We start from the raw sequence: 49,841 nt of genomic DNA, 5'->3' as shown, positions 1-49,841 counted from the left end.
GCCTTGATCCGCTCGCGCTCGGTCGGCGTACGCCCCGTCGTGGGATCCGGCGTGACGTCGCCGACCGTGAAGATCCCGAACTGCATGGTCGCTCACCCTCCAGGTGGTTGATATGTCAACCGCAGCGGGTCAACGGATCACGGAGCGCTTCTATTCCGGCACTCCGGCCCGAAGAAGGAGGCTCAGCGCCGCGGCGGATTCCTGCGCGGCGTGAGGACGGCGTTCGGCAGGGCGGGAGCGGGCAGGCGACCCCCGGGGTACCCGTCGACGGCACCGAACCGGTCGGACTCGCTCTCCCAGTCCTCGCGGGCCCGGACGATGTCCTCATGGCTGCGCCCGACGAAGTTCCACCACATGACGATCTCCTCCCCGAACGGCGGGCCGCCGAGCAGAATCGCCCGCGCCGGGCCGTGCGACTCGTTCGTCAGCGTCAGGGTGTCGAGACCGGTGGGCGCGTAGCCGAGTTCGGCAGGGCGCAGCAGGGTGTCGACCAGGCGGACGTCCCCACTGTCCACGAGAACGCCGTGCTCGAAGTCGGTGCCCACGGCGAGCGAGATCGTCGCACCCGGTTCGATCAGGATCTCGGCGCCGAGCAGCGGGGTGAAGGTCCGCACCGGCGAGGTGCTTCCGGCGACGGAGCCCAGGAAGACCCTGATCTCCGCCCCGTCGACGCGCACGGGTTCGGGCACGTGATGCTGGAAGTCGCGTGCGGCGTCCCGGTGCCGATCGGGCAGCGCCACCCACAGCTGGACCCCGTGCAGAATCCGGGTGCGCGGCGTGGAGACCTCCGAGTGGCTGATGCCGTACCCGCCTGTCATGAGGTTCATCTCGCCGGGCCGGATGAGAGCGTGCGTGCCGAGGCTGTCGCGATGCTCCACTTCTCCGCTGAACAACCAGCTCACGGTCTGCAGGCCGGTGTGCGGATGGGGAGCCACGTCCATGCCGCGGGTCGCGGCCACGTCGACAGGGCCGTAGTGGTCGGCGAAGCACCAGGCTCCGATCAGCGTCCGTGCCCGCTGCGGCAGCGTCCGCCGTACGAGCATCGCGCGCGGGCCGCCCAGGGGCACGTCCCGCGCGGAGAGCACCTCGACGCGGGGCGCCTCGACCGGCTGCCGACCGTCCGCCCGCACTCCACACTCCGGTGCCGCGGGTTCGACTTCCAGGTTGCTCACCGGAACCATCTCCCAGAAGGTGTGGTTGTTACATCAACCATGATGACAGAGATTAGGTTGAAGAATCAACCATCACTGGTGGCGCCCGGGACCCGTCTCCCCCAGCTCAGGACGGGTCACGGTTCCTCGTCCAGCTTCTCCACCACACGCTCGGAGATCCGGGCCAGGGTCCGCAGTTCCGCGGGCGTGACATGGTCGAGGAACAGGGCGCGTACGGCCTCGACGTGCCGCGGGGCGGCGGCCTCGATCGCCGCGCGCCCGGCCTCGGTGATCACCACGAACGCGCCGCGTCCGTCATCGGGACACTCTTCCCGAGCCACCAGCCCGCGCTTCTCCATGCGACCGATGTGATGGGACATCCGGCTCTTCTCCCACTCCACCGCGCGGGCCAGATCCAGGAACCGCTGCCGCCCTTCCGGTACGTCCGTCAGATTGACCAGGACCGCGAAGTCCGCGGCCGACAGGTTCGACTCCGCCTGCAACAGACGCGCGAGCCGGCCCACGAGCCGCTCATGCAAGCGGACGAAGCCCCGCCAGGCCCGCTGCTCTTCCGGTGTCAGCCACTGCACCGTCTCGTCCATGAGCGCAGTGTAGACATGGTTGACATTTCATCGAACTGATCCCCTACCCCGTCCGACTCGGTCGACGGATCGAACTGGCGGGAGATCCTCGTCGCACAGGGCAACCACACCGGCATCGCCCGCGCTGTTCTGCCGGCCTGAACGAGGCGTCTCCCCATCCCGCCCCTCCTCGGCGCCGCGGCACGGAGTCTCCCTCCGTCCCGCGGGCGGACTGACGCTACCCCGTCGACGTCTTCGCACCCCGGACCAAACAGGTGATCTTGGAGCACGGTGACGCATACCGAATGCTTCCGAACCCCGCCCGTGCATGCGCGCCAAGCCGGTCACCGCGGGGGAAGGATCGCGGTTGGGGATCTTGGTGCACCCCGTTCACCTGCAGACCCGCCTGCCCCACAGCCATGTCGCGGGGCGGCACCGGGTGTGCCTCCCCGCCCTCCCATCCTCGAAGAACGGAGACACACTCATGGCGATGACGGTCGAAAGCGTCGAAGCCGAGATGGAGGCCGCGAACCAGGCCGGCGATCCGCCCGCCGACACGCTGGTGTCCGATCTGATCGACAAAAAGGAGGTCGACGGGGTCAACGGCCTGTTCCGCACGATCGGAACCCTGAAACCGGGTCAGGACCTGTCGGGCCTGCCCCCGAAGTTGGCGGAGTTCCTCAAGGAGGCGACCGCCGAGCCGCCCGGCTGGAGCGAGGCGGACGTCAAGGCCGCGGAGGGCTTCTTCGACCACCATCACGGGGACGCGTCCATGCTGCAGGGCACGGTCGGCCTGATCGGTACGTATCTGTCCCCCACCGGCGCCTTCACCCTGCGCTCCACCGGGCGTCTGGGCGGGGTGGACGGTCCGGGACGGCGCCTGGCGCAGTCCTCTCGCCTGTTCATCGGCATGGGCGACAGGGGCGCCCTGCGCAACGGCACCCTTGCGGCGACCGTGACCAAGGTGCGCCTGGTTCACGCCTCGGTCCGGCAGCTGCACAAGAAGAGCGGCGAGTGGGACTACGCCAAGTGGGGCGAGCCGGTCTCGCAGAAGTACACCGCCGGCGCCATCTGTGTCTTCAGCGTCCAGATCCTCGAGGCGCTGAGAAACCTCGGTGTGCACGTCTCCGACGAGGACCGCAAGGGCTTCATGTGCGCCTGGCACTACGTCAACCACTACCTCGGCACACCGGAGAAGTGGCTGATGCCCAAGGACGTCGACCTGGTCGACCGGATGTGGAGGATCGAGCGGGAGAAGGAGTGGAAGGAGAGCGACGACGGCAAGTTCATGACCGAGCAGGCCCTGAAGTTCTACAAGCGGGAGATGGTGCCCCCGCCGGCCTACGATCCGTTCGTCGCGATGGTCCGCAAGGCCTTCGGGGACAAGTACGCCGACATGGCCGGCATCCCGCGCAACGCCGCCCTCGACACGGGCGCCAAGATCGCGTCGGCCGGCCACAGCCTCGTCAGCAACACCTTCGGCGGCACCCTCGGCGGCACCGCCCAGAAGGCCGTCGGGACCAATCCCTACGATGCGATCCTGGGCCAGGCGTCGAAGGCGTTCAACAAGGTCGAGGAGTACGCCCTCAAGCACGACCAGGACGACCAGCCTCAGATGCACCAGGAACTCCACGACAACCGCTGACCCCCGGCGGGCGGCCGGCACCGTGCCCCCTGCGCCGCGGGGATGGGGGGCACGGCACGGGTAGCTCTCGGCATGCAGAAGTCCGCGGAATGCGGCTGCCGTTGACGGATCTGACCGGTGAGACGGCGGGCCTGCGGGTCCGCGCACCTCTACCCCTGAGCCAGGACCCGGGAGCCTTGTCCGCCCGTCGTTCGCCGCAGCCGACATACCCGTCGCCGCCTTGCTGCGGGAGACGTATACGGCAGTAAACGAAGGGGAGTTCTTGCCGCACTGCAAGTCGCCGTCCTCGACGGGCATCTCACCTCACACACGACCCTGTGCTGCGCGGGCTGTCCACACCATCCCCCTGACGGCTTCGACAACCCTGCATGAATGGGCGGAATCTCCGCCGGGCTTCGCTAGGGTCGTTGCACCGGCCACCGTCTTGTCATCCCCATAACGGGAACGGCTGGCCTCAGCCTTGAGGAGCTCGTATGCCCTACTACGACCTCGGCAGCCACGGCCGGCGCGTGACGACGTCGTCCTCCGAGGCGCAGACGTGGTTCGACCGCGGGCTGAACTGGACGTACGCCTTCAACCACGAGGAGGCCGTCCGCTGTTTCGAGGCCGCCGCAGCGGCGGATCCCCACTGTGCCATGGCCGACTGGGGCCTGGCCTACGCGCTCGGCCCCAACTACAACAAGCCCTGGGAGTCCTTCGACGAGCAGGACCTGGGGCGGACGGTGGAGCGTGCGCATGCCGCCGTGCAGCGCGCACACGCGAAGGCTGCCGGCGCCGCCCCGGTCGAACAGGCCCTCATCGGTGCCTTGCACGCCCGCTATCCGCGGGTCCAGGCCCCGGCCGCCGAGGACTGTTCCGTGTGGAACGTCGCCTACGCCGACAGCATGCGGGACGTCCACCGACTGGCGGCCGACGACCTCGACGTGGCCACCCTGTACGCCGACGCCCTGATGAATCTCACGCCCTGGAAGCTCTGGGACATCCGCACGGGCAGGCCGGCCCCGGGTTCGCGCACCACCGAGGCCAAGGCGGTGCTCGAACGGGCGATGGCCACGGAGGCGGGCGCGCGCCACCCGGGCCTGCTCCACCTGTACATCCACCTGATGGAGATGTCCCCGACGCCCGAGGTCGCCCTGCCGGTGGGTGACCGGCTGCGCGGTCTGGTGCCGGACGCGGGCCACCTCCAGCACATGCCGTCGCACCTGGAAGTGCTCTGCGGTGACTACCGCCGGGTGATCTCCGACAACGCCGAGGCGATCGCGGCCGACGAGAAGTTCCACGCCAGGGCCGGGGCGATGAACTTCTACACCCTGTACCGGTGTCACAACTACCACTTCAAGATCTACGGCGCGATGTTCCTCGGACGCTTCCAGGACGCGATCGAAACGGCGGACCGGCTCGAAGCGGCCGTGCCCGAGGAACTGTTGCGCATGGACAGCCCGCCCATGGCCGACTGGCTCGAGGGCTTCCTGGCGATGCGGGTGCACGTGCTCATCCGCTTCGGCCGCTGGGACGACATCCTCATCCTTCCGACACCTGCCGACGCGCAGCTGTACTGCGTGACCACGGCAATGCTGCGGTACGCGCGCGGGGTCGCTCTCTCGGCCACGGGCCGGATCGACGAGGCCGAGGCGGAACGTGAGCTCTTCCGCAACGCGGTCGCCCGGGTCCCGGAGACACGGATGCTGTTCAACAACACCTGCTCGGACATCCTGGCGATCGCCGCGCACATGCTGGACGGAGAGCTGGACTACCGCAAGGGGAAGTACGAATCGGCGTTCGCGGCACTGCGTCGGTCGATCGAGCTGGACGACGGCCTTCCCTACGACGAGCCGTGGGGGTGGATGCAGCCCACCCGGCACGCATACGGCGCGTTGCTCCTCGAACAGGGCCTGGTCGCGGAGGCCGAAGCCGTCTATCGCGCCGACCTCGGACTCGACGACACGCTGCCGCGCGCATTGCAGCACCCGGGCAACGTCTGGGCCCTGCACGGCCTCCACGAGTGCCTCGTGCGGCTCGGCAAGGAGGGAGAGGCACAGATCGTGGCCCAGCAGCTGAAGATCGCCGCAGCGATGGCGGACGTACCGATCGAGGCGTCCTGCTTCTGCCGCCTGGACGCGGTCACGGGCTCTGCGCCTGGGCGCGGCTGCTGTACCGGGGAGCAGTGACTATCACAGAGCGGAGCCCTGGCGAAGGCTTCGTGGACATCGGCTGCTCGCCAGGCCGTCGTGCCCGAGCCGGACGAGCCGTACGGCGAAGAGGGCAGCCGCCCGCTGGTCCTGGCCGTGCAGGGTGAAGGCCTCGGTGTCCGGGCGCCCGGAGGCTCAGGTCCTTGCGGAAGATCGGGTGGGCCGGCGGGCGCGCCGGGCGCCGGTGGGGACGCGACGGATCGTCACCACAACGGCGACGCACTGCCCGCCCGTGCGGGGGCTCCGCGAAAACAGCTCTGCCCCGGCTCCTGCCGCTAGAACCACCATGACTGCCGAGGCGGGTGCAGCGCGCGGCTGTGCGTCGTGCGACGTGCTTCATGCACTGCCGCCTTCGTCGGCGCGCCCCCAACCCGGGGACGGCGGCTGCGGCCAGGCCGGCAAACGCGGCAGAACTGTCGGCGGATGGTCGGATACGAGCCCGGCGGCGGAAGTCCGGCCGCTGAGCCAGCCGAGCAGTGCGTGTCCGGGGCCGGCGATCGCGGGGCCATCCGTGCAGAGCTCCCAGGACCGGCCGAGATCGACCGCTTCGACCGAGGAAACGGCGAAGCCTTGAGCCTTGAGTGCGGCGAGCGTGTCATCGAGTGCCCAGGAGACGTACGCGTCCGGCCAGTCCGTCGTGCGGTAGCCGAAGTCCAGGTCCAGGTGGTGGGTTTCAAGTTCCCGCCGACACCGCTGGAGGGTGTACCGGGCCGGGTGCCGCCAGCCTGCCAGGGCCGTGACCATGCTGTCCCACGCCGCCGCAGGCATGTCCTTCGACTCCGCCACGAGCTGCGCCAGGCGGTCATGTACCTCGGCGACGAGTTCGGCGGCGGGCAGCGCGGCGGTCTCCTCCATCGCCTGCACCAGGGCGGCCACACCCCTGCGCGGCCCCGGTTCGGCGCCCGTACGGGCCAGGCGCAGCAGCCACACGTAAGCGTCGGCGGAGTGGGCCACATGGGCGAGCACATGGCCACGCGTCCGGCCCTCGAGCCGCGAGGGGGCTCGCAGTTCAGCATCGGTCCGGCCGACGACGGCCCTGGTAATCCGGCCACTGGACCGGACGACGTCATCGATCAGGCCATCGATGTCGGCCGTACTCATCGCAACGGGACCGGCCACGCGCACTCCTGAGCGTCACAGTGAATCGCCCAGACGCGCGGCACAGACCATGACGGCCGAGCCGCTCCCCGGTGGTACTCCACCCTCAGCGCCAGTCACGGCCCTCAGCCACCCTAAAGGGTGACGACTCCCGAGGACAGGCCACAAACGCCTGCACGTCCCTGGGCGCAACTACGAGTACGGCATGGCCTCGCTATACGCGGACATGGGCGGACGCGACTGCGGAGTTCGGTGCTCCTTCTGTGCTCTTCGGAGGAAGCAACCCTCTGTCCGGAAAGACTCTCGGCTACCTCAGCGAAGATCTGAAGCAGCCGATGGTCGTCTTCCACCTTTGGAACGGCGGCGCGCCCGGGCCGAACCTACAGCAGGCCCACTGCAGGGACGGCGACGTTGAGCGGCCCCAAGCTGATGGGATCCGCAGGGTTGTACAGGACTCCACCGGTGAGCGACTCATCAGGGTTGTCACCCGTGGGCGGCGGCAGGAACTGCGTAGGGCCAGGAACCAGGCCACCCACCGGAAGAGCGTCGAAGCGAGGGGCGGCTGCCGAAACGTTGGACGCGGATAGGCCGAGGCCGCCAACAGCGAGAAGCGTGATGGCCGCAATCCGGGAAGACTTGATCATATAGATCCTTCGAAGCGCTTTTACCATGGCACGACGCGTCTCGACCCAACAGACGGGCATTGCGCGCCCGCCATGTCAACGCGCCGGTCGTCCCCTGGTGACGCCTCGCACGTCTGCTCCCCCCAAAGCCCGTCATCCGACCGGTACATCTGCGCCCCACTCACCCCGTCGTTGACGCGCTCCTGACAACGCACTGATTCCATGGCACTCTGCCCCACGCACGTCTATCCGCACCGCTCTTCGTTCCCCCACCCTGCCCGGACCCGATCAGTCCGGGCACGGCAGAAGGAGACATGCGTGAGACGCCATCGCACAACAACGGGAATTCTGCTGGCCGTTGGTGCCCTGTTCACAGGCGGCCTCGTCGACGCCGGTGCCGCCAACGCGGCCACCCCTGAAGCCACTTCTGGGCACTCGGTGGCAGCCCGTACCGCCTCTGCAGCCGAACAGCACAAGTCCCGCACCTTCTGGACGCCCGAGCGGATGCGCAGCGCCACCCCGCTCGATCTGCTGCTGACCTCCAAGGCCGCCAGGAGCCTGAAGGCTTCCCGGACCGAGAGGCAGGCGACGACGGTCGAACCCACCGCCGCCCCGGCCTCCTTCCCGCAGGCAGGTGGCCCGTGGACCGGCGGCGGGGCCGTCATCACGACGTCGGGCCGGGTGTTCTTCACGTTCCAGGGGCGTACCGCGTCCTGCACCGGCGACGCCGTGACGAGCCAGAACGCCAGCACCGTCATCACGGCCGGACACTGCGTGAAGTATCAGGGCAGCTGGCACACCAACTGGGTCTTCGTGCCCGCGTACAACAACGGCAACGCGCCGTACGGCCAGTGGACCGCGGCCAAGACGCTCACCACCCCGCAGTGGGAGGCGAGTGAGGACATCAACTACGACGTCGGCGCGGCGGTGGTCGCCCCGCTCAACGGCAAGAAGCTCACCTCGGTCGTCGGTGCGCAGGGCATCCAGTTCAACGGCGGCTACAACAAGCAGATGTACTCCTTCGGCTTCCCGGCCGCCTCGCCGTACGACGGTACGAAGCTCATCTACTGCAGCGGCAACAGCTCGAAGGACTTCCTCTTCTCGCAGGACCACAGCCTCGGCTGCAACATGACGGGCGGCTCCAGCGGCGGCCCCTGGTTCACCGGCTTCAGCGAGGCGACCGGCACCGGTCTGCAGGTCTCCGTGAACAGCTTCGGTTACACGTTCCTGCCGAACCGGATGTTCGGCCCGTACTTCGGCAACGACGTCAAGGCCCTGTACGACAAGGCCCAGACCTCCTAGCAGCAGCCGACCAGGACCACCATGCGGGTGGGCGGGGTCGGCTGGCCCTGCCCACTCGACTGCGGCTGTCCAGCCTGCGGGCAGCAGGCGCGCCCGGCGTGAGAGAGCGCACAGGGCGAATGGTGTTCTGCCCCCATACCTCCATGGCCCTCACCCGAACGGCGGAGTCACCAAGAGTGACGGCGATCTAACCTCCAGTGACCGATCGTTGGTGCCTGCCGTGGAGGTATTGCCATGCCCGCCGAGACCCTTCGCCCCCGGCCCGCCGGCCCGACCGAGGTCGGACCGGGCGACCCGCGCTACGAGGCGCTCCGCCGGGGATTCAACCAGCGGTGGGTCGCCAGCCCCGACTACGTGGTGGTGGCCGCCGGCACCGCCGACGTGGTCGCCGCTCTCAACACCTACCTCGCCGGCACGGCGGTCCTCGCCTCGCCGCCAGGCCGGATCACGGTCCGTTCCGGCGGGCACTGCTACGAGAATTTCGTCTGCGGCGACGACGTCGCCGTCATCATCGACGTCAGCACCATGGACGGTGTCTACTACGACCCCGAGATGGAGGCGTACTGCGTCGAGGCGGGCGCGACCAACTGGCACACCGTCACCCAGCTGTACCGCCGCTACGGTCTCACCGTGCCCGGCGGCTCGTGCTACTCCGTCGGAGCGGGCGGCCATATTTCGGGAGGCGGCTTCGGTCTGCTCTCCCGGTGGCACGGCCTCACGGTCGACTACCTGTACGCCGTGGAGGTGGTCACGGTACGCGACCGGACGCACGCCGAGGTCACCGTGGCGCGGAAGGATTCCCCGGAACGCGCACTCCAGGACCTGTGGTGGGCACACACCGGCGGCGGAGGCGGCAACTTCGGCGTGGTCACCCGCTACTGGTTCCGTGGCCTGCCCGAGCCGCCGGCCCAGGTGCTGACCAGGGCGATCGCCTGGGACTGGGACCTCTTCACGGAGGACCCCGACAAGTTCAAGTCCCTGGTGCGCCGTTACGGCGAGTTCTTCCTGGCCGAGCACACGGGCGAGGGCGGCCCGGACTTCCTTCGCGACCTCGACTACCGCGATCTCTTCACGCTGCTCAAGCTCAACAACCTCGCGAAGGGCAAGATCGGCCTGATCATCCAGCTCGACGGCACCCGCGACGACTCGATCGAGCGGCTCAACCGCTTCCTGAACTGGATCGCACCCGAGGATGTCTACCCGCAGACCCTCTTCGACCTGCAGATGGGCGAACACCCGCCGCTCAACGACCAGTACATCCCCACCCGGCTGCCGTGGCTCACGGCGACCCAGAACTTCAACGACTCCGGCCCGAGCCGGTGCGGGAAGTACAAGTCCGCCTACCACACGGGAAATTTCACCGAGCGCCAGCTCGACGTGCTCTTCGACCACCTCACCACGCCGTACGACAACGAGGACGCCTTGCTCCAGGTGGACTCCTACGGCGGGCGGATCAACGACGTCGACCCGTTCGCCACCGCCGTGCCCCAGCGCTCGTCCGTGCTGAAGCTCCAGTACCAGACCTACTGGACCTGGGGAAAGGACGCCAACAGCGACGGGGTCTTCGACTACCAGGACGCTCTGGCCGACCCCGCCATCGCCGCACCGCACCTGAAGTGGATCCGCGACTTCTACCAGGAGATGTACGCGGAGACCGGTGGCGTGCCCGAGATCCCCAACACCGACGGCTGCTACGTCAACTATCCCGACGTCGACCTCAACGACCCGGAATTCAATGACCCGGCCGAAGGCCAGCCCTGGTACCTCCTGTACTACGGGGCCAACTACGAGCGGCTCCAGCGGGCCAAGGCGTACTGGGACCCGCGGAACGTCTTCCGGCACGAGCAGTCGGTCCGCCTGCCGGACATGGCGGCCCGGCCGGTTCACGGTCGGTCCTCCACGTCGTAGATCACCGGCTGCGTGATCAGGTCCAGGCACTCGGTGGGCAGCCTACGGGGGCGTCGGACGGAGGCGCGGCGTCGGGCGCGGTGAACGCCGTGGTCAGGTAGCGCGCGCGGTCCGTGAGGCTCCAAGTTCAGAGCCTCGTCCGCGCGGAGCCCGCCCGGGCGCACCGCTGCAGCGTCGGAGACGCGGGCCGAGACCTCGGCGGCGCCACGGCCTCCGCCGGCAGCCCGACCCGGCCGCGCACGACGCGCGGTTCGGAGCCGTCCGGACGGACGGCCGAGAACAGCCGGCCCTCCTGGTCGGTGCCGGGTGGCCCGGACGTCGGCGGTGGTCAGGACCGTCGTCCGGTGTCCGGTCGTGGCATCCGGTGCGGCGTGCGCGGTCCAGTGGCGGCGGTGACTACTACCGCAGCTGGTAGCGAGCAGCCGTGCGGCGGTTGAGAAGGTCTGAGGCGAGGAGCAGGCTGGATGACGACGGCCGCGTGCCTGTCGCTGCAGGCGGTCATTCGATGCGCAGGAGGTCGACGTGTCGGCTGCTTCCGACGACATACGGCCGGCCACGGGACAACCTGCGTCGGCCACGGTGGATGCCAACGGCCTCATCACCGCGTGGAGCGCCGGTGCCCGTGAGCTGCTGGGCCACGGGCGGGCCGAGGTGATCGGTCGAGAAGCCAGGATTCTCCTGGCAGAGCCCTTTCCGGAGGCTGCCCGGCGGTGCTGCGCCGAGCACAGGGGATGGAATGGACCCATCACCGTGCGTCACCGCGACGGCCGCAGCCTCCAGGTCCGGCTGCAGGCGCATCCACTGCTGGACGCAGCGGGTCAGACGCAGTGGTTCCTCACGGTGACCTCACCGCTGTCATCGCGAGCGGCGGGCGCGAGCGCAGGCAGTGAGCCGGACGCGTCGGTCATCAAGCAGTGGGCTCTGGAGCAGCTTCCCCTGACGATGGCGCTCTTCGACCGACAGGGGGTGTGCTTCGCGGTGAACGCCGCGGCGACCGTTGCCATGGGAAAGTCGCAGGAGGAGCTCCTCGGCGTGCGCATCGGCCACTCCGGTCCCGGGCAGCCGATGGCCGGGCTGGAAGGCATCGCCCAGGCCGCAGAGCGCGTGTGGCGCAGTGGGGAGGCCGTGCGGTTGGAAGCGCACCTCCGGACACCCGGTGAGTCCCGCCCCCATGCGTGGCTCCTTACGCTCTACCCGGTCAAGGACCCGGACGGGAGAGTCTGCGCCGTGTCACAGACGGCGGCCGACACCACTGAACAGTTCCGGGCCCGTCAGCGGCTGGGTGTTCTCAACGAAGCGGGGCTGCGGATCGGCACCGCGCTCGATCTCACCCGCACCGCGGATGAACTGGCGGCAGTCGCCTCGGAGCACTTCGCCGACTTCGTCGTCGTCGATCTGCTGGACAGCGTCATCGGTGGCGCAGGGCCGAGCAGCTCCGGCGACCTCCCGGTCCTTCGCCGCACCGCCCAGCGCTCCGTACTGCCGGGATGCCCGGAGGCGGTGATCCCGCTCGGCGGGACCCACACCTACCACGAGGAGTCGCCACCGGGCCGCGCGCTCGCCTGCGGTCGCGCCTCGCGGCATCCCGTCGATGAATCCACCCTCGCCTCATGGGCTGCCGGTTGCCCCGGACGGGCCGAGCGCATCCGGACACACAGGATTCACTCCCTGTTGTCGGTACCGCTGCAAGCCCGGGGCACGCGTCTCGGGATCGCCGTCTTCTGCCGTCATCGCACCCCCGATCCGTTCGACGATCAGGATCTCTGGCTGGCCGAAGACCTTGCCGCCAGGGCCGCGGTACACATCGACAACGCGCGCCGCTACACCCGTGAACGAGAGATCGCGCTCGCTCTGCAGAGCAGCCTGATGCCGGACCGCGCACTGCGCCAACCCGCCGTGGAGGTCGCCTCCCGCTACGTGCCGGCCGACCCGAGTGCGGGCATCGGCGGAGACTGGTTCGACGTCATCCCGCTGTCGGGGGCGAGAGTCGCCCTCGTGGTCGGCGACGTGGCCGGCCGGGGCATTCACGCATCCGCCACGATGGGGCGGCTGTGTACGGCGGTCCGCACCCTGGCCGACGTCGACCTGGCCCCCGACGAACTCCTGACCCAGCTCGACGACCTCGTCCTTCGCCTGGATCGCGCGGAAACGGCGGACGCCACGGTCCAGGCACTGGACTCCGGTGTGGGCGAGGTGGGAGCCACGTGCCTGTACGCCGTGTACGACCCCATCTCCCGCAGTTGCTCCGTGGCCCGCGCCGGTCATCCCCTACCGGCGATGGTCACCCCGGACGGCTCGGTGGACCTCCTGGACATACCGGCTGGACCGCCCCTGGGGCTGGGCGGGCTGCCCTTCGAGGTCGCCGAGTTCGACGTGCCGGAAGGCAGCATCCTCGCTCTCTACACAGACGGCCTCATCGAGAACGCCTACGGCGACATGGACGACGGGTACGCGGGCCTTCGTGCCGCACTGGCCGATCCGCACCGCTCCCTGGAGGAAACCTGCGACCAAGCACTCGAAACCCTGCTTCCCGGCCGCCGAAAGGACGACGCAGCCCTGCTGCTGGCGCGCACCCGCGTCCTGGGTGGCGACCAGGTCGCCACCTGGGCACTGTCCTCCGATCCTGCGGCCGTCGCCCATGCCCGCGCCTTCGCCTGTCAGACGCTCGCTGCCTGGGGCCTGGAGGACCTGGCGTTCGTCATCGAACTGATCGTCAGCGAGCTCGTCACCAACGCCATCCGCTACGCCGGACCCCCTTGGCACCTGCGGCTGATCCGTGACGCCGACAGCGTCATATGCGAGGTGAACGACGCCTCCAGTACCGCGCCTCACCTGCGCCGCGCCCGCGTCTTCGACGAAGGCGGACGCGGCCTCTTCATCGTCGCTCAGCTCGCCGGGCGCTGGGGTACCCGCCACACGGGCACGGGCAAGACGATCTGGGCGGAGGTGGCGCTGGCGGAGCACGCTCTCCGGGAATCCTGAGCGCTCATCGGGGGACGCTCCAGGCGAGGTCGGGGAGGTAGCTCGGCGCGGCCGTGAAGCCGGTCAACTTCCTTGCGTTGTAGGCGTACAGGCCGTCCATGCGCAGGACGGAGACGAACCACGCCCGGTCCACGACGAACCGCATGACGTCCTGGTAGAGCGCGGGCTGCTTGGCGGCGGGTGCCGCCGCGGCTGCGGTCAGCATGCGCGTGAGCTTGGGGTCGGAGGTGGCGAAGGGGTTGAAGGCGGTGGCATGCGGGAGCATCCAGTCGAGGGACAGGGCGTAGCTGGTCGCGCCGCCGTACCCGAAGCCGAGCGCCGGGTACTTCCTGGAGGTGGCGCCGGCCAGCCACTGACCGACACTCGTGTCGGTGGTGACGTCGGCGGTGACACCGATCTGCTTCCACTGCTGGACGACCGCCTGGGTGACCAGGTCGATACCGAAGAGGCTCTGTGTCTCCATCGTCAGCTTGAAGCCGTGGGGGTATCCCGCTGCCGCGAGGAGCTTCTTCGCCTTGCCCGGGTCGTAGGGGTAGCGGTTGTCGTAGTCGGCCGCGAAGCCGTCGAGTCCGGGGAGGGATATCTGGCTGGTCGGGTGGCCGTGGCTCTGGACGATCGCCTTGGTGATGGCGGCTCGGTCCACGGCGTAATTGAGGGCTTGGCGGACCCGGATGTCCTTGAGCGGCTTCGCGATGGTGCCCTGTCGGTCGGCGAGGTTCACGCCCATGAAGATGTTCGGGGCTCCGGTGACCTTCAGCCCGGCGGACATGGCTGTGTCGGCCTGGTTGGCGGTGATGGCCAGGGCGTCGGCCTGGCCCGTTCTCACCGCCTGGAGTGCGGAGTTGGGATTGGCGACGACCTTGATGACCACCTTCTTCCAGTGGATCTTCTTCTTGTCCCAGTAGTGGGGATTGGGAGTGTAGGTGTAGTGGTCGCCGGATGCCGTGTGCGCCGCGTCGAGGACGTACAGTCCGGCACCGAAGGAGTGAGTGCCCATGGCGGCCGGGGACGCCAGGCCCTTGGGGCTGATGACCGAGCCGATCATCAGGACCTGGGTCATCAGCTGCGGCAGATTGGGGTGCGGGCTGGAGCAGTGGATCCGTACCGTCAGCGGGCCGCCGGCCGTGACCGAGTCGATGGCGGAGGTCCAGGACACGTTGAGGCCGTTCTTGCGGACGTAGTTGAGCGAGGCTGCCACCGCTGTGGCGTCCAGCGGTGTGCCGTCGGCGAACTTCAGACCACTGCGCAGCGTGAACGTGAAGTCGGTGTTGCCCGTGCCGGCGTATCCCCACTTGGTGGCCAGACCCGGTGCGACCTTGCCGCTGCGGCCCTGCCTCAGCACGGTGTCGTAGGCCAGGTTGACGAACCAGTTGTCGGAACCGACGTTGGCCATCGCCGGGTCGAGGCTGGCGGGTGCACCGGCGGCGACGACGGTCAGGGTGTCTGTCCGGCCGCTGCTTCCGCCTGTGTCGGAGCCGCCGCAGGCGGTGGCCGCGACGGCGAGCGCCGCCAGTGTCGCGAGCCCTCTGGTCAGGGTTCTTCTGTTCATGGGCGTTCCTTACGTGTGCGCGGAGCGGAGGGAGTTGAGTTCCGTGGTGCGGTGGCACGCTGCGGCGCGGCCGTCCGGGAGCGGCAGCAGAGGAGGTCGCTCGCTGCGGCAGAGGTCGACGGCATGGGGGCAGCGGTGAGCGAAGACGCAGCCGGCGGGTGACGGCGCGGCCGCAGTCGTCGTTGCCGCGCGCTTCGCCGTGCGGGCCCGCTGGGCGTGCGGGTCGGGCTGGGGCACGGCCGCGAGCAGCGCTTGGGTGTACGGGTGGATCGGATCGGCGTACAGCGTGGCGGCGGGTCCGGTCTCCATCACCTGGCCGTGATAGAGGACCACGATGCGGTGCGAGAGGTGACGCACCACGGGCAGGTCGTGGGCGATGAAGAGAAAGCTGAGATCGAGGTCGCGCTGCAGGTCGGCCAGGAGGTTCAGCACCTGCGCCTGGATGGAGAGGTCCAGTGCGCTGACCGGCTCGTCGCAGATCACCAGGCGCGGTTCGGGCATGAGCGCGCGGGCGATGGCGATGCGCTGGCGCTGTCCGCCGGAGAACTGACCGGGGTAACGGTCCGCGGTGTCGGCGGGCATACCGACTCGCTGAAGCATCGCCTCGACGCGCTCCCCGGTCCCCCGTGCGTGGGAGTCGCCGTGGGCGAGCAGGGGTCGACGACAACAGTCGTCTGACCACCAGTCGGAAGACAGTCATGCTCACCTCGTCAGAGGTCGTGCAACTCGACGTGTATTGCGGGAAGTTAGTTACACGTGTCGATAACGATGCCAAAAGACCTCAGACATAGCTAGTTACACGTTTTACAAAACGGATCGGCCCGTTAGCTAGCCCTGGAGGCCGGTCACCGTCTGCACATGCCGCAGGCTCGGCTCGGCCAGCACGGCGTGCAGCTGCTGGAAGACCTGACGTGCCGCGACCGCGTTCCAGTCGTCGGGAAGGAGTTCCTTCGGCAGGCCCGGGTCGAGGTACGGCAGGCGTCGCCATTGCGTGAGCATGGGGACGTAGTGCCGGAACGCTTCCGTGGCATCGATGTCGGACTGCGTCGTCAGCCGTGCCGCGACAGGGCCGTAGGTCTCGGTGAACGCGGCGTACTGTGCCTGGATCGCCGGGAAGTCCCACCAGGAACTGACCGAGGTCCGCAGATCGCTGAACGCCACGTACTGCGACGCGAAGAGGTGCACGTACGCGCTGAGGCCGAGCCGGTCGAGGGTGGCGCGGGCGTCTTCGAGGAGGCGCCCGGGTGCGAGCCACACCCCGGAGGTGATGTTGCCGAAACCGAGCCAGGTCAGGCGGGTGCGGAGCTGGTAGCGATGGGCGCGTTCGGACTCGGGCACGGAGAAGACGGCCATGACCCAGCCGTCCGCCAGGTCCGCCGGCTCCAGGCTGCCGAAGATGCGACGGTCGCCCTCGTCGAAGACGGGATGGACGGCCGGGCTCAGGCGGTATCCGCTGGCGCTGCGCCGCTCGGGTTCCAGGATGCCCCGCTTCTTCAGACGGGAGATCGCCGAGCGCACCGCCGGCCCGTCCACGTCCAGTTCGGCCATCAGCACGATCAGGTCGGCGATGGAGATCCATCCCCCGAGACGGCGCAGGAAGGCCCCGTAGACCGTGTTGATCAACGAGCTGGGCCTGAGGGGACTGTCCGACATGATCGCCTTCCGTGGTGTGCGGTGGCGATCCTACCGAGCGCTCGGTGCGGCCGGGTGGGTGGACGGGGGCTGGGGTGGCCGGTCATCCGGCGGTCGCCTCCCGCTGGGGCAGCGGTGTCCCGGCGTACGCACCGGACAGGAGGTGGCCTGCTCCGGGCGCGACGGCCGGCAGGCCGAGGGTGCGCAGCATCTGGTGTGCCGTGCACACCGCGGCCGAGACCACGGGCTTGCCGAGCAGCTGCTCGGCCTCCTCGATGGCCCCGAGCGAGGGCATCTGCACGCAGGCGGAGAGGACGACAGCGTCCGCGTCGGTGTACCGGAGGGCGCGGGCGATGCCTGGCAGCTTGGCGGGGTCGTGCGCGGCGACGTCCAGGTTGTCGGGGATCTCGAGCGCTGCGTAGTCGAGGACCTCGATGCCCTCGTGGGTCAGGTATCCCACCACGGTCTGGGTCAGCGGCCGCAGGTACGGGGCGACCAGGGCGATCTTCTTGGCACCGAGGGTGTGCAGGCCGTGCACGAGGGCGCCGGCGCTGGTGACGACCGGGGCGGGGGCGCCGTTCTCGGCCGTACGAGCGTGCAGCCGGTCCTCGGACGTGCGGTGGTAGCCAAGGCCCATGCTCATGATGGCGACCAGGCATGCGTAGCCGAGGACGTCCACACGGGCGTCGGACAGCTCGACGGCGCAGCGGTCGGAGTCCGCGTCCATGGACTTCAGCTGCTCGGGCGTGACGTGGGTCATGCGCATGCGGCTGGAGTGGAAGGTGAAGCGTTCCGGCGCCACGCTCTCGCGGGCGCGCAGAATGGCGGGGATCTCGGTTTCCATCGTGACGTTGGAACTGGGCACGATCTGGCCGATGCGGTACGTGCGGTGGGCCATGGTTTCTCCGTGGTTCTGAGAGCCTGTGTCATATCTCCGGTCGGATCAGCGCGCGGCGTCTGGTGCGTGCGATCGCAAGGCGCCGGAGCGCCCTCGATGGGGGTGCCCCCGCGCGAGCGAAGCCGAGCGTGGGGGAGGAGCCACGTGGGTGGTTCGGCAATGCGGCTGGGGGTCCCCCCACGCCCTTAAGGCAGTGGGGGAGTGCGTGCCAGGCGTCGCGCGCCCGGCCGGGGATATGACACAGGCTCTGAGGCAGGGGTGACGGTCAGCGGGCGTCGACGACGGGGTTGGTGAGGGTGCCGATGTGCTCGACGGTGGCTTCCACGGTGTCGCCCGGGGCGAGGAACTCGGGGGGCACCATCCCGGCGCCCACCCCGGAGGGGGAGCCGGTGGCGATGACGTCGCCCGGTTCCAGGGTCACGCCGGAGGAGATGTCGGCGATGAGGCGCGCGATGGGGAAGAGCATGTGGCGGGTGTTCGACTTCTGCTTGGTGACGCCGTTGACGCGCAGTTCGAGGTCCAGGGCCATCGGGTCGGCGATGGCGTCGGCGGTGACGACGGCGGGGCCGAAGGGCGCGTAGGAGTCCTGGCCCTTGGAGAAGAACCACTGGCCGGAGCGGCGCTGGTCGCGGGCGCTGATGTCGTTGACGATGCTGTAGCCGAAGATGTGGTCGTAAGCGTCTTCCTCGCTGACGCGGAAGGCGGTGCGGCCGATGACGACGGCCAGTTCGCACTCCCAGTCGAGCTGTCGGGTGAGGTCGCCGTTGTGCAGGATCGGCTGTCCGGGGCCGGTGACCGCGGTGGCGGGCTTGCTGAACAGGACGGGGCGCGGGGGCAGTTCCTTGTCGGTGTCCAGGCTGCGGCTGGATTCCTCGACGTGTTCGACGTAGTTGAGGCCCACCCCGATGATCTTGCCGGGGCGCAGCGGGGCGTGGAGGACGACCTGCTCGATCCCGTGGACGGCTTCGGCCGGCCGGCCGGACGGGTCGGCGGCGAGCAGGCGGCGCGCGGTGTCGTGGACGTCGGCGCCCGCGCGGATGAACGTCAGCAGGTCCTGCGGGAGTGCGGTGTCGTGGTGGGCGGCCAGGACGGCGAGGTCGATCACACGGTCGTCGATCTGGGCACCGAGGCGGGCGGGGGCATCGCTGACCGTGTAGGTCACGAGTCGCATGACGGCTCCTTGGCGAGCGGGACAGGGAGGAAGGAAGGGACCACCGCGCCGGCTCCGGTGTCAGGGCCGGCGGTTCCGGCGCGGGCGGTTCACGCGGTGGGCTGGTGCCCGCCGTTGTCGGTGTACGCCTCTTCGCGGTGGAAGCCGAGGGAGCGCATCACGGGGAAGTCGTTGAACGAGAAGAGGCAGGCGTCCTCGCCCTGGTCGAGGTTCGCGTGTTCGTGCCAGGCCCAGGACGGGACGCAGAAGATGTCGCCCTGCTGCCAGTCGTAGCGCTGTCCGGCGATGATCGAGTAGCCCCGGCCCTTGGCCGCGGTGTAGACGACCGACCCGGTGTGACGGTGGGCTTTGGTCGCCTGGCCGGGGCGCAGGAGCTGCATGTGGGCGCCCATGGTGGGCATGACGGAGCCACCGGTGACGGGGTTGGTGTACTCGGCGATGACACCGTCGTACGGGGAGCCTTCCGTGGCCTCGGCGAGGTTGCGCAGCGACTGGTGGGTGGGCTCCCACGGGTAGGCGAGCAGCGGCGAGTAGGGGCGGGTCCACTTCTCCACGCCGTACGGCAGCAGGTTGGCGCCGTAGGTGAGGACCGAGGAGTTGATCACCTTTCCGGGCTGCTGGTACAGCTCGGGGTGGACCTCGTAGAAGCCGGCGTCCATGGCGTTGACGAGGGGGATGTCGAGGCCGTCCTGCCAGATGACGGGGCCGTCGTCGGCGTCGTTGCCGTGCTCGTGCCAGGTGCCGTTGGGGGTGATGGCGAAGTCGCGGGGACCGACCTTCAGCTTCTGGCCGTCGACGATCGTCCAGGCGCCGGTGCCCTCGTGGACGAAGCGGAGGGCGGCGGCCTGGTGGCGGTGCGCGGTCATGGACTCCCCCGGCCCCATGATCTGCAGGCCGGTGTAGAGGAGACCGACGGCGGCGCTCACGTCCTTGCGGCCGGGGTTGACGAGCATGACGACGCGGCGTCCGGCGTCGTCGGCCTTGACCAGGTCGAGCGCCTTGCGCACGAGGGGGCGCAGGGCGTCGTAGCGCCACAGGACCGGTACGGACTTCGGATGCGGGTACCAGGGCTCGATGTCGTTGGCGACCGTCCAGAGAGCGCCGGCCTCCAGTTCGGCGAGTTCGCCGTAGTAGGCGGTGAGCTCGGGGGTGTCGGACACGCGGGCCCGGCCCAGCCTGCTGTCGTCGTACTCGGCGGTCATGACTCCTCCTTCGGGGCGCCGGCGGCGGCGGTTGCGTCGGTCGAAGGCGACGCGGCGGGGTCGGTCGTGAAGGTGACCGGCGTGCGTGGGGTGTTGTCGACGTGCAGGCGGAAGACGTCGAAGCGGTTGTAGTGGCCGACGATGTCGTGCATCTGCTTGGGCTGGATGCACTTGGTCAGGTCGATCTCGCCGTAGACGATGCCCTCGTCGTCGACGAGCGGCTCGGTGACGGGGCGGCCGTCGGGCCCGAAGATCCCCGAGAGGGCGCTGCGGGGGCGGGCGAGCATGCGGCGCACGTTCTCGTCGTCGCCGGCGATGGTGTCCACGATCTCCGGCGAGATCGTGGAGCAGGAGACGACGGAGAAGACCTTGCCCTCGAAGCTGTGGGCGGCGGTGCGGACGGCGATGGCGTCGGCCATGTCGTAGTCCTCCGGCGCGACCGGCAGCGCGATGTAACCGGCCGCGTGGACCAGCTCGCCCTGGGCGAGCAGGGTGAACCGGGCCAGGGTGTTGGTGTTCTCACCGCAGGCGAGGGCGCCGAGCGGTCCGACGGGGGTCTGATGGACTCTCAGCGAGCTTCCGTCGCCGCCCGTCCAGGTCAGCTTCTCCGCCCACGTGGGCACCAACTTGCGGTGCACACCGAGGAGTTCACCGTCCGGGCCGACGATCAGGAGCGTGTTGTAAAGGATGCCGAGACTGTGGGGGCTTCGTTCGTTGACGCCGATGACCAGGACGACACCGTGCTGACGGGCTGCCGCGCGCAGCGCGTCCACGTGCGGGCCGGGGATGTCGACGGACGCCTGCCACAGGCGCTCGAACCACGGGGATCCCTGGACCGGGTTCATGGTCCAGTTCCAGTAGGGATAGCCGGGGACGAAGACCTCGGGGAAGACGACCAGTTCGGCGCCGTGCGTGGCGGCCTCCGCCAGGAGGGAGACCGCTTTGTCGACCGTGGCCGCCGGATCCAGGAAGACGGGCGAGGACTGCACGGCTGCCGCCGTGAAGCGGGGCAGTTTCTCCATGTGTTCCATCTGTTCCTCCCTGTCAGACGGCTGTCGCCGCGGGCTGGGGAAGCCACCGCTGGTGCACGGGCGCGGGAACGTCCCGGAGCAGCTGGAGGCGGGGCGGTACCCGGTCCGTACGGGCTCCCGGCGGCCTGCCGCTGCCCGCCTTCCAGGACGCGGGCCAGGGCGCGGCCGGCCCGGTGTACTCCTGAGCAGCCGCGGCATGCAGCGTCCACAGCGGGTCGTGGAGCTGGGCGCGGCCGACGGCGCACAGATCGGCCCGGCCCGCCAGGATCAGGGAGTTGACGTCGTCGTACGTGGAGATGGCACCCACCGCGATGACCGGTACGCCGACGGTGTTGCGGATCAGGTCGGCGTAGGGCGTCTGGTAGCTGCGGCCGTAGCGTGGGCGCTCGTCGGCGACGACTTCTCCGGTGGACACGTCGATGGCGTCCGCCCCGGCCTCCGCCAGAGCCCGGCAGAGGTCCACGACATCGGCTTCGCTGATGCCGCCTTCGGCCCAGTCGGTGGCCGAGATCCGGACGATCAGCGCCTTGCGACAGGGCCATACGGCGCGGACGGCGCGCAGCACTTCGCGAGGGAAGCGCATCCGGTTCGCGAGGCTCCCGCCGTAGGAGTCGGTCCGCCTGTTGGTCAGCGGTGACAGGAAGCCCGACATCAAGTGCCCGTGCCCGTACTGGAGTTCCAGCACGTCGAAGCCTGCCCGGTCGGCCCGGCGGGCCGCGGTGACGAAGTCCTCGGCGATGGTGTCCATGTCCTCGCGCGTCGCTTCGCGGGGTGTCACGCTCCCCGCATCCCACGGAAGGGCGGACGCTGCGACCAGCGGCCGGCCGTTGTCGCCGGGGGAGGCGCAGCGGCCGTCCGCCCGTGGCGTGCCGGTCGCGGCGCGTCGTCCGGCGTGGGTGAGCTGGACACCGAGGCAGGTGTCGGACTGCCGGCGGACGAAGTCGGTGATCCGACGCCAGGCCGCTTCCTGTTCGTCGGTGTACAGACCCGGGCAGCCGGGTGTGACCCGTCCGTCGGCGCTGACGGCCGTCATGCCGGCGATGACGAGTCCCGAGCCGCCCAGTGCTTGCGTGCTCAGGTGGACGAGGTCGAAGTCTCCGGGCACACCGTTCTGCCCGGAGTACAGCGCGGTCGGCGGGACGACGACTCGGTTGCGCAGGCGCAGACCGCCCAGCTGGAACGGCCGGAACATCGGAGGCGGCGAGTCGGTCTGCCTGCCGATCGCCGTACGGTCCGCGTGCCAGGTGTCCACCGCGTCGGTGAACGCCTGGTCACGCACGCGCAGATTGTCGTAGGTCACGCGCCGGCTGCGGGTGAGCAGGTTGAACGCGAACTGGAGGGGTTCCTGCCCGGTGTACCGCCCGACGTTCTCGAACCATTCGAGACTCGCCTGTGCGGCCCGCTGCGTGGACTCGACCACCGGCCTGCGTTCGGCCTCGTACGCGGTGAGGGCGCTGGGGACGTCCGGATGTTCGTGGAGACAGGCCGCCAGGGCGAGGGCGTCCTCCATGGCCAGCTTGGTGCCCGAGCCGATGGAGAAGTGCGCCGTGTGGGCGGCGTCGCCGAGCAGGACGACGTTCTCGTGGTGCCAGGTCCTGTTGCGCACGGTGGTGAAGCGGATCCACTTGGAGCCGTTGGGGATCAGCTGATGGCCGTCCAAGTGGTCGGCGAGGATTTCCTCGCACCGCCGGATGCTGTCCTCGTCGTTGGTCCCGGGCGGGAAGTCACGGGCGGCGAACGTGTCGAATCCCGCCCGCCGCCAGGAGTCCTCGTCGATCTCCACGATGAAGGTGCTGCGGGTGTCGTCGAACGGGTACGCGTGGACCTGCATGGTCCCGAAGTCCCGTTCGGCGACGATGAAGGTGAAGGCCTCGAAGACCTTGTCGGTCGCGAGCCACATGTAACGGCAGTGCCGTTCGTCCAGGTCGGGTTCGAACGTGCCGGCGTACGCGCTTCTGGTCTGGGACCGTACGCCGTCGCTCGCCACCACGAGGTCGTAGCCGTCAGCGAGTTCAGCCGCGGGCGGGGCCTGCGTGCGGTAGCGCACGTCCACCCCCAGGGCCGCGCACCGCTCCTGGAGGATCTGCAGCAGGCGCTTGCGGCCGAGGGCGGCGAATCCGTGGCCGCCCGAGGTGAGGATCTGGCCCTTGTAGCGCACGTCGATGTCGCTCCAGCGGGCGAACTCGGCCGACATGGCCTCGTGGACCACGGGGTCGGCCTGCGCGATGCCGTCGAGGGTCTCGTCGGAGAACACCACGCCGAATCCGAAGGTGTCGTCGGCCGCGTTGCGCTCCCAGACGGTGATCTCCCACTGCGGCGAGAGCTGCTTGGCCAGGGCCGCGAAGTACAGCCCACCGGGCCCTCCGCCGATGACTGCTACGCGCACGGCGTCCTCCTTGTGGTCCGAGGAACAACGTATGCCGTAATTCCTACGCTCGTCAAGAAAACTCTATACAGAGGCTTGGGGTGCATGAACTGCCCAGCTCAGCTCAGGGTTTCGGGAGCCTGCGCCCCCGCCTCGGCCAGGAGGTCGCGCACCTCGTCGGGCCAGGGCGTGGAGCCGGAGGCGTGTGCGGCGGAGTGGGCGATCGCCATCCGGCCGGTGGCCGCCTCCTCGTCGCCCTTGCCGCGCACGGTGAAGGCGTAGTGCAACGAGCTGGTTCCGACCTTGGTGACACGCAGCTCGATGCGCACGAGGTCCCCGAACCACAGCCGGGCGCGGTAGTCGGCCTCGAAGTGGACGCGCGGTGTGCTGCCGAAGAGGTGGGCCAGGCCCAGGCGGCGCAGGAGGGCGGCCTCCGCCGCCTCCACCCAGCGCACGACGGTGGAGTGGTGGTAGTGACCGGCGGCATCGGTGTCGGGCCACTCGACGCGGCGTTCGATGACGATGCTGGGCAGGTTGGCCTCGCGGGCTGCCGAGGCTCCATCGGCGCAGGCGCCGATGGGCAGGGTTGCCCGCGTGGTGCTGGGCGTTTCCATGGGGGTACCTTTCGTCAGCCGGCCGCGTTCGCGGCACGTCGGCGCAGTTCGCTGCGCTGAAGCTTTCCGTTGCTGGTGCGCGGCAGTTCGGTGACGAACTCGACGGCGCGCGGGTACTTGTAGGGCGCGATGGCCTGCTTGACGTGGTTCTGGAGTTCCTTGACGGTCACCGTGCCGGCGGCGACACCGTCGCGCAGCACCACGTACGCCTTGACGACCATGCCGCGCCGCTCGTCCGGCGCACCGACGACTCCGCAGTCCGCCACAGAGGGATGACCGAGGAGCGCCTTCTCGACCTCGGGGCCGGCGATGTTGTACCCGGAGGAGACGATCATGTCGTCGCTGCGGGCGACGTACCAGAAATAGCCGTCCGCATCGCGCAGGTAGGTGTCGCCGGTGATGTTCCAGCCGTTTCTGACGTACGTCGTCTGGCGTGGATCGTCGAGGTAGCGGCACCCCGTCGGGCCGGTGACGGCGAGCAGGCCCGGCTCCCCGTCGGGAACGGGCGCACCGCTGTCGTCGACGACCATCGCGCGGTACCCGGGAACGGGCTTGCCGGTGGCTCCTGGGCGGATGACGTCGTCCGCGGCGGAGATGAACACGTGCAGCATCTCGGTGGCGCCGATGCCGTCGATGATGCGCAGCCCGGTCGCGGCACGGAAGTCCTCCCACACCTGGGCCGGCAGCGCTTCCCCGGCGGATACGCACCTGCGCAGGCCCGCCAGGCGGTCCACGGCACCGGCGGCCATGATCGCCCGGTACGCGGTGGGGGCGGTGAACAGGACCGTGACGCCGTGCTCGGCGACGAGATCGGCCAGCTGCTCCGGCGACGCCTGCTCGATGAGCAGCGTCGCCGCCCCGACGTGGAGCGGAAAGACGACGAGGCCGCCGAGTCCGAAGGTGAAGGCCAGGGGCGGTGTGCCGGTGAAGACGTCGTCCTGACGGGGTTGGACGATGTGCCGGGAGAACGTGTCGGCATTGGCGAGCACGTCCCGGTGGAAGTGCATCGTCGCCTTCGGCCGCCCGGTGGTCCCTGAGGTGAAGGCGATGAGGGCCACGTCGTCGGCGGCGGTGGCGACGTTGGAGAACACACCGTCCTTGGTCGAGCAGCGAACGATCAGATCGTCGTCGCCCGCGCCACCGTAGGCGAGGACCGTCAGGCCCGGCGTGTCGGCGGCCTCGAGTTCATCGAGGTACCGGTGGTCGCACAGGGCGACGACGGGGCGGCCGATGTCGTGCAGTTGAGCCAGTTCCCCGGCGCGCAGCAGGGGCATCGTGGTGACCGCGACACCGCCGGCCTTGAGCACACCGAACCAGGAGGCCACGAGCCAGGGGTTGTTGGGGCCGCGCAACAGGACACGGTTGCCGGGGCGCAGCCCGAGGTCCTCGGTGAGGACCTGAGCGACCCGGTTGGCGTGGCGCAGCAGGCCGCCGTAGGTCCACCGGTCGGTCGGGGTGAGCAGACAGGGTCGGTCGGCTCCCCAGCGTTCGACGGCGTCGTCGAGCAGGCGAACGGCGCAGTTGAGTCGGTCCGGATACCGCAACTCCGGGAGGTCGAAGTGCAGTTGGGGCCAGAGCCGGAAGGGAGGGAGCCGGTCACGGCAGAACGTGTCCGCGTGGGCGGACGGGGAGAGCTCCATGGGGCGCACACCTCGGTTTCGGGGGCAGCGGAGGGAGTGCGCCAAGTATTTCGCTAAATTGACGAGCGTCAAGATTACGCTACATAGATTTTGGTGACGGCCGGTCAGACAAGAGGGATCGCTGCGGCCATTTACTCCATCCGCCTGCGTGTGTTACACGTGTAACACGCTAGGGCGAGACCTTCGCGAGCGCAAGGCATTTCGGACAGACATCCACAGAAAGGGGCGGACATGATCCCATCAGCTCCCACAGATCCGGCCGTAGAGCCGAGCGTCGGTATCGACATGCAATGGCCGCCGCCGCCCTTCGTCACCCCCGCTCCCCCGCTGGTCGGCCAGGACGGCGTGCGCCGCTTCGCCGCACTGACGTACGCGCGCACGCCGGGCTACCAGCCGCGTCTGCTCGACGCGCACGTACCGGCGTCAGAGAAGCCGGTACCGGCCGTCGTGTGGATCCACGGGGGCGGCTGGCTGGAGGGTGACCGCCGCTACCCGCCGCCGACCGTGCCCGTCGAGCTGCTGTACGGCATGATCCTGGGAGCCGGTCTCGCTGTCGTGAGCATCGACTACCGGCACAGCCTGGAGGCGCCGTTCCCGGCGCAGTTGCACGACGTGAAGGCCGCCATCCGCTACGTGCGCCGCTTCGCCGCCGACCTCGGCATCGACCGGGACAGGATCGGCGTCTGGGGGGAATCGGCGGGTGGGCACCTGGCCGCCCTCGCGGGGCTCGTCCGCGCCGACGGCACCGCTGCCGCGGCGGCGCTGGAGGGGACAGAGGGCGTCCGGGACGAGGACAGCTCCGTCCGGGCCGTCGTCGACTGGTACGGGGTGTCGGACCTGGGGGCACTGCTCTCCCACGCTCTGCCGTCCTTGCCGTCGGGCGCCGCATACCCCAACCCGTTCACCGCGCTGCTGGGGGGCACCTCCGGGCAGCTGCCGGAGCTCGCCCGCGTGGCCAGCCCGGTCACCTACGCGGGCCCGTCCGCCCCGCCTCCCTTCCTGCTGATCCACGGAACGGCCGACGGCCTCGTGCCGTACAGCCAGAGCGAAGTCCTGGCCAAGGCGCTCCAGAGCTCCGGCGGCGAGGTCACCCTGCAGCCGGTGGAGGGCGCCGACCACATCTTCCTCGGCACGCCGGACGTGACGCCGATCGTCTCGGCAAGCGTCGCATTCCTCGCCCGCCACTTGGACGCATGAGCCGGGTCTCAGACCCGTTGCCGCTGACACCCGTGCGTGGCGCCGGCCGGACGATGTCCGGCGCCACTGTCCCGATCTCGCTTGCGCTCACCGCGCCGGGCCGCCTGGGCCCATCACCGGCGAGTCCGCCCACCCTTACGTTCCCGTCGGCCGGCAACGCGCCCCGGCCGCGAGAGGTACCTCATGACCAGCACTCCGGCGGCTGAACTCCTTGCCGCGGCTCCGACCCCCACGCGGCACCGCCGCCCCTCCCCACCGCCTGCACCCTCCGGCGCGCTCCCGCTCGGGGTGTTCCTCCTGCTCGTCACGGCCGCGTTCGCCGCCGCGGTCGTCGACCGCCCGGTGCGGCCGGTCTTTCAGGGCGTGGACGATGCCTGGCTGCGCTGGATGGGCGGCCCGCACGACGGCCCGTACGCGGCTGTGGCCGCCGTGCTCAACTGGCTGGGCGGGCCGCTGGGGGTGGTGGCCCCGGTGGGGCTGTCGGTCTTCCTCGCGATACGGAGGCGCTGGCCGTCACCGCTGTTTCTCCTCACCACGTACCTGGTGGGCAACATGCTGGTCGTCCAGGCCCTCACGTTCTGGGTGGACCGACCGCGCCCGGCCCATCCCCTGGTCCGGGTGGACCACGGTTCGTTCCCCTCCGGTCACTCGGCCGGGACGGCGCTCCTTGTGGTCGTGGTGGGCGCTCTGCTCGTTCCGGCACACCGGCGGCGTCGTTGCTGGGCCGCGGGCGTGGCCCTCACGGTGGCGATGATGTGGAGCCGTACCTGGCTGCATGCGCACTGGCTCAGCGACACCCTCGCCGGCGCCACGACAGGCGCGGGAGCCGCCCTGGTGCTGTGGTGGCTCTTCACGCCCCTGCCCGCCCGGGAAGCAGACACGTCACGACGACGGGCCACCGCCGCCGGACCGACGGGTCACGAGGACTGACGGTGGACCAGGACCGGCTCCATGCCCGCAACGGCAGGCGGCACTCCCCGGTCGACCAGATCGTGCAGGGCGTCGGCGATCCGGGACGGCGTGGGCAGGTCCAGCCGGACGGTCGTCAGCGGCGGCTGCTGCAGGGCCGACAGCACCAGGTCGTCGGCTCCGACCACCGCAACCTCGTCGGGCACGGACAGACCCATGGTGCGCAGCGCGTGCAGCAGCAGGGCCGCGTACTCGTCGTTGTAGGCGAACACTCCGTCCAGGCCCAACTCACCCCAACGTTGAGCCAGTTCGGCAGCGGACTCCTGGGTGTAGGACATCTCGACCGCGGTGACGGCCGCGGTGCTGCGGGCGGCGACGCCCTGGGCTCCGGCCAGGCGTGGTCGGGCGAAGGTCGCCAGGCCGCGCTCCTGCGGCATGATCACGCCGATGTTCCGCCGCCCGCGGGAGACGAGGTGCTCGGCAGCGAGTGCGCCGACGCGCGCATGGTCGAAGTCGACGGTGTGGACGCCCTTCACCTCCTGGGAGGCGAACGCCATCACGCCACGCACTCCGGCCCTGCTCAGCACCTCGGCGGCCTGGTCGGTCAGGCTGTCGCCGTCGAGGGCCAGCACCGCCGCCGGGCGCAGTTCGGCCCAGGCCCGGGCAGCGCTCACGGCGTCGGAGAAACGCCCGGCGTGCAGCACGGTGATGTAGCCGTGCTGTTCCAGTTCGCTCTGCAGGTCGTCGATCCAGGTGCTGACCAGACGGCCGACCGCGGAGACGGACGCCGGCATGAGAACGAGGTTGCTCCGGCCCGCCCGCAGCGACCGGGCGGCAGCGTGCGGTACATAGCCGAGCTGCTGGGCTGCCGCCAGGACCCTGGCACGGGTGGTGGCGCTGACCCGGTGCGCCTGCGTGTTGTTGAGGACGAAGGACACGGTCGCCCGCGACACGCCCGCCAGGCGCGCCACATCCGCGCTGGTGACGGCCGCCGGTGCGGTCGGCTCCTTGCCCATGACGTCCTTACCCCGTCCCTCCCGGTCGGCTGACCGGCTCGCTCCAGGTTACACGCGTTACCGCGAGGCGCGGCAAGGCGCCTCCCGACCGGCAGACACCACCGAAGGAGTCCGATGGAACCAACGAGCCACGCCGGCTCCCTGCCCGCGTGCCCGTACACCGCGGGACTCACCCCGCTGCACGGCCGGGCGATGGAACAGGACCCCGACGGCGTGTACGCCTGTCTGCGCCGGCACAGGGGACCGGTCGTTGCGGTGGAGATCGCCCCGGGCGTCGCCGCCTGGATGGTGCTCAGCCACCGGGAGGTGCTGGAGGTCATCTGGAACGCGGAGCAGTACTCGAGCGACCCCGCCGGTGGAACGCCGTCACCCACGGACTGCTGCCCGAGGACACGTCCGTGCTGCCGCTCCTCGGCCCGCGCCCTGCTGTCTCCCGGCTCGACGGGGAAGACCATCTGCGGCACCGGCGTGCGATGACCGCAGCCCTCGGCCACGTCGACCTGCGGCAGCTGAGCCGCCTGGTCCGGCAACGGGCCCATGCCCTGGTGGATGCCCTCGCGGCACCGGGCACCGCCGACCTCATGACCCAGTACGCCCGGCCTCTCGTGTGGCAGGTGTTCGCCCATCTGCTGGGTGTGCCGGAAGACTCGATCCCCGCGATGGACGCACTGACCGCGACCGTCGTGAACGCGTTCCCGTCGGCCGTCCCCGCGGAGGCGGAGCTGCTGAACGCCATGCGCCGGCTGGTGGCCGAGCGGGCCGCGACACCGGGAGCCGACCTTTCGTCGTGGCTGGCCCAGGAGGCCCCGCTGACCGATGACGAGATCGCGCACAACCTGCTGGCTCTTGTCCTGATCGGTGGCGAGAGCACCATCAGCTGGATCGGCAACGCCGTGCGCCCGCTCCTGGCCCACGACGGGCCGGCCCTGGTGACGCGGGGCGGCGGCCTGGTGCCCCGCCTTGTCGAGCACGCACTGCGCACAGACGCACCGCTGCCGAACATCACCGGACGCTGGGCGACTGCGGACGTGGTCCTGGCAGGGTGCCGCATTCAGGCCGGTGACCTGGTGGTCCCCTGTCTGGCGGCCGCCAACACCGACCCGGCACTCCAGAACATGTCGGTCTCCCGTACGCGGGCGCATCTGGCCTGGGGGACCGGTTCCCACGGCTGCCCCGCCAAAGACGCGGCTCGCCTGATCACCGAAGCGGCGCTCGACGTGCTCCTGGAGCGGCTCTCCGACATGCGCCCCGTCCTTCCGGACGCCGCTCTCCGGCGGCCCTCGCTGTGGTGCGGGGCCCCGGCCGAACTGCCGGTGGTGTTCTCCGCGTCCGGCCCGGCGGACACCCCTCGCACCTCGGCAGCGCCTCCCCTGACGGTCATGGATACGCCCGCCGAGCGCCGCGACGACCCTGCGACGGGCCAGGCGGCGCCACAGCGCTGGGGCTGGTGGAACTCCTTCGGCGGCTGGTAGCCGTCCGCGCGAAGGGGGCGTTGCCCGGCACGGCTTCCTCCCGGCAACGCCCCCTCCACACGGTCGGCTCATTGCATGCGCGGCTCCACATCCAGCCCGTGGCCGTACGGGAAGAGCGGGTCACGGGAATCGTCGGGTACGTCCTCGTGTCCGGCGGCGACGGCCTCCATGGTGCGGGCGAGCTCGAAGGGAAGCCGCCCTTCGGCCTTCGTACGGCCGAAGAGGACGTCCAGCAGGGCGGTGTCCGAGGCGCCGTAGTCGGCCACCAGGGCTGCCGCCTGCTGCGCGATCTCCGGGAGGACCGCGGGTCGGTCGAGGAAGACGTCGAAGACGGTCGGCACGGCCGCGGCGGTCTCCAGCAGCGGCCGCAGTTCCTCCTCGGTGAAGTCGAGCCGGCCCGCGCGGAAGAAGCTCTCGAAGCCCTCGGTCCGCTCGTCGTACGGAGCGGCAATGCGGATCAGCGCGACATCGGCCTCTTCGGGGCCGTCCACCACGGTGGCGTACCGCCCGGCGACCTCCGGGTCGACGCCCTGGACATGGATCCGCATGCCGGCCCTCAGGGGCAGCAGCGGCTCGGTCGCCTCGCTCGGGCGGTCCTTGAGAACCGTGATCGAGCGGCTCTGGGCGGCCAGCCCCGCCGCGGTGAACTCGTGGCTGCCGCAGATGCGTTCGGCGGCGTCCGGGTCGACGTACGGGTCGTCGAAGAGACCGAGGAGGAACTTCTCGCGCAGCAGGCGGGCCACCGAGACGTCGATGCGTTCGACGTCGACTCTGCCCGTGCGGAGCAGCTCCACGACGAGTTCCGGCGCGGCCTCGCCGCCGAGCTGGTCGGCCCCGGCGTCGAGGATCCTCTCCACGCGGGTCAGCCGGTCCAGATGCTCCACGCCCCAGGCCCGGGCAGGAAACGGAGCTCCGAAGATCCGGCTGTCGGTGACCAGGCCCCAGTCGGTGCAGACGATGCCGTCGAAGCCGTACTTCTCGCGCAACAGTCCGGTGATGACGCCCTTGTTGAAGCCGAAGCCCACCTCTTCGTACGGGGTTCCGACCGGCATGCCGTAGTAGGGCATGATCTGGGACGTCCCCGCGGCGAAAGCGGCCTCGAAGGGGATCAGGTGATGGTCGAAGTTGCCGCCGGGGTAGACCTGTTCGCGGCCGTAGAAGAAGTGGGCGTCCTCGCCGTTCTTCTGCGGGCCCGCCCCGGGGAAGTGCTTGGTCATGGCGGCCACGCTGCTCGCGCCGAGCGTCTCGCCCTGGAGACCGCGGATGTAGGCGGCGACCATGCGGGCCGCCACGTGGGCGTCGGAGCCGAACGTCCCCAGAACGCGGGCCCACCGTGGCTCGGTTGCGAGGTCGGCCACGGGATGCAGGGCCAGGCGGATGCCTACGGCGAGGTACTCGCGGCGGACGATGTCGGCGTGCCGGCGTACGAGATCCTCGTCCCCGATCGCGGCCAGGCCGGGCGGCTCGGGCCACAGGGAGAAGCCCTCGGTGTGCGCACTGGCCGCCGGGTTGTCGACGAAGCCGTGGCGTGGGTCCGTGGAGATGGTCACCGGGATACCCAGACGGGTCGTCGCGGCCAGGTCCTGGAGACGGTTGTTCCACTCGGCCATCCGGCGCGGGGCGGCGGCGCCGAAGAGGTTGAAGTGATTCATGAGCTTGCCGGTCACCATGGTGGAGGTGGAAGCCCGCATCGGGTCGTCGTCGGGTGCTCCTGGTTCCGGCTCCACCAGCGAACCGTCCGGATTGATCGCGATCATGGTCTGGAACAGGAGGCCGGCCTTCTCCTCCGGAGTCATGCGGCCGAGCAGGTCGGCGACCCGCTCGTCCACCGTGAGGCGCGGGTTCTCGTAGGGCTCCATCACCCCGTTGCCGTTCAGATCGCGGAAGCGGGTCCCGTCGGGAGCGGTGAGGGTGTGCGGCCGGGCCGTCAGGTCAGGGGACATGGGTTGTCTTCCGTTTCGTGAGGGTGAGTGCCGAGAAGAGGCCGGTCCCGAGCTGGTCAGGCGCTCGGGACCGGCTTGGCCGCTGCTCCCCTCCACACGGCCAGCTGGAAGGTTACACGTGTAACGCGCTGAGGAAGAGTGTCCGGCGGGATATTTCGCCGACTGTGGTCACTGCGAGGTCGACGCCCGTCGACCGTGCAGGCGACGCGCGTGCCCGGCGAGGTCGTTCACCGGGAGGGTGACGGAGTCGAAGCGCATGGTGGTGCGGGTCTCTGCGCGGTACGGCTCCCACGCCGGCATATCGGCGTGGTTCGGGTCGCCGGTCCGGGCGAAGGCGATCCACGCCCGATGCATGCTCTTCGCCAGCCCCTCCCCCACGACCGGATCGATCCCTTCGGCGAGAGGAGCATGTGCCCAGCTGTCGAAGTTGTCGAAGACGAAGGGGAGTTCCAGACAGTGCGCGGCGGCGAGCCTGCCACCGTGCGCCGGCGTCGGAAGGTCGAACTGGTAGGCCCAGACAGGGCGCCCCAAGGCCGCCCTGGCCTCTGCCAGTTCCAGGCAGGGCACCCGGAACAGCTCGTCCGTGATCAGGTCCATGAGCACGTCGACAGGCCCGGCGCCGGGACGCATGCGTGCGTACTCGGCGTACACGTCGGCTGCCACGCCGTCCCCGAAGCCCTCCGCGATGCGGCCGACCACCTGGTCTCGGGTGGACTTCGCGTAGCCCGGGTCCAGGGCGAAGCCGAAGTTGGCCTCCTCCCGGGTCCAGCCGATGAGAACGTCGATGCCGGTCGCCGCACCATGAAGGAGGGTCTCCGCGGGGTGGCGAAGGAGAGTGACGTCGCTCCGTACGGGGAGGAAGGGAGTGGGCCAGTATCCCCAGCGCATGGTGTGCCCGAAGAGCCCCCCGGCCGCCTCGATGAGCCGCGACCACGGCAGGAGGCGCAGCTCGTCGAGGTTCTTCACCCCGGCGAACTCCAGGTAGGCCTCGGCCCGTTGCCGGTACTCGTCAGGAGTGGGGAGGTGCAGCCCGAAGGGCGGGCTCTGGAGGATGGCCCGCCGGAAGAGCTGCTGGGCTTCGGGGTGCCCGGCCAGGGCGGCCGTCGACAGGGCGCCGCCCGACTGGCCCGCGACGGTGATGCTGTCGGGGTCCCCACCGAAGTGGACGATGTTGTCGCGCACCCAGCGCAGCGCGGCCAGCTGGTCGGTGAGCCAGAGGTTGGCGGGCTGCGCCGCCTCGGCGGTTTCGTCACCGAAGGACAGGTAACCGAGCGGTCCGAGACGGTAGTTGAGGGTGACGACCACCAGGTCGCCGTCGCGTGCGAAGGTCTCACCCGAGTAGATGGGCAACGATCCGGAGCCTGAGACGAATCCGCCGCCGTGGATCCAGACCAGCACCGGGCGCCGGGCGTCATCGGGCGCCGGCGTCCACACGTTCAGCGTCAGGCAGTCGTCGTCGAACGGCGGGAATCCGTGACCACCCAGGACGGCGTCACCGCCCTCGATGAACATCTGCGGTGAGCTGGGGCCGTATGCCGTCGCGTCCCGTGTGCCGCTCCAGCCGGGATGCGGCTGCGCGACGCGCCATCGCAGGTCCCCCACCGGGGGTGCGGCGTACGGCACGCCTTTGAACACCGCGATGCCTCCTTCGACGTCTCCACGCAGTCGGCCCGCAGGCAACTGCACGACGGGGGGAGCCTGACCTTGTGTATCAGTCATGTGTGTCCTCCTTGGTCGACGGACCGTATTCCGTAATTATGACGCCCGTCAATTTATCAACATATTGCGCGCTCTCCTGCTGCGGCGACCGAGCTACTCCCACAGGCGGCCTGAGACGACACGCACGGCCTCCTCCTCCAGGAGGCGCTCGAACGCCGACCACAGCAGCAGTACGGCCCCCACCCCCGCCGCGACACCGGCGACGGTGTCACTGAGCCATTGGGCGTGCAGCCACGTGCGGCTCCACATCGTCGCGGCGATCAGGGCGGCACCGAAGAGCCACCACCAGCGCCGGGCGAGGGGCGGAAAGAGCACGACCCCGGCAGCCACCACGAGGGTCGTGACCGTGAAGACCTGACCGGAAGGGAAAGAGCCGTCGCTCACCAGGACCCAGGGCTTCGGTGGGCGCGGACGGCCGACGATCTGCTTCAGGGGAAGCACCACCACGATGTTGGAGATCACGCCGGCCGTGAAGACGAACAACGCCGATCTCCACCTCCCGTAGATACTGAGACAGCCGGTCAGCACGACGGGCAGGATCACGCCCAGGGGCCCGCCGAGCAGGTCGAGAGCGCGCGCGAGACGCGTCGCCGCGTCACTCGGTGACCCGCGCAGGGAGCTCATCCAGTGATCGTCGATGCCCTGGAAGACCGGCCGCCGATCGCCGAGGAGGGCGAGACCGGTCGCCAGCACCGCCATCAGCAGCACGGAGCCGGCAAGCCGCGCTCCGCGCGGAGGGGGAGCCGGCACCGGGCTACGGCACGTCGTGTCGGACGGTGGCTGCAGGGAGGTGACGGCTCGCGAACGGGACATGAGTGACCTTCCAGGACTACGGGAGCACGGGGAGCGGTCGGCGGACCGGCAGGTGCACGAGGGGCGCGAGGCACGAGGCCGGCGCAGGCATGGAGAGGGAACGCCGCGAAGGGCGGTTTCGAGCCAACCCTGGCCCAGCTGTCATGGCACGCACAAGGGGCGACTCACGGGTAGCTACACGTGTAATGAATCGAGCTCGGCCAAGCGGTCGCGGCCACCCTCAAATCGCGCCGAGCACTACTCAAAACGCGCCACAGCTGCTACACAAGGCTTACCGGCTGAAGCAACACGTGTAACTGGATCGCTCTCTGCGGGTGTCATCGCATCCACGCGTCATCCAGCGTTCGCCACCTCATCACCCCGTTCAGCTCTCAACTCCGCGCCCGAGGAGTCGACATGTCCTGCCCCCATCCCCTGCCGCGGGGACCACGCGGCACCCGCATTGCGCGGTGGTCACCGTGACCACTGATGAGTTCATCCAACCGAAGGTGACCGAGGAGGCACATGAGCCCCGCCGGCGCGGCCTCATGCTGCTGCTCCTGCTCGCCAACTCCTCCATGCTCGCTGTGTACATGGGCGTCGGCGCGGTGCTGCTGCCGACCCAGATCGCCCAGCTCGACCCGGCCGACAAGGTCACCATTCTGGGCGTCGTGGGCGGCGTGAGCTCGGTCTTTGCCACGGCCTTCAACCCGATCGCCGGTGCCCTGTCGGACCGCACCGGCCGCCGCAACCCGTGGATCCTCGGCGGCGCGCTCGCGTCCCTCACCGGGTTGGCGTTCCTCGGCAGCGTGCGGACCGTGCTGCTGGTGGGCATCGGATGGTGCCTGGTCCAGGCGACGATGAACGTCTACCAGGCCGCCGTGACCGCCGTGGTGCCGGACCGGATCCCGGCCGCCCGCCGCGGCACTGCCTCCGCCCTTGTCGGACTGGGCCTGCCGATCGGCGGCACCGTCGGCGTGGTGATCGCTTCGCAGACCGCGAGCCGGCTGCAGGTCGGATACCTGGTGTTCGGAGCGGTCGTGGCCGCCGCGGCACTGCTGCTCACCGGCTTCTGCCGGGACGTACCGCGTCGCGAACCGCTGGCCCCCGTCCCGCGGCGCGAACGCCTGGCCGCCTTCCTGTCCGCCCTGGCCGACCATGACTTCCGGTGGGCCTTCATCGGCCGGGCGCTGATGGTGCTCGGTTACTTCTCCGTCGTGGGATACCAGCTGTACATCCTCGACGACCACATCGAGCTGCCTGCGGGCCTGGCCCCGACCGAGGCGATGGCGATTCTCACCCCGGTGTCGATGGGCGCGATGGCCGTGTCCACGGTGGTCGGGGGTCTGCTGTCCGACCGCTGGAACCGACGCAAGGTCTTCGTCGGCCTCTCGGCCGCGCTCGCCGGCGTCGTGACGACGGTCCCCGTCATCAGCCCGACCTGGGCAGGCATGCTCTGCTTCAGCGCCCTCAACGGCCTCGCCTTCGGGTGCTTCATGGCGGTCGACACCGCAGTGGTCACGCTCGTCCTGCCTCGCGCGGAGGACGCCGCCCGCGACATGGGCGTGCTGAACATCGCCAACGCCGGACCGCAGATCATCGCCCCGTTCGTCGCCTCCGCCGTCGTGACGGAACTGGGCGGGTACACCCCGCTGTTCCTCGTCGGCGGCGCTCTGTCCCTGCTGGGTGCCCTGGCCATCCTGCCGATCCGCGGAGTGCGCTGACCACCAGCCCACCCGCAAGAGCTCCGGCGGGCGCATGCAGGGGGCACGTGCCCGCCGGTCCTCGTTCCTCCCCCCTTTCTCCTCCCCTATCTCCTCCCGCATCTTCTCCTCCCTCATCGAAGGAGCACGTCGTGAGACGCACGCGCGTTCTACCCCTGGCCGCTCTACTGCTGTGCACGCCGGCCCTCGCCGGTACGGTGTCGGCGAGCGCCGCGCCGAAGACCGCACCGGCCAGCCCGCCGCTGCGCATCCTGCTGACCAATGACGACGGCTACGACGCCCCCGGGATCCGCATGCTCCACCAGCGGCTCACCGCCGCGGGTTACGACGTCACCATCGTCGCCCCGCTCACGAACCAGAGCGGCACCGGGACGAAGATGATGAGCAGTACCACCGTCACGGTCAAGCATCCCGAGCCCCGCGTCTGGGCGGTGGACGGCACGCCCGGTGACTCGGTGTCCTTCGGTCTGTCGGAGGTGTTCGCGGATCACGCCCCGGACCTCGTGGTCTCCGGCACCAACTTCGGGCCCAACGTGGCCGCCCTCGCCACCCACTCCGGAACCGTCGGCGGCGCGGTGGCCGCCCTGGAACAGGGTGTACCCGCCATCGCGGTGAGCACCGGCGGGCTGTCGGCTCCGACACCGGAGCCCATCTTCAACGCCATGCGGCCCACCGACGACTTCACCGTCAAGCTCATCGAACGCCTTCGGTCCCGGGCGAAGAACGGACGGCTGCTGCCCGAGGGCGTGGGCCTGAACATCAACCACCCGGTGGTCGGTCCCGACGGCACGGGGACCGCCCTGGGGGCCTCCCTCACGACCCAGGATCCGCAGCCCGTCCTCAAGGCCGACTACACCGACTCCGGTGACGGCAGCTGGAAGGTGAACGTCCACGTGGTCTCCGCACCCGCCCAGAGAGGCGGTGACGTGGAAGCGATCAGCGCGGACAAGGTGTCCATCACCCCCATCTCACCCGACTGGAACACCGGCACGGTCGACTTCGCCAAGGCCGCCACGCTCCTCGCCGGCCTGCGTCCGTAGCCGGGTACGGCACAGTCGTCTCCTCCCCAGCACCTCAGACCGGCAGGGAGGAGGCGGCGCGCGTCCGCACCAGCCCATCCACTGTCATGCGTACGACGCGTCATGGAGGAGAAGTGAAGAGGTTCACCTCGACCCGCGCCTCAACGATTCTGGTTGTGGCACTCGCGATGGCAGCGCTCATCGTGCAGCCTGCCACCGCCACCCCGGCCCAGGCCTCCCCCGCCTCAAGCCCGGTCGTCAGCACGGCTCAGGGCAGGCTCGCCGGACAGGTCGACGGCGATGCCGAGGAATTCCTCGGTGTCCCGTACGCCGCGCCGCCGGTGGGCAGCCTCCGGTTCCGTCCACCTCGAGAGCCCGCACCATGGAGCGGGACCCGGGAGGCCGGCCAACAGGCCCCCGCCTGCCTGCAGTTCTCACCCTTCGGGCTCCGGGACCCCGACAACGTCAGTGAGGACTGTCTCTACCTGGACGTGTACCGACCGCGCCACGCCCACCCCGGAGACCGTCTGCCCGTGCTGTTCTGGATCCACGGCGGCGGCTACAGCCAGGGCACCGGCACCCAGTTCGGGGGCCGTACCATGGCCGAGCTCACCGACAGCGTGGTCGTGAGCATCAACTACCGGGTCGGGCAGCTCGGTTACCTCGCCGCACCGGAACTCACCCGCGACAACGCGCTCACCTCCGGATCGTACGGGCTGATGGACCAGATCGCGGCCCTGAAGTGGACGCGCAACAACATTGCCGCGTTCGGCGGCAACCCTGCCGACATCACCCTCTGGGGTCAGTCCGCCGGCGGCGGCTCCATCTGTGCCATGCTGACTTCACCGGGGACGGCAGGACTGTTCTCCCGCGCCATTCTTCAGAGCGGACCCTGCGACCTGCTCCAGGCTCCCAGCTCTGTCCAGGCCGCCGATGAGGCGAGGGCCTTCTCGGACGCGGCGGGCTGCTCCGCCCCCGGCTCACGCGCCGCCTGTCTGCGCACAGCGCCGGTCGCCGACCTCATCGCCGCCGCTCGCACGCATCCCACCTCAGGACCGGCATTCGGTGACGGCCTGGTGCCCACCCAACCGTCCGAGGCCATCGCCTCCGGCACATGGAACAAGGTGCCGATCCTCATCGGCAGCACTCGTGCCGAAAGCCGGTTCTTCGTCGCGCTCACCCAGCCGCATCTCACGGCGCAGGAGTACACCGACCAGATCGACGCCACGTACGGACAGGCGGCTCAGCAGGTCCTGGCCCGCTATCCGGTGGACGCCTACCCCAGTCCGTACGACGCGCTGTCGGCGGTCCTGACCGACTCCACCTTCGCCTGCCACACACTCAGCACCGCGCGCGCGTTCGCCTCACAGGTGCCCACCTATGTCTACGAGTTCGACGACCCGCGCTCACCCACCCTCTACGGAGCCCAGGTCCCAGGCCTGGACATGGCGAACGCACACAGCGCCGAACTCGCCTACCTGCACGACTTCACCATGGCCGACCGCCCTCTCACCGCGGAACAGGTCGCCCTCGCCGACGACATGAAGCGCCGCTGGGCGGCGTTCGCCCGCACCGGCGATCCCGACATCTCCGGTGAGACCCGATGGCCGCCCACCCATGTCGGGCGGCACACGATCCTGACTCTCAGCCCCGAACACACCCGCGCCTCGACCGCCTTCGCGGCCGACCACCAGTGCGACTTCTGGGCCGGTCCTGTCTCACACCGGTTCGGGTTGCGGTTCAGGTTGCCGCACTGGCGCAGCCTTCGGTTCCCACAGTTTGGTGGTCTGTACATAGCCCTGAATCACTGAAGCCATCGCCAGAATGAGAAGTGGTCCAAACACCCACGGGTGTCTGGCCATCTCCATCGGCAGATAGCGATACGACACCAGGAGCGCAGCGAAGACCGTTGCGCCGTAGGTGACCAGCTGGACTCCTGACCGATCCCAGCCACGTTCGAGCGAGCGCAGCGCTGCCTCGATCGTGAGCGCAAACACCACGCCGGCAATGAGATCCGCGCCGTAGTGGTAGCCGAATCCCAGCGTTGCGGCGAGCGTGGCCATCAGCCAGAACGCGCCTGCGAATCGCAGAATCCGTGGGGCCTTGCGGGTATGAATGAAGATCGCGGTAGCCCACGCTGTGTGCAGGCTGGGCATGCAGTTGCGTGGGGTGATCTCGTCGAAGGGCATCGAGTGCGGGGTGTTGACCGGCGGTGGCGTGTCCGGCCACAGGTTGGCCACCGCCCAGTGCCCGCCGCCGGTGCCGAAGGCGCCGGTGCCGTAGGCGAAGACCGGTCCGACCACCGGGAAGACCATGTATATGGCCGGCCCGAGAAGGCCGATCGCCAGAAAGGTGCGCACCAGATGATGGCGCGGGAAGCGGCGCTCGACCGCCACGTTGCGCAGCTGGTACAGCGCGACGACGACCGCGGCCACCGCGAGCTGACCGTAGACGAAGTCGAGAGCATGGGCGCCGATCGGGCCGGTGGCCCTGACCATCCGGCCCACCAGCCACGACGGGTTGCCCAGCGCGTGATCGGCGATTGCCACGTACTGATCGAGCACCGCCGGGCGGGTCTTCGACGTGATGAGGAGCCAGGTGTCGCCGGTCTTGCGGCCGGCCACCAGCAGCAGGGCCAGCCCGACGCCCTTCAGCAGCAGGACACGTTCCTGGCCGGTACGGCGTGTGATGGCGATGCCCGCATATCCCAAAATCACCCACAACGCGCCGTTACCGAAGGGGTGGCCGTCGGTCACCTTGGCGTCGACCGCCCACCGCACCAGCAGGAAGGCGACGTCGATGCCGATCGCGGCACCAATCGCGATGAACCGTTGCCGCCAGGTGAGCACCACCATCGTCAACGCCAGACTGGCGTACAACAGGAAACCCGATTTCGGAGGGAACACCACCTCTTGCACCTGGTTGGTGATCGGCCCCGGCAGGCCGTAGCGCCGCGCGGCGACCTCCAGCGTGATGACGAATCCGAGGGCCGCCACACCCAGCGTGGCCCACAGTATCGCCCGTGGTCGACGCCACGCGGCGAACGGAATTCTGGAGGTTATTCGCGAAAACACCCGCGAGGCTATAGGTATCAATTGTTTGGCCGATTTGTTAGATGTTGGTCAGTTAGGTCACTCTTCGTGCCGGATAGCATTGGTTTTCCGGTGACGACAGGCGATGAGGGCGCTCGTCGTGAGTTCGATCATGTTAGCGGAGCGATGCGGGTGATTTCGCTGGTCATGGATGGTGCGCAGGTCAGTCGCCTTGAAACGCGCACACAGGGCCGTGAACCGGCAGCCTGGGCGGAGATGTTGGCTCACCGCCAACACTCCGAATACAGCGATCAGTTCCCCTTGGCGACGGGACGGTGCTCTCTCTGCGCGGTCTCGAGCACGGGACGTGCCCGGGTCAGGGATGGGGCGGCGCCTGGTTCTCGCTCTGGACCTTTGGCCGCCGCTGGCCGTCAGGCCGGGCGGACCACGCTGTGGATGATCGAGTCGCCGCCGTAGTAGATGGATTCCTCGCGGACGTAGGCTCCGGGCTTCGGGGCGTGGATCATCATGCCGTTGCCGATGTAGATACCGACGTGGCTGATGTCGTCGTAGAAGAAGACGAGGTCGCCGGGCTGGGCGTCGGTCAGGGACACCGTCGTACCAACGTTCACCTGGTCGTAGGTGGTACGCGGCAGGGAGACGCCGGCGGCCTTCCAGGCGGCCTCGGTGAGGCCGGAGCAGTCGTAGGAGCCGGGCCCGGTCGCACCCCAGACATACGGCTTGCCGATCTGCGCGCGGGCGAAGGCGAGCGCTTTCGCCGCCTTGGCGGCGTACGTGGAGCCCGACGAGGAGGTGGAGGTGCCCGAACCCGAGGACGAGCCGGATCCCGAGGACGCGCCCGAGGACGAGCCGGAACTCGATGTCGAGCCCGAAGACGCGCTCTGCTGCTTCGCCGCCTGCGCGGCCGCGGCCTGCCGCTTGGCGAGCTCCGCCGCCTTCCGCGCCGCCTCCTCCTGCTTCTGCTTCTCGATCGCCGCGAGGCGTGCCTTCTCCTCCGCCGTCAGCTTGGACAGCAGCTCCCGTGCGGTGGACAGCTTCTTCTGGACGGTGGACTTGGCCGTCTTGAGGTCGTTCTGTGACTGAGTCAGCGTTTTGAGGCTCTTGATGGCCTTCTGTCGCGCCTTCAGGGTCGCGGACTGCTCGGTGACGTAGTCGTCGACCGCGCCCTTCTGGCGCGAGGTCAGCCGGTTCATCAGCTGCGCTTGGTCGAAGTAGTCCTGCGGGGTGTCCGAGAGCAGAAAGGTCGCGGTGTCGGGGGTGGCGGCCCCGGTCCGGTACTGGGCCGCAGCGAACGAGCCCAGTTCCTCTCGCGCCTTGTTGAGGCTGGCCGTGCGCTTGGCCACGTCGTCGAGCAGGGTGTCGACGCGCCGGCGCTCCTTCGCGGTCTTCTCCTTGGCCGCGTCGTATTTCTCGGTCGCCGACTCGGCCTGGCGGTACAGGTCGTCGACCTGCTTCTGGACCTCTTCGAGGCTCGGTTTGTCGTCGGCGGCGGGGGCGGCATTGGCGGTCTGGGACAGCAGGGCCACGGAGGTGAGAGCGGCCGTGGCGAGGACGGGGGTGCGTATGCCGGCTACACGCGTACCCGTGGGGCGCGACTTGCGGTGCGACGCCAAGGGAGGCGACTCCTTCCATGTTCCGCCTACCGAGTTAGCTGTCGGGTTCGGGCGGGTGGTTCGGAAGGGTTGCCCTACGACCCTTGTCCCGTAAGGGAGTTGGGCCGATTCACCCCAAGGTCGGTGGGTCCCCGGCTCCGGCTGCCGCACGGGCGCGCCGGACTCGACGGAGGCCGCACGGCCCGGCGACGTTCGCCGGTGGGGGTCGGGCGGCCTGACCGGAACGCTAGCCAACGCGTGTGGCCCCTGTGAAGGTTGGTGGGTGATATGCCCGATACATTTTCGTGACCTTTGCTTGGTGGCTCCGTCGAGTACAGTCAATCCGTATCTATATGAGCTACATTGTCCGTAATCTATGCCCGCAGACCGGCCGCGTTCTAAGGAAAAGGAAGCCGAGGGAGCTGGAGTGAAAAGGATCTCCGAAACTCCGGGGCCCGGGCGACGGCTGTGGGGGTACTCGTCGTCGTCCGGGCCGGCTCCTGCGGATCAGGCGGTGTGTCGGTGCGTCAGGAGACGTTGACCGCGCTCCAGGCCGCGGCCACGGTGGCGTACTCGGGGCTGGTGGCGCCGTAGAGGTCCTTCGCCGCGTTCAGAGTCGCGGTGCGGGCGCCCTTGTAGTCCGTGGTGGAGGTCATGTAGACGGTCAGCGCCCGGTACCAGATGGCGGAGGCCTTCTTGTTGCCGATGCCGGTGACGGTGGAGCCGTTGTACGTCGGGCTGTTGTAGGTGACGCCGTTGATCGTCTTGGTGCCGCTGCCCTCGCTGGCGAGGTAGAACCAGTGGTTGCCGACGCCCGAGGAGTTGTGCACGTCGAGCCGGCCGACGGACTTCGACCAGTAGTCGGCGGAGCGGCCGTCCAGGGACGGCTTGTCGAAGCGGCGCAGCCACGGCGGGGTGGACTGGTCGCTGAAGAGGTAGTCGGGGGTGTCGAGCGGGTTGTTGGCGTACCACTCGACCATGGTGCCGAGGATGTCGCTGGTGGCCTCGTTCAGGCCGCCGGACTCGCCGCTGTAGCGCAGGTTGGCGGTGGCCGAGGTGACGCCGTGGGTCATCTCGTGGCCCATGGTGTCGAGGTCGACCTGCTCGGGGTCGGTGGTGCCGTTGCCGTCGCCGGTCATCATGCAGAAGCAGGTGTCCGACCACTGGGCGTTGTCCCAGTTGGTGCCGACGTGGACGAAGACCGTGGCGCCGCGGCCGTCGTTCTTGATGCCGTTGCGGCCGAAGGTCGACTTGTAGTAGTCGAACGTCTCCGCGGTGTTGGCGTGCGCGTCGACGGCGGCGGTGGCGCGGTCGGTGGAGAACTTCTTGCCGTCGCCCCAGATGTTGTCGGCGTCGGTGAACAGGGTGCCGGACGTGCTCTTCAGGGAGGAGGACGAGATGTTGTGCGCGTCCTTGGTGATGTGGCCGCGCACCGGGTCGATCAGGGCGAAGGTGCCGTCGGCCTGCTGGGTGGTGTCGATGCCGACGTCACCGGTGTATTCGGAGTGGCCGGTGCCGGTCGCCTCGTGCTCGGCGTCGTAGTTCTCGATCGCCTTGCCGGTGGTGGCGTCGGTGACGAAGACCTCGCCGTGCGGCTGACCCTTGTCGCCCAGGCCCTGCACGGTGGTGCGCCAGGCCAGGCGGGGGGTGCCGTCGGCGGCCCACACGATCAGCTCGGGGGTGGACTTGGCGTTGCGCACCAACCCGTGCGAGCGCTTCAGGGCGCCGGCCGAGGCGCCCCTGGCGTCGACGGCGGGAGCGACGGACTTGAGCGTGACCTTGTGGGCCTTGGCGCGGGTGGATCCCTTGAGCGAGCCGTCGGCCTTCTGGTGGACGACGAAGTCGCCGCCGACGACGGGGAGGCCGTGGTAGGTCCGTTCGAAGCGGACGTGCTGGGTGCCATCGGCGTCGATGACGACGTCCTTGACGTGGAGTCTCTGGCCCGGGCCGAAACCGAAGGTGTCGGCGTGCCGGGCCACGTTCGCCTTGGCCTGGGATATCGCCGAGTCGCGGACGGACGTTCCGCGCTGCACCGCATGTGTCTGCGAGTGCGCAGGTACCGCCATCGCACCCGTGGTGATGACACCGGCGGCGACCATGGCGGAAAGGGCAAGAAGGGGACGGGGCATGACGGGGTGATTCCTTCGCTCGTCGTGGGGTGACGACGTCTGTGGACGTTGGCTCGTCGTGGGGTGACGACGTCCTTGGACGTTGACGCGAAGTGTTCACCAGGTGACATGTTCCTGACGTGACTCCATCTGGGATATAACCGCGGAGTTATAGGGCATGGGGAACTGTGGCCCGGCCGGTCACGTGCCCTCGCCGAGGGCGAACTCCTCGCCCCCGTCCTGCCACCAGGCCAGGTACTGCGGCCGCTGCCGTACCAGCGACAGATAGGCGGCCAGCACACGCTCGCATGCCTCGTCGGCGAGCTCGGGCAGAACCGATTCCGTGTTCCACGCCAGCAGCAGCCTCCGGTGGAACGGAACGTCCACGAGCGGCCGCTGCACGGTGCCCGGGGCAGAGACATCGGCGGTCGGCCACACACCGCAGACGGCACGCCGGCCGGCGACCAGGATCTGCGCCACGGACAGGTCCGGCGTCACATGGGCGATGCGCGGAGTGAATCCCGCTGACCGACAGGTGAGATGAAGGTACGCATGCACACCGCTCTCGTCGGCCTCCGGCATGACCCACTCCTCGCCCGCCAGCTCATGGAGACCGACCCTCTCCTGGCGCGCCAGCGGGTGGTCCTCGGCGAGCAGGACGAAGACCGGCTCGCGGAGCAGTGTCCGCGTCGCCACCGACTCGCCGACCGGAAGAGGGAAACCCGGGAACTCGCCGAACACCGCGATGTCGCATTTCGACTGGCTCAGCGATTTCACCAGGGTGTGCACGGAACGGCGGGCGTCTATGGTGAGCCGGCGTTCCGGGACGAGTTCGAAGAGGGCGGAGACCAGCAGGGAGACCAGGGGGCCGGCGGTTCCGCCCGCCCTCAGCGGCGCGGCGGCATGCCTGTCTGCCTCGGCCGCCGATCGTGCGTACTCGCGCAGCCGGTCGAAGCCGACGACGAGGTCACGGGCGCAGCGCAGAACGTACTGACCGTTCTCGTTCGGCTTCACCCCGTCGGCACTGCGGATGAAGAGCGGGCCGCCCAACTCGTGTTCGATCCGCTTCAGCTGAGCGCTCGTGGCCGGCTGAGAGAGCTGCAGCCGTGCGGCGGCCCTGCGGATGCTGCCTGCCTCGGCGACAGTGAGCAGGACACGGAGGTGCCGGAACTCGAGGTGCATGAACACTCCCCGCTCAGCGCGGGGGACCCCTGCACCCCCCATGACCAGCAGAACCAGTTGCCCGACGGCATGGTGACCAAGAGTCCGACGGACCCGTGGGTGTGGCAACCACAGGACGGTAAAACCTACGTTCAGGTCATCGGGCCGACGAGTATCGTCCTGGCGGCGACACCGTCACTCCGAGGCGTAGTACAGCCGGAGGAACTCCCCCATCGCCGCGTCGACGCCGGCGCGGTCGCCGGTGGCGAGCAGGTCGAGCAGCAGACCACGGACGGTGGCGAGTCCCAGCCTGGCGCGGTTCCGGGCCGTGGCAGGGTTTGCCCCCGCGGCCATCTCGGCGGCCACGAGCGGCTCCAGCCAGTCCGTCACGAGCCCTTCGAGAACCGGGACGGCCTCGGGGCGACCCCGCAGTGCATGGCCGCAGATCTCGAAGAAGAGCCGCTCCTGACCGGCCAGCCCGGGGTCCGTCAGCTGCTGCCACAGTCGCCACGCGACATCGGCGGGTGAGAGACCGGGCTCGAGTCGGAGCCGGGACAGCAGTTCGCGCTGGCGCCGCTCCGACGTCCTGACGATCTCGACGAGCAGCTGCTCCTTGGAGCCGAAGTAGTGGATCAGCATGCGGTGACTGACGCCGATCGCTGTGCCCAGGCGGCGCAGGCTCAGGTCCGCGATGCCGTGTGCTGCGACGTGGTCGACGGCCGCGGCCACCAGCTGGGCGCGCCGGTCCCCGGCCGTGCCGTGCGCGGCCTTGTCCTCGGGATGCACGTCATCCGTGTTTGCCACGTCGCGAGTGTACCAATCGGTACATGGTGCATGTACCGTGTGGTACATGCAGCCTGTCACCGTGTCGATCGACGTACCGCAGACACCCGAGCAGGTCTACGACTTCCTCGATGTCATGGCTCACCACGAGCGATTCACCAACCACTACCTGACGGACTGGCGCTACGGCGGCCCCAGCCGCGGCGTCGGATCGCGCGCCACGGTCACCGCCGCGCTGGCCGGCACGAAGACCGACGTCACCATCGAGGTCGTCGAGTCCGACGCACCGCGGCGCATCGTCGAACGCAACGTCAGCGCGGCCGGCCGGCGCCGTGCGCAGGGCATCTACACCGTCGAACCGCTGCGAACCGGTGGGAGCCGTGTCTCGTTCACGTACACCTGGGCGCGCGCCCCTCTCACCGACCGCCTCCTGGCACCCGTCGTCCGGGCCACGATGCAGCGCGCCAACCGCACGGTGATGCGACGGCTGGCCGCCGAGTTGGCTCGCCACGTCTCCCCTGCCGGCTCCTGACAGCGGTGTGTGTCCCGACTGTCCCGCCCGACTCAGGACCCGAGCCCCCGCGGCGGAGCAGCCCAGGCACCCCGACCTGGGCTCCCCGGGCCGGAGGTTCGCCATCAACCACGTTCACGCGCCGGGTGTTGGCACGGAAGCCGGTGGTCGGCAGGGGCGGGATCATGAGGAGGTGGTGATCGGCGGCATCTGGTTCGTCGGCCTGCCCCGAAGAGTGGGGCATGGGCGGGCCTGCGCCAGGCAGGTACCCCGTCGGGTGTGCAACCGCGCACTACATCGGGAAGCGACAGGGGCCGCCCGTACGGGAGCGCGGCGCCGGGGCGGGGAAGACGCCCGCGCGGACGAAGTGGTCCACGGTCGCTGCGAACAGCTCGCGGTCCAGCGGGGCCGGCCGGGTACCGGGGAGCAGGGCCCTGGTCGGCGCGGTGTCGTAGTGCAGGGCGGCCTCCCCGCTGCCGCCGCGCAGGGTGCCCAGGAGGGTGAGTCCGGCCGGCAGCCGACGCTCCTCGGCCCGGGTCCGCCAATCGGCGGCGGTGGCGTCGCCGATGCGGTACCCCAGGTCGCGCAGCCACCCGATGGCCGTGCCGAGCGGAAGGCGCTCGTCGGCCGCGATGTGGAAGGTGCGCCCCACGGTGTCCGGGCGGCGGGTGAGGGCGACGACCGCCTCGCGGACGTGGTCGACCGGTACGAGGTCGAAGTCCGGTCCGTCCACGGTCGGCGCCAGCCCGCCCTCGGCACAGGCACCCAGCAACAGCCAGAAGTAGTCGGCCCGTTGGCAGATGCCGGTCGTGGTGTCCGCCGAGATCCGGGTGGGCCGGTGGACCGTGACCGGCAGCCCCCGGGCGGCGGCCCGGGCGACGAGGGCCTCGGCCACCCACTTGCTCTGGGCGTAGCCGTGCCGGAGCCGCTCCGGGCCGGGCAGGTCCGCTTCCGGGTGGGCCAGCGGGTCGCCGCCCGGCTCGGGGGCCAGGACGCCCACGGTGGAGATGTGGTGCAGGGCGACGCTGCGGTGCCAGGCAGCCAGGCGCAGCAGCTCGGTCGTCGCGTCGACGTTGACGGCCTTCAACCGCGCGTACGGATGTGCCAGGTTGACGGCGGCCGCGCAGTGGTAGACGGCGTCGGCGAGGCGGGCGAGTTCGTCGTAGCGGTCCGCGGTCAGCCCCAGGCGGGGCGCGGACAGGTCTGCGGGGACGGCCTCGATCCGCTCGGCCAGGCCGGGCCGCCACAGCGCGTGCGCGCGCATCGCGGTAACCACCCGCTCGTACGCGGTCCCGGCGTCGGCGGCACGGACGAGGCAGTGCACGCGGGCGTCCGTACGCAGGAGGAGTTCGTACAGCAGGTGCACGCCGAGGAAGCCGGTGGCCCCGGTCAGGAGCAGATGGCGCGGCTCGGCGATCCACGGCTCGGTGGTCGCCGCGGGCCGGATGTCCGCAGGCAGCACCGCGTCCCGGGCCAGATCCGGCACGGTGTCGGCGTCCACGACGGTGGCCGCCGAGACGCCGGTCCGGTCGTCCCCGTCGTCGGCCGTGCCGCGGGCCAGCTCGGCCAGCCCGGCGGTGAGCGCCGCGACCGTCGGGGAGCCGAAGACGGCGTGCGCCGGGATCGGCAGTCCGGTGGTCGCGCGGAGCGCGAGGACCAGGCGTACGGCGAGCAGCGAGTCGCCACCCGCATCGAAGAAGTTCACCCCGGCGTGGGCGGGCCGCCGGCCGAGCACCTCCCCCCATGCGGCGGCGACGGCCCCCGCCGGCCCGGCCACCGAGGCCCCGGACGCCGGAGCGACACCATCATGCGTGAGGCCGGAGGCCGCAGGGTCGTCGGCACCCGTGCCGGCGCCGGGGTCGCCGCCCGCGTCGGCGTCCGAGTCGAGGCCGCCGTCCAGGGCGAGCCGGTCCAGCTTCCCGGTGGCCGTGCGCGGGAACTCCGCGTGCACCACCACCCGGGACGGCACACAGGGCGCCGGCAGTACCGCGGCCAGCGCGCGGCGAATCTCCTCCGGTGCGCACGGCTTGGCCGGCCGGGCCGGCCCCGGTGAAGGCAGCGGCCCCGTCCCACCCGCACCGGGCGCCGGCACCACATGGGCGCGCAGTCGCGGCCCCGTCGGGCCCGGGACCACGGTGACGGCCGCCTGGCCGACGCCCGGCAGTGCCCGGAGCGCGGCCTCGACCTCGCCCGGTTCGACGCGGTGGCCGCGGATCTTGACCTGGTCATCGTTGCGGCCGAGGAACTCCACCAGTCCGTCCGGGCCGAACCGTCCCACGTCACCGGTCCGGTACAGGCGCCCGCCCGGCGTCCGGGGATCGGGCCGGAACCGGTGCGCGGTCTCCTCCGAGCGGCCGAGGTATCCGGCCGCGACCGGCACCCCGCCGACCACGATCTCGCCCGGCACCCCCGGAGGCACGGGCCGGCCGGCCCGGTCGAGGATCTCCACGCGGGCGCCCTGCACCGGACGCCCGACCGGGGGCCGCGCCGGCCAGCGGTCGGGGTCGCCGGCCAGCCTGTGGGCGGTCACCACATGGGTCTCCGAGGGTCCGTACTGGTTGTCCAGAACCGCTCCCGTACCGGCGAAGAACTCCCGCACGGCCGGGGTCACGTGCAGCTGCTCGCCGGAGGTGACCACCTCGGCGAAGGGGCACCGCAGCCCGGTGGCCGCCGCGTAGTCGGCGAGCTGCTGGAGCGCCACGAACGGCAGGAAGACCCGGTCGGCCCGCTGCGAAGAGGCAAGTGCGAGCAGCCGCTCGGGGTCCCGCCGTGCATCCTCGGGGACGGGCACCAGGGTGCCGCCGGCGGCCCAGGTGGCGAAGAGTTCCTGGAAGAAGACGTCGAAGCCGATCGGGGCGCAGCTCAGGGTGCGGGCCGGGGCCGCGGCACCCCAGCGGGCGCGCTGCCAGTCCACCAGGTTGGCCAGACCGCGGTGGTGCATCGCGACGCCCTTCGGAACGCCGGTCGAGCCGGAGGTGTAGACGACGTACGCCAGGTCGTCCGGCTCCGCCGCGTCCACCGTCACCTCCACCGCCGCGTCCGCCGCCTCGGCGCAGACCGTCGGTTCGTCCAGGTACAGCACACGCGGCCCGCCCGCTGCGGAGGGCACCGGTCCCGGGGTGTCGGTCCGGGTCAGCAGCAGCTCGGCCCCGCTGTCGGCCAGGACCAGCGCGGTCCGGCCGGCCGGCAAGGACGGGTCCAGCGGGACACAGCACGCCCCGCTCCGGAGCACCGCCAGCACCGCGAGGGGCACGTCGGCAC

The 49,841-nt window shown here is 69.9% G+C and carries 36 protein-coding genes and 2 riboswitches (1 of these 38 running past the window's edge); of the genes, 13 read left to right on the top strand and 23 right to left on the bottom strand.

What is annotated here, in order from left to right; genetic code table 11:
* Nucleotides 1–182: 182 nt before the first annotated feature.
* Entirely contained in the window at nucleotides 183–1,172 is a 990-nt protein-coding gene (locus tag ACZ5DS_RS34025; protein ID WP_468246269.1) for a pirin family protein, read from the bottom strand.
* Between the two features lie 116 nt (nucleotides 1,173–1,288).
* Nucleotides 1,289–1,753, bottom strand: a complete 465-nt coding sequence (locus tag ACZ5DS_RS34020) for a MarR family winged helix-turn-helix transcriptional regulator (RefSeq protein WP_468246267.1) — start codon at nucleotides 1,751–1,753, stop codon at nucleotides 1,289–1,291.
* Between the two features lie 469 nt (nucleotides 1,754–2,222).
* Here ACZ5DS_RS34020 and ACZ5DS_RS34015 point away from each other — a divergent pair, with 469 nt between their 5' ends.
* Both ACZ5DS_RS34015 and ACZ5DS_RS34010 read left to right on the top strand, forming a co-directional pair.
* Nucleotides 2,223–3,377 carry an oxygenase MpaB family protein gene (locus ACZ5DS_RS34015; protein WP_468246265.1) on the top strand — a complete coding sequence of 385 codons (1,155 nt, stop codon included), beginning with the start codon at nucleotides 2,223–2,225 and terminating at the stop codon, nucleotides 3,375–3,377.
* 473 nt (nucleotides 3,378–3,850) lie between these two features.
* Complete coding sequence (locus tag ACZ5DS_RS34010) at nucleotides 3,851–5,545, top strand: tetratricopeptide repeat protein (RefSeq protein ID WP_468246262.1); 1,695 nt, start codon at nucleotides 3,851–3,853, stop codon at nucleotides 5,543–5,545.
* A gap of 357 nt (nucleotides 5,546–5,902) precedes the next feature.
* Here the strand turns inward: ACZ5DS_RS34010 and ACZ5DS_RS34005 are convergent, their stop codons facing one another.
* Complete coding sequence (locus ACZ5DS_RS34005; RefSeq protein WP_468246261.1) at nucleotides 5,903–6,667, bottom strand: maleylpyruvate isomerase family mycothiol-dependent enzyme; 765 nt, start codon at nucleotides 6,665–6,667, stop codon at nucleotides 5,903–5,905.
* 38 nt (nucleotides 6,668–6,705) lie between these two features.
* Nucleotides 6,706–6,794, bottom strand: a riboswitch (ZMP/ZTP riboswitch).
* 811 nt (nucleotides 6,795–7,605) lie between these two features.
* Here ACZ5DS_RS34005 and ACZ5DS_RS34000 point away from each other — a divergent pair.
* From ACZ5DS_RS34000 to ACZ5DS_RS33990, 3 genes are all read left to right on the top strand, one after another.
* Entirely contained in the window at nucleotides 7,606–8,589 is a 984-nt protein-coding gene (locus tag ACZ5DS_RS34000) for a trypsin-like serine peptidase (RefSeq protein ID WP_468246259.1), read from the top strand.
* A gap of 234 nt (nucleotides 8,590–8,823) precedes the next feature.
* On the top strand, nucleotides 8,824–10,497 hold the full coding sequence (locus tag ACZ5DS_RS33995) for an FAD-binding oxidoreductase (protein WP_468246256.1): 1,674 nt from the start codon (nucleotides 8,824–8,826) through the stop codon (nucleotides 10,495–10,497).
* Between the two features lie 522 nt (nucleotides 10,498–11,019).
* A complete protein-coding gene (locus ACZ5DS_RS33990; RefSeq protein ID WP_468246255.1) occupies nucleotides 11,020–13,479 on the top strand; it encodes a SpoIIE family protein phosphatase in 2,460 nt (819 codons plus the stop codon).
* 4 nt (nucleotides 13,480–13,483) lie between these two features.
* On the opposite strand, the gene ACZ5DS_RS33985 is transcribed toward ACZ5DS_RS33990, so the two are convergent.
* The 10 genes from ACZ5DS_RS33985 to ACZ5DS_RS33940 form a co-directional block, all read right to left on the bottom strand.
* Entirely contained in the window at nucleotides 13,484–15,028 is a 1,545-nt protein-coding gene (locus ACZ5DS_RS33985; protein WP_468246253.1) for an ABC transporter substrate-binding protein, read from the bottom strand.
* Between the two features lie 9 nt (nucleotides 15,029–15,037).
* On the bottom strand, nucleotides 15,038–15,682 hold the full coding sequence (locus tag ACZ5DS_RS33980; RefSeq protein WP_468246298.1) for an oligopeptide/dipeptide ABC transporter ATP-binding protein: 645 nt from the start codon (nucleotides 15,680–15,682) through the stop codon (nucleotides 15,038–15,040).
* Nucleotides 15,683–15,856: 174 nt separating this feature from the next.
* Nucleotides 15,857–16,681 carry a PaaX family transcriptional regulator gene (locus ACZ5DS_RS33975; protein WP_468246251.1) on the bottom strand — a complete coding sequence of 275 codons (825 nt, stop codon included), beginning with the start codon at nucleotides 16,679–16,681 and terminating at the stop codon, nucleotides 15,857–15,859.
* An 82-nt stretch (nucleotides 16,682–16,763) separates the two neighbouring features.
* Nucleotides 16,764–17,558 (bottom strand): maleate cis-trans isomerase family protein, encoded by a 795-nt coding sequence (locus ACZ5DS_RS33970; RefSeq protein ID WP_468246248.1) that lies wholly within the window; start codon nucleotides 17,556–17,558, stop codon nucleotides 16,764–16,766.
* 265 nt (nucleotides 17,559–17,823) lie between these two features.
* The gene (locus ACZ5DS_RS33965; RefSeq protein ID WP_468246246.1) at nucleotides 17,824–18,729 is read right to left on the bottom strand and encodes a fumarylacetoacetate hydrolase family protein; all 906 of its coding nucleotides are present in this window, start codon (nucleotides 18,727–18,729) and stop codon (nucleotides 17,824–17,826) included.
* An 89-nt stretch (nucleotides 18,730–18,818) separates the two neighbouring features.
* Nucleotides 18,819–19,931 (bottom strand): cupin domain-containing protein, encoded by a 1,113-nt coding sequence (locus tag ACZ5DS_RS33960; protein WP_468246244.1) that lies wholly within the window; start codon nucleotides 19,929–19,931, stop codon nucleotides 18,819–18,821.
* Entirely contained in the window at nucleotides 19,928–20,962 is a 1,035-nt protein-coding gene (locus ACZ5DS_RS33955; protein ID WP_468246241.1) for a carbon-nitrogen hydrolase family protein, read from the bottom strand. Before ACZ5DS_RS33955 ends, ACZ5DS_RS33960 begins: the two co-directional genes overlap by 4 nt.
* A 13-nt stretch (nucleotides 20,963–20,975) precedes the next feature.
* Nucleotides 20,976–23,348 (bottom strand): bifunctional salicylyl-CoA 5-hydroxylase/oxidoreductase, encoded by a 2,373-nt coding sequence (locus ACZ5DS_RS33950; RefSeq protein WP_468246239.1) that lies wholly within the window; start codon nucleotides 23,346–23,348, stop codon nucleotides 20,976–20,978.
* Nucleotides 23,349–23,446: 98 nt separating this feature from the next.
* A complete protein-coding gene (locus tag ACZ5DS_RS33945) occupies nucleotides 23,447–23,941 on the bottom strand; it encodes an acyl-CoA thioesterase (RefSeq protein ID WP_468246237.1) in 495 nt (164 codons plus the stop codon).
* 14 nt (nucleotides 23,942–23,955) lie between these two features.
* A complete protein-coding gene (locus ACZ5DS_RS33940; RefSeq protein WP_468246235.1) occupies nucleotides 23,956–25,581 on the bottom strand; it encodes an AMP-binding protein in 1,626 nt (541 codons plus the stop codon).
* Nucleotides 25,582–25,812: 231 nt separating this feature from the next.
* Here ACZ5DS_RS33940 and ACZ5DS_RS33935 point away from each other — a divergent pair, with 231 nt between their 5' ends.
* Complete coding sequence (locus ACZ5DS_RS33935; protein ID WP_468246232.1) at nucleotides 25,813–26,778, top strand: alpha/beta hydrolase fold domain-containing protein; 966 nt, start codon at nucleotides 25,813–25,815, stop codon at nucleotides 26,776–26,778.
* A gap of 183 nt (nucleotides 26,779–26,961) precedes the next feature.
* Nucleotides 26,962–27,708 carry a phosphatase PAP2 family protein gene (locus tag ACZ5DS_RS33930; protein WP_468246230.1) on the top strand — a complete coding sequence of 249 codons (747 nt, stop codon included), beginning with the start codon at nucleotides 26,962–26,964 and terminating at the stop codon, nucleotides 27,706–27,708.
* Here the strand turns inward: ACZ5DS_RS33930 and ACZ5DS_RS33925 are convergent.
* Nucleotides 27,696–28,703 (bottom strand): LacI family DNA-binding transcriptional regulator, encoded by a 1,008-nt coding sequence (locus ACZ5DS_RS33925; protein WP_468246228.1) that lies wholly within the window; start codon nucleotides 28,701–28,703, stop codon nucleotides 27,696–27,698. The genes ACZ5DS_RS33930 and ACZ5DS_RS33925 overlap by 13 nt on opposite strands.
* 114 nt (nucleotides 28,704–28,817) lie before the next feature.
* Between ACZ5DS_RS33925 and ACZ5DS_RS33920 the strand changes: the two genes are divergently transcribed.
* Nucleotides 28,818–29,180 (top strand): hypothetical protein, encoded by a 363-nt coding sequence (locus ACZ5DS_RS33920; protein WP_468246225.1) that lies wholly within the window; start codon nucleotides 28,818–28,820, stop codon nucleotides 29,178–29,180.
* Nucleotides 29,177–30,175, top strand: a complete 999-nt coding sequence (locus ACZ5DS_RS33915) for a cytochrome P450 family protein (protein WP_468246223.1) — start codon at nucleotides 29,177–29,179, stop codon at nucleotides 30,173–30,175. The genes ACZ5DS_RS33920 and ACZ5DS_RS33915 overlap by 4 nt, the downstream gene beginning before the upstream one ends.
* A 68-nt stretch (nucleotides 30,176–30,243) precedes the next feature.
* Here the strand turns inward: ACZ5DS_RS33915 and ACZ5DS_RS33910 are convergent, their stop codons facing one another.
* From ACZ5DS_RS33910 to ACZ5DS_RS33900, 3 genes are all read right to left on the bottom strand, one after another.
* The gene (locus tag ACZ5DS_RS33910; RefSeq protein WP_468246221.1) at nucleotides 30,244–32,118 is read right to left on the bottom strand and encodes a glycoside hydrolase family 3 protein; all 1,875 of its coding nucleotides are present in this window, start codon (nucleotides 32,116–32,118) and stop codon (nucleotides 30,244–30,246) included.
* A 168-nt stretch (nucleotides 32,119–32,286) separates the two neighbouring features.
* Nucleotides 32,287–33,837, bottom strand: a complete 1,551-nt coding sequence (locus ACZ5DS_RS33905) for a carboxylesterase/lipase family protein (RefSeq protein ID WP_468246219.1) — start codon at nucleotides 33,835–33,837, stop codon at nucleotides 32,287–32,289.
* A gap of 93 nt (nucleotides 33,838–33,930) precedes the next feature.
* Entirely contained in the window at nucleotides 33,931–34,650 is a 720-nt protein-coding gene (locus ACZ5DS_RS33900) for a phosphatase PAP2 family protein (RefSeq protein WP_468246216.1), read from the bottom strand.
* Between the two features lie 458 nt (nucleotides 34,651–35,108).
* Here ACZ5DS_RS33900 and ACZ5DS_RS33895 point away from each other — a divergent pair, with 458 nt between their 5' ends.
* From ACZ5DS_RS33895 to ACZ5DS_RS33885, 3 genes are all read left to right on the top strand, one after another.
* Nucleotides 35,109–36,353, top strand: coding sequence for an MFS transporter (locus tag ACZ5DS_RS33895; RefSeq protein WP_468246214.1), 1,245 nt, complete (start codon nucleotides 35,109–35,111; stop codon nucleotides 36,351–36,353).
* A gap of 131 nt (nucleotides 36,354–36,484) precedes the next feature.
* Nucleotides 36,485–37,393 carry a 5'/3'-nucleotidase SurE gene (gene surE, locus ACZ5DS_RS33890; protein WP_468246212.1) on the top strand — a complete coding sequence of 303 codons (909 nt, stop codon included), beginning with the start codon at nucleotides 36,485–36,487 and terminating at the stop codon, nucleotides 37,391–37,393.
* A gap of 155 nt (nucleotides 37,394–37,548) precedes the next feature.
* Nucleotides 37,549–39,183, top strand: coding sequence for a carboxylesterase/lipase family protein (locus ACZ5DS_RS33885; RefSeq protein ID WP_468246209.1), 1,635 nt, complete (start codon nucleotides 37,549–37,551; stop codon nucleotides 39,181–39,183).
* Here the strand turns inward: ACZ5DS_RS33885 and ACZ5DS_RS33880 are convergent.
* The 5 genes from ACZ5DS_RS33880 to ACZ5DS_RS33860 all read right to left on the bottom strand — a co-directional run bounded on the left by ACZ5DS_RS33880 (nucleotide 39,091) and on the right by ACZ5DS_RS33860 (nucleotide 46,090).
* Nucleotides 39,091–40,422 carry a phosphatase PAP2 family protein gene (locus tag ACZ5DS_RS33880; protein ID WP_468246296.1) on the bottom strand — a complete coding sequence of 444 codons (1,332 nt, stop codon included), beginning with the start codon at nucleotides 40,420–40,422 and terminating at the stop codon, nucleotides 39,091–39,093. The two genes, ACZ5DS_RS33885 and ACZ5DS_RS33880, sit on opposite strands and share 93 nt — an antisense overlap.
* A gap of 413 nt (nucleotides 40,423–40,835) precedes the next feature.
* Entirely contained in the window at nucleotides 40,836–42,038 is a 1,203-nt protein-coding gene (locus tag ACZ5DS_RS33875; RefSeq protein WP_468246207.1) for a C40 family peptidase, read from the bottom strand.
* An 8-nt stretch (nucleotides 42,039–42,046) separates the two neighbouring features.
* Nucleotides 42,047–42,203, bottom strand: a riboswitch (cyclic di-AMP (ydaO/yuaA leader).
* Between the two features lie 341 nt (nucleotides 42,204–42,544).
* Nucleotides 42,545–44,146 carry a M4 family metallopeptidase gene (locus ACZ5DS_RS33870; protein ID WP_468246204.1) on the bottom strand — a complete coding sequence of 534 codons (1,602 nt, stop codon included), beginning with the start codon at nucleotides 44,144–44,146 and terminating at the stop codon, nucleotides 42,545–42,547.
* A 180-nt stretch (nucleotides 44,147–44,326) separates the two neighbouring features.
* Nucleotides 44,327–45,307, bottom strand: a complete 981-nt coding sequence (locus ACZ5DS_RS33865; RefSeq protein WP_468246202.1) for a LysR family transcriptional regulator — start codon at nucleotides 45,305–45,307, stop codon at nucleotides 44,327–44,329.
* Between the two features lie 174 nt (nucleotides 45,308–45,481).
* Nucleotides 45,482–46,090 carry a TetR family transcriptional regulator gene (locus ACZ5DS_RS33860; RefSeq protein ID WP_468246199.1) on the bottom strand — a complete coding sequence of 203 codons (609 nt, stop codon included), beginning with the start codon at nucleotides 46,088–46,090 and terminating at the stop codon, nucleotides 45,482–45,484.
* Between the two features lie 46 nt (nucleotides 46,091–46,136).
* Between ACZ5DS_RS33860 and ACZ5DS_RS33855 the strand changes: the two genes are divergently transcribed.
* Nucleotides 46,137–46,601, top strand: coding sequence for an SRPBCC family protein (locus ACZ5DS_RS33855; RefSeq protein WP_468246197.1), 465 nt, complete (start codon nucleotides 46,137–46,139; stop codon nucleotides 46,599–46,601).
* 271 nt (nucleotides 46,602–46,872) lie between these two features.
* Here the strand turns inward: ACZ5DS_RS33855 and ACZ5DS_RS33850 are convergent, their stop codons facing one another.
* On the bottom strand, nucleotides 46,873–49,841 hold the 3' portion of the coding sequence (locus ACZ5DS_RS33850; protein WP_468246195.1) for a non-ribosomal peptide synthetase. 1,591 nt of this gene lie beyond the right edge of the window; the window shows 2,969 of its 4,560 coding nt (coding positions 1,592–4,560); the start codon falls outside the window, past its right edge; the stop codon is at nucleotides 46,873–46,875.

Source organism: Streptomyces sp. NPDC031100, assembly GCF_055570785.1.
The sequence above is the reverse complement of the archived record's forward strand: the minus strand, read 5'-3'. Positions and strand labels throughout refer to the sequence as shown.

Excerpts from the sequence above, each read along its gene's own strand:
- ACZ5DS_RS34020 (WP_468246267.1), bottom strand. The coding sequence starts at position 1,753 with ATGGACGAGACGGTGCAGTGGCTGACACCGGAAGAGCAGCGGGCCTGG.
- ACZ5DS_RS34015 (WP_468246265.1), top strand. The coding sequence starts at position 2,223 with ATGACGGTCGAAAGCGTCGAAGCCGAGATGGAGGCCGCGAACCAGGCC.
- ACZ5DS_RS34010 (WP_468246262.1), top strand. The coding sequence starts at position 3,851 with ATGCCCTACTACGACCTCGGCAGCCACGGCCGGCGCGTGACGACGTCG.
- ACZ5DS_RS34005 (WP_468246261.1), bottom strand. The coding sequence starts at position 6,667 with ATGAGTACGGCCGACATCGATGGCCTGATCGATGACGTCGTCCGGTCC.
- ACZ5DS_RS33995 (WP_468246256.1), top strand. The coding sequence starts at position 8,824 with ATGCCCGCCGAGACCCTTCGCCCCCGGCCCGCCGGCCCGACCGAGGTC.
- ACZ5DS_RS33985 (WP_468246253.1), bottom strand. The coding sequence starts at position 15,028 with ATGAACAGAAGAACCCTGACCAGAGGGCTCGCGACACTGGCGGCGCTC.
- ACZ5DS_RS33975 (WP_468246251.1), bottom strand. The coding sequence starts at position 16,681 with ATGTCGGACAGTCCCCTCAGGCCCAGCTCGTTGATCAACACGGTCTAC.
- ACZ5DS_RS33970 (WP_468246248.1), bottom strand. The coding sequence starts at position 17,558 with ATGGCCCACCGCACGTACCGCATCGGCCAGATCGTGCCCAGTTCCAAC.
- ACZ5DS_RS33965 (WP_468246246.1), bottom strand. The coding sequence starts at position 18,729 with ATGCGACTCGTGACCTACACGGTCAGCGATGCCCCCGCCCGCCTCGGT.
- ACZ5DS_RS33960 (WP_468246244.1), bottom strand. The coding sequence starts at position 19,931 with ATGACCGCCGAGTACGACGACAGCAGGCTGGGCCGGGCCCGCGTGTCC.
- ACZ5DS_RS33955 (WP_468246241.1), bottom strand. The coding sequence starts at position 20,962 with ATGGAACACATGGAGAAACTGCCCCGCTTCACGGCGGCAGCCGTGCAG.
- ACZ5DS_RS33945 (WP_468246237.1), bottom strand. The coding sequence starts at position 23,941 with ATGGAAACGCCCAGCACCACGCGGGCAACCCTGCCCATCGGCGCCTGC.
- ACZ5DS_RS33940 (WP_468246235.1), bottom strand. The coding sequence starts at position 25,581 with ATGGAGCTCTCCCCGTCCGCCCACGCGGACACGTTCTGCCGTGACCGG.
- ACZ5DS_RS33935 (WP_468246232.1), top strand. The coding sequence starts at position 25,813 with ATGATCCCATCAGCTCCCACAGATCCGGCCGTAGAGCCGAGCGTCGGT.
- ACZ5DS_RS33930 (WP_468246230.1), top strand. The coding sequence starts at position 26,962 with ATGACCAGCACTCCGGCGGCTGAACTCCTTGCCGCGGCTCCGACCCCC.
- ACZ5DS_RS33925 (WP_468246228.1), bottom strand. The coding sequence starts at position 28,703 with ATGGGCAAGGAGCCGACCGCACCGGCGGCCGTCACCAGCGCGGATGTG.
- ACZ5DS_RS33920 (WP_468246225.1), top strand. The coding sequence starts at position 28,818 with ATGGAACCAACGAGCCACGCCGGCTCCCTGCCCGCGTGCCCGTACACC.
- ACZ5DS_RS33915 (WP_468246223.1), top strand. The coding sequence starts at position 29,177 with ATGACCGCAGCCCTCGGCCACGTCGACCTGCGGCAGCTGAGCCGCCTG.
- ACZ5DS_RS33910 (WP_468246221.1), bottom strand. The coding sequence starts at position 32,118 with ATGTCCCCTGACCTGACGGCCCGGCCGCACACCCTCACCGCTCCCGAC.
- ACZ5DS_RS33905 (WP_468246219.1), bottom strand. The coding sequence starts at position 33,837 with ATGACTGATACACAAGGTCAGGCTCCCCCCGTCGTGCAGTTGCCTGCG.
- ACZ5DS_RS33900 (WP_468246216.1), bottom strand. The coding sequence starts at position 34,650 with ATGTCCCGTTCGCGAGCCGTCACCTCCCTGCAGCCACCGTCCGACACG.
- ACZ5DS_RS33870 (WP_468246204.1), bottom strand. The coding sequence starts at position 44,146 with ATGCCCCGTCCCCTTCTTGCCCTTTCCGCCATGGTCGCCGCCGGTGTC.
- ACZ5DS_RS33865 (WP_468246202.1), bottom strand. The coding sequence starts at position 45,307 with ATGCACCTCGAGTTCCGGCACCTCCGTGTCCTGCTCACTGTCGCCGAG.
- ACZ5DS_RS33855 (WP_468246197.1), top strand. The coding sequence starts at position 46,137 with ATGCAGCCTGTCACCGTGTCGATCGACGTACCGCAGACACCCGAGCAG.